This is a genomic window from Desulfogranum marinum (genome assembly GCF_963675105.2).
In the GTDB taxonomy this organism is placed as follows: Bacteria; Desulfobacterota; Desulfobulbia; order Desulfobulbales; family Desulfobulbaceae; genus Desulfogranum; species Desulfogranum marinum.
In genome coordinates this window covers 295,856-353,526 of the sequence record NZ_CAXXRO010000002.1, presented here as the reverse complement: position 1 = coordinate 353,526, position 57,671 = coordinate 295,856, and the positions used below count along the sequence as shown (strand labels likewise).

General features: G+C 46.4%; 48 protein-coding genes, 3 tRNA genes, 1 other RNA gene and 1 pseudogene (2 of these 53 running past the window's edge). 16 read left to right on the top strand and 37 right to left on the bottom strand.

Annotated elements, in window-relative coordinates; translation table 11 throughout:
• Positions 1–3,002: the 3' portion of an FG-GAP-like repeat-containing protein gene (locus ACHZCY_RS02335; protein ID WP_319547698.1), read on the top strand. It extends 391 nt beyond the left edge of the window; only the last 3,002 of its 3,393 coding nucleotides appear in the window; the start codon falls outside the window, past its left edge; it ends in the stop codon at positions 3,000–3,002.
• Positions 3,003–3,129: 127 nt separating this feature from the next.
• On the opposite strand, the gene ACHZCY_RS02330 is transcribed toward ACHZCY_RS02335, so the two are convergent.
• The 14 genes from ACHZCY_RS02330 to tadA all read right to left on the bottom strand — a co-directional run bounded on the left by ACHZCY_RS02330 (position 3,130) and on the right by tadA (position 12,445).
• Positions 3,130–3,206: transfer RNA gene (locus ACHZCY_RS02330), tRNA-Pro, on the bottom strand.
• Positions 3,207–3,268: 62 nt separating this feature from the next.
• Complete coding sequence (locus ACHZCY_RS02325) at positions 3,269–3,658, bottom strand: MerR family transcriptional regulator (protein ID WP_319547697.1); 390 nt, start codon at positions 3,656–3,658, stop codon at positions 3,269–3,271.
• Positions 3,659–3,797: 139 nt separating this feature from the next.
• Positions 3,798–4,088 (bottom strand): integration host factor subunit alpha, encoded by a 291-nt coding sequence (locus ACHZCY_RS02320; RefSeq protein WP_205223242.1) that lies wholly within the window; start codon positions 4,086–4,088, stop codon positions 3,798–3,800.
• 862 nt (positions 4,089–4,950) lie between these two features.
• A complete protein-coding gene (rplT, locus tag ACHZCY_RS02315) occupies positions 4,951–5,307 on the bottom strand; it encodes a 50S ribosomal protein L20 (RefSeq protein WP_205223241.1) in 357 nt (118 codons plus the stop codon).
• A gap of 73 nt (positions 5,308–5,380) precedes the next feature.
• Positions 5,381–5,578, bottom strand: coding sequence for a 50S ribosomal protein L35 (rpmI, locus tag ACHZCY_RS02310; protein WP_205223240.1), 198 nt, complete (start codon positions 5,576–5,578; stop codon positions 5,381–5,383).
• 86 nt (positions 5,579–5,664) lie between these two features.
• Complete coding sequence (gene infC, locus ACHZCY_RS02305; protein ID WP_319548317.1) at positions 5,665–6,171, bottom strand: translation initiation factor IF-3; 507 nt, start codon at positions 6,169–6,171, stop codon at positions 5,665–5,667.
• Between the two features lie 81 nt (positions 6,172–6,252).
• On the bottom strand, positions 6,253–8,178 hold the full coding sequence (gene thrS / locus ACHZCY_RS02300) for a threonine--tRNA ligase (RefSeq protein ID WP_319547696.1): 1,926 nt from the start codon (positions 8,176–8,178) through the stop codon (positions 6,253–6,255).
• Between the two features lie 72 nt (positions 8,179–8,250).
• Positions 8,251–8,325, bottom strand: a tRNA-Val gene (locus tag ACHZCY_RS02295).
• Positions 8,326–8,529: 204 nt separating this feature from the next.
• Positions 8,530–9,132 (bottom strand): recombination mediator RecR, encoded by a 603-nt coding sequence (gene recR, locus ACHZCY_RS02290; RefSeq protein WP_205223238.1) that lies wholly within the window; start codon positions 9,130–9,132, stop codon positions 8,530–8,532.
• A gap of 10 nt (positions 9,133–9,142) precedes the next feature.
• Positions 9,143–9,451, bottom strand: coding sequence for a YbaB/EbfC family nucleoid-associated protein (locus ACHZCY_RS02285; protein ID WP_205223237.1), 309 nt, complete (start codon positions 9,449–9,451; stop codon positions 9,143–9,145).
• A gap of 17 nt (positions 9,452–9,468) precedes the next feature.
• Complete coding sequence (gene dnaX, locus ACHZCY_RS02280) at positions 9,469–11,367, bottom strand: DNA polymerase III subunit gamma/tau (RefSeq protein WP_319547695.1); 1,899 nt, start codon at positions 11,365–11,367, stop codon at positions 9,469–9,471.
• 48 nt (positions 11,368–11,415) lie between these two features.
• Positions 11,416–11,514: signal recognition particle sRNA small type (gene ffs, locus ACHZCY_RS02275), an RNA gene on the bottom strand.
• 250 nt (positions 11,515–11,764) lie between these two features.
• A tRNA-Ser gene (locus ACHZCY_RS02270) sits at positions 11,765–11,850 on the bottom strand.
• A 91-nt stretch (positions 11,851–11,941) separates the two neighbouring features.
• Entirely contained in the window at positions 11,942–12,445 is a 504-nt protein-coding gene (gene tadA, locus ACHZCY_RS02265; RefSeq protein ID WP_232371096.1) for a tRNA adenosine(34) deaminase TadA, read from the bottom strand.
• Between the two features lie 90 nt (positions 12,446–12,535).
• On the opposite strand from tadA, the gene ACHZCY_RS02260 reads away from it, so the two are divergent.
• Complete coding sequence (locus ACHZCY_RS02260; protein WP_319547694.1) at positions 12,536–13,918, top strand: sigma-54 interaction domain-containing protein; 1,383 nt, start codon at positions 12,536–12,538, stop codon at positions 13,916–13,918.
• 3 nt (positions 13,919–13,921) lie between these two features.
• Here the strand turns inward: ACHZCY_RS02260 and nikR are convergent, their stop codons facing one another.
• The 6 genes from nikR to ACHZCY_RS02230 all read right to left on the bottom strand — a co-directional run bounded on the left by nikR (position 13,922) and on the right by ACHZCY_RS02230 (position 19,354).
• Positions 13,922–14,332 carry a nickel-responsive transcriptional regulator NikR gene (nikR, locus tag ACHZCY_RS02255; RefSeq protein WP_205223234.1) on the bottom strand — a complete coding sequence of 137 codons (411 nt, stop codon included), beginning with the start codon at positions 14,330–14,332 and terminating at the stop codon, positions 13,922–13,924.
• A gap of 10 nt (positions 14,333–14,342) precedes the next feature.
• Entirely contained in the window at positions 14,343–15,761 is a 1,419-nt protein-coding gene (locus ACHZCY_RS02250) for a beta-barrel assembly-enhancing protease (RefSeq protein ID WP_319547693.1), read from the bottom strand.
• Positions 15,762–15,974: 213 nt separating this feature from the next.
• Positions 15,975–16,859, bottom strand: coding sequence for an amino acid ABC transporter permease (locus ACHZCY_RS02245; protein ID WP_205223232.1), 885 nt, complete (start codon positions 16,857–16,859; stop codon positions 15,975–15,977).
• A 33-nt stretch (positions 16,860–16,892) separates the two neighbouring features.
• Complete coding sequence (locus ACHZCY_RS02240) at positions 16,893–17,720, bottom strand: transporter substrate-binding domain-containing protein (RefSeq protein WP_205223231.1); 828 nt, start codon at positions 17,718–17,720, stop codon at positions 16,893–16,895.
• Positions 17,721–17,790: 70 nt separating this feature from the next.
• A complete protein-coding gene (locus tag ACHZCY_RS02235; protein ID WP_394713361.1) occupies positions 17,791–18,543 on the bottom strand; it encodes an amino acid ABC transporter ATP-binding protein in 753 nt (250 codons plus the stop codon).
• Positions 18,544–18,562: 19 nt separating this feature from the next.
• Entirely contained in the window at positions 18,563–19,354 is a 792-nt protein-coding gene (locus ACHZCY_RS02230) for an amino acid ABC transporter permease (RefSeq protein WP_205223230.1), read from the bottom strand.
• Positions 19,355–19,889: 535 nt separating this feature from the next.
• On the opposite strand from ACHZCY_RS02230, the gene ACHZCY_RS02225 reads away from it, so the two are divergent.
• The 5 genes from ACHZCY_RS02225 to ACHZCY_RS02205 are packed head-to-tail and all read left to right on the top strand — an operon-like array spanning position 19,890 to position 25,092.
• The gene (locus ACHZCY_RS02225) at positions 19,890–21,509 is read left to right on the top strand and encodes an ABC transporter ATP-binding protein (protein WP_319547691.1); all 1,620 of its coding nucleotides are present in this window, start codon (positions 19,890–19,892) and stop codon (positions 21,507–21,509) included.
• A gap of 19 nt (positions 21,510–21,528) precedes the next feature.
• Positions 21,529–21,879: a DsrE family protein gene (locus ACHZCY_RS02220; RefSeq protein ID WP_205223228.1), complete on the top strand. Its 351-nt coding sequence runs from the start codon at positions 21,529–21,531 to the stop codon at positions 21,877–21,879.
• Positions 21,860–23,719, top strand: a complete 1,860-nt coding sequence (uvrC, locus tag ACHZCY_RS02215) for an excinuclease ABC subunit UvrC (RefSeq protein ID WP_319547690.1) — start codon at positions 21,860–21,862, stop codon at positions 23,717–23,719. The genes ACHZCY_RS02220 and uvrC overlap by 20 nt, the downstream gene beginning before the upstream one ends.
• Complete coding sequence (locus ACHZCY_RS02210; protein WP_205223226.1) at positions 23,709–23,933, top strand: (2Fe-2S)-binding protein; 225 nt, start codon at positions 23,709–23,711, stop codon at positions 23,931–23,933. The genes uvrC and ACHZCY_RS02210 overlap by 11 nt, the downstream gene beginning before the upstream one ends.
• Positions 23,914–25,092, top strand: coding sequence for a hypothetical protein (locus ACHZCY_RS02205; RefSeq protein WP_319547689.1), 1,179 nt, complete (start codon positions 23,914–23,916; stop codon positions 25,090–25,092). The genes ACHZCY_RS02210 and ACHZCY_RS02205 overlap by 20 nt, the downstream gene beginning before the upstream one ends.
• 186 nt (positions 25,093–25,278) lie before the next feature.
• Here the strand turns inward: ACHZCY_RS02205 and ACHZCY_RS02200 are convergent, their stop codons facing one another.
• The 6 genes from ACHZCY_RS02200 to ACHZCY_RS02175 all read right to left on the bottom strand — a co-directional run bounded on the left by ACHZCY_RS02200 (position 25,279) and on the right by ACHZCY_RS02175 (position 32,722).
• A complete protein-coding gene (locus tag ACHZCY_RS02200; RefSeq protein ID WP_205223224.1) occupies positions 25,279–27,615 on the bottom strand; it encodes a tetratricopeptide repeat protein in 2,337 nt (778 codons plus the stop codon).
• Complete coding sequence (locus tag ACHZCY_RS02195; protein ID WP_319547688.1) at positions 27,587–28,045, bottom strand: QcrA and Rieske domain-containing protein; 459 nt, start codon at positions 28,043–28,045, stop codon at positions 27,587–27,589. Before ACHZCY_RS02195 ends, ACHZCY_RS02200 begins: the two co-directional genes overlap by 29 nt.
• Before the next feature lie 84 nt (positions 28,046–28,129).
• Positions 28,130–29,413, bottom strand: coding sequence for a cytochrome b N-terminal domain-containing protein (locus tag ACHZCY_RS02190; protein ID WP_319547687.1), 1,284 nt, complete (start codon positions 29,411–29,413; stop codon positions 28,130–28,132).
• A 2-nt stretch (positions 29,414–29,415) separates the two neighbouring features.
• The gene (locus ACHZCY_RS02185) at positions 29,416–30,399 is read right to left on the bottom strand and encodes an HAD family hydrolase (protein ID WP_319547686.1); all 984 of its coding nucleotides are present in this window, start codon (positions 30,397–30,399) and stop codon (positions 29,416–29,418) included.
• 81 nt (positions 30,400–30,480) lie between these two features.
• Entirely contained in the window at positions 30,481–32,064 is a 1,584-nt protein-coding gene (locus ACHZCY_RS02180; RefSeq protein WP_319547685.1) for an arylsulfatase, read from the bottom strand.
• A gap of 295 nt (positions 32,065–32,359) precedes the next feature.
• Positions 32,360–32,722: a GNAT family N-acetyltransferase gene (locus tag ACHZCY_RS02175; protein ID WP_205223249.1), complete on the bottom strand. Its 363-nt coding sequence runs from the start codon at positions 32,720–32,722 to the stop codon at positions 32,360–32,362.
• 117 nt (positions 32,723–32,839) lie between these two features.
• On the opposite strand from ACHZCY_RS02175, the gene ACHZCY_RS02170 reads away from it, so the two are divergent.
• Entirely contained in the window at positions 32,840–33,109 is a 270-nt protein-coding gene (locus tag ACHZCY_RS02170; RefSeq protein ID WP_319548316.1) for a substrate-binding domain-containing protein, read from the top strand.
• A gap of 460 nt (positions 33,110–33,569) precedes the next feature.
• On the opposite strand, the gene ACHZCY_RS02165 is transcribed toward ACHZCY_RS02170, so the two are convergent.
• From ACHZCY_RS02165 to ACHZCY_RS02145, 5 genes are all read right to left on the bottom strand, one after another.
• Complete coding sequence (locus ACHZCY_RS02165) at positions 33,570–35,294, bottom strand: TRAP transporter permease (RefSeq protein ID WP_319547684.1); 1,725 nt, start codon at positions 35,292–35,294, stop codon at positions 33,570–33,572.
• Between the two features lie 177 nt (positions 35,295–35,471).
• Positions 35,472–36,434, bottom strand: coding sequence for a TAXI family TRAP transporter solute-binding subunit (locus ACHZCY_RS02160; RefSeq protein WP_319547683.1), 963 nt, complete (start codon positions 36,432–36,434; stop codon positions 35,472–35,474).
• An 835-nt stretch (positions 36,435–37,269) separates the two neighbouring features.
• The gene (gene ptsG / locus ACHZCY_RS02155; RefSeq protein WP_319547682.1) at positions 37,270–39,054 is read right to left on the bottom strand and encodes a PTS glucose transporter subunit IIBC; all 1,785 of its coding nucleotides are present in this window, start codon (positions 39,052–39,054) and stop codon (positions 37,270–37,272) included.
• Positions 39,055–39,058: 4 nt separating this feature from the next.
• On the bottom strand, positions 39,059–41,584 hold the full coding sequence (gene ptsP / locus ACHZCY_RS02150) for a phosphoenolpyruvate--protein phosphotransferase (RefSeq protein ID WP_319547681.1): 2,526 nt from the start codon (positions 41,582–41,584) through the stop codon (positions 39,059–39,061).
• Between the two features lie 29 nt (positions 41,585–41,613).
• The gene (locus ACHZCY_RS02145; protein ID WP_319547680.1) at positions 41,614–42,894 is read right to left on the bottom strand and encodes a carbohydrate porin; all 1,281 of its coding nucleotides are present in this window, start codon (positions 42,892–42,894) and stop codon (positions 41,614–41,616) included.
• 146 nt (positions 42,895–43,040) lie between these two features.
• Here ACHZCY_RS02145 and ACHZCY_RS02140 point away from each other — a divergent pair.
• A pseudogene (locus ACHZCY_RS02140) lies at positions 43,041–43,420 on the top strand (ATP-binding cassette domain-containing protein); the annotation flags it as partial.
• 4 nt (positions 43,421–43,424) lie between these two features.
• Here ACHZCY_RS02140 and ACHZCY_RS02135 read toward each other — a convergent pair.
• The 3 genes from ACHZCY_RS02135 to ACHZCY_RS02125 form a co-directional block, all read right to left on the bottom strand.
• Positions 43,425–45,572 (bottom strand): xanthine dehydrogenase family protein molybdopterin-binding subunit, encoded by a 2,148-nt coding sequence (locus tag ACHZCY_RS02135; RefSeq protein ID WP_319547678.1) that lies wholly within the window; start codon positions 45,570–45,572, stop codon positions 43,425–43,427.
• Positions 45,569–46,036: a (2Fe-2S)-binding protein gene (locus ACHZCY_RS02130; RefSeq protein ID WP_319547677.1), complete on the bottom strand. Its 468-nt coding sequence runs from the start codon at positions 46,034–46,036 to the stop codon at positions 45,569–45,571. Before ACHZCY_RS02130 ends, ACHZCY_RS02135 begins: the two co-directional genes overlap by 4 nt.
• A 391-nt stretch (positions 46,037–46,427) precedes the next feature.
• Positions 46,428–47,216 carry a TIGR00266 family protein gene (locus tag ACHZCY_RS02125; RefSeq protein WP_205223210.1) on the bottom strand — a complete coding sequence of 263 codons (789 nt, stop codon included), beginning with the start codon at positions 47,214–47,216 and terminating at the stop codon, positions 46,428–46,430.
• Positions 47,217–47,511: 295 nt separating this feature from the next.
• Between ACHZCY_RS02125 and ACHZCY_RS02120 the strand changes: the two genes are divergently transcribed.
• The 7 genes from ACHZCY_RS02120 to ACHZCY_RS02090 all read left to right on the top strand — a co-directional run bounded on the left by ACHZCY_RS02120 (position 47,512) and on the right by ACHZCY_RS02090 (position 54,839).
• The gene (locus ACHZCY_RS02120) at positions 47,512–48,240 is read left to right on the top strand and encodes a FadR/GntR family transcriptional regulator (protein ID WP_319547676.1); all 729 of its coding nucleotides are present in this window, start codon (positions 47,512–47,514) and stop codon (positions 48,238–48,240) included.
• A 30-nt stretch (positions 48,241–48,270) separates the two neighbouring features.
• Entirely contained in the window at positions 48,271–49,710 is a 1,440-nt protein-coding gene (locus ACHZCY_RS02115; protein WP_319547675.1) for an aryl-sulfate sulfotransferase, read from the top strand.
• Between the two features lie 55 nt (positions 49,711–49,765).
• The gene (locus tag ACHZCY_RS02110; protein ID WP_319547674.1) at positions 49,766–50,722 is read left to right on the top strand and encodes a tripartite tricarboxylate transporter substrate binding protein; all 957 of its coding nucleotides are present in this window, start codon (positions 49,766–49,768) and stop codon (positions 50,720–50,722) included.
• Between the two features lie 23 nt (positions 50,723–50,745).
• Positions 50,746–51,159 (top strand): tripartite tricarboxylate transporter TctB family protein, encoded by a 414-nt coding sequence (locus tag ACHZCY_RS02105; protein ID WP_205223206.1) that lies wholly within the window; start codon positions 50,746–50,748, stop codon positions 51,157–51,159.
• A 96-nt stretch (positions 51,160–51,255) separates the two neighbouring features.
• Positions 51,256–52,755 (top strand): tripartite tricarboxylate transporter permease, encoded by a 1,500-nt coding sequence (locus tag ACHZCY_RS02100; RefSeq protein WP_319547673.1) that lies wholly within the window; start codon positions 51,256–51,258, stop codon positions 52,753–52,755.
• Between the two features lie 691 nt (positions 52,756–53,446).
• A complete protein-coding gene (locus tag ACHZCY_RS02095; RefSeq protein WP_319547672.1) occupies positions 53,447–54,385 on the top strand; it encodes a universal stress protein in 939 nt (312 codons plus the stop codon).
• A 4-nt stretch (positions 54,386–54,389) separates the two neighbouring features.
• The gene (locus tag ACHZCY_RS02090) at positions 54,390–54,839 is read left to right on the top strand and encodes a phosphate-starvation-inducible PsiE family protein (protein ID WP_319547671.1); all 450 of its coding nucleotides are present in this window, start codon (positions 54,390–54,392) and stop codon (positions 54,837–54,839) included.
• Positions 54,840–54,923: 84 nt separating this feature from the next.
• Here the strand turns inward: ACHZCY_RS02090 and ACHZCY_RS02085 are convergent, their stop codons facing one another.
• The 3 genes in view from ACHZCY_RS02085 to pepN are tightly spaced (at most 46 nt apart) and all read right to left on the bottom strand, a layout consistent with a single transcriptional unit that may run on beyond the window.
• Complete coding sequence (locus ACHZCY_RS02085) at positions 54,924–55,583, bottom strand: alpha/beta hydrolase (RefSeq protein WP_319547670.1); 660 nt, start codon at positions 55,581–55,583, stop codon at positions 54,924–54,926.
• Positions 55,584–55,629: 46 nt separating this feature from the next.
• The gene (locus ACHZCY_RS02080; RefSeq protein ID WP_319547669.1) at positions 55,630–56,175 is read right to left on the bottom strand and encodes an acyltransferase; all 546 of its coding nucleotides are present in this window, start codon (positions 56,173–56,175) and stop codon (positions 55,630–55,632) included.
• A gap of 18 nt (positions 56,176–56,193) precedes the next feature.
• A protein-coding gene (pepN, locus tag ACHZCY_RS02075; RefSeq protein WP_319547668.1) for an aminopeptidase N crosses the window boundary here: on the bottom strand, positions 56,194–57,671 show its 3' portion. 1,165 nt of this gene lie beyond the right edge of the window; only the last 1,478 of its 2,643 coding nucleotides appear in the window; its start codon lies off the right edge, out of view; its stop codon occupies positions 56,194–56,196.

Genomic DNA, 57,671 nt, shown 5'->3' with positions numbered 1-57,671 from the left:
ATTATGACAACGATGGAGATCAAGATGTGGTGGTTAGCTGTACCCAGGGGGTCGCCAACCGTTTTTATATAAACGATAATGGTATCCTTTATGAAAGCGCTCGCGAATACGGTATTGCATACACTGAAAGTCGAGGGCGAATACCATTGTGGATGGACTTTGATAATGATGGAATTTTAGATGTGTATCTAAATAGTCTCTCACGTGGAGGGGCAGGGTATGCGGCCCTATTTCAGCAGAATACAGAAACTAGTTTTTTTGAAAATGTAAGTCTCCTGGTAGGCTTTGAGGATCATGATGCTGTTTTTAGCATGTTGTCCGATCTTACTGGCGATGGAATTTTGGATATCATTACCTATGATGGTGGCCCACGATTTCCCAGTTATGTGTATAGCATGACAACACTTCCTTTTACTGAGCATCGAGATGAAATATTCCCACCTGACTCAGGATATGCAGCTGACGCTGCTTTCGCAGATTTCAATGGTGATCTTTTTCCAGATCTATATTGGGTGCGAGGAGGAGGAGGCGAACAGGTCGCACAGGTAACATCCACTAAACTTGCAGCGAACATTGTAAGCAGTAGCTGTGAGTGTGAGAAAGGAGTAACATTTAAATCCGATGGTAAGGTGACAATTCTTTTTTCTGTACAGCTTTCGTCTGCAGATCATCCTTTCTATATCGGTTCTTCCGGATTATCTCGTGAAACTTTTGCATCCTATATATCTCCCGATGACCCTAGAATATGGGGCATCGCGCCTCGAATTCCGGTCTATTTAGAGCTTTCGTCTGACGATTCCAGGGTGTATGGCATTTATCCCCATGAACCTGGCATCGATGCTGGTGTTTATGTCGGCTTTGATTCCGAATTGAATCAATGGCAGATTGTATCTTCTCAATCTCTTGACGAAACATTTTCGTGTAAATTTATCGTCGAAACCGATAGTCCCATTACTGAATTTACCCCCCTGAATCTTACTATGTTTGCACCGCCTATAGACACCCTCTATATTCACAACGGAGCCAATCTAGAAAAGCAATTGGCGCAAGATTCTGGAATTAATCAACATTTAGCAGGAAGGAGTGTTGTTGCTGGTGATTTTGACAATGATATGGATATAGATCTTTATGTAGTGAACTCTTTAAAGGTCATGAATACACCTAACATTCTGTTGGAGAATGATGGAACAGGTGTCTTTACAGAAGTTACTAACGCTGGAGGTGCGGCCGGCACTACTCTAGGAGCCGGGGATCATGTAGTCACTGCAGACTATAATCGTGATGGTTTTCTCGACTTGTTCCTCACCAATGGGATGTATCCATCACCTTTTGATCATTTAGGTCCGATTCAACTTTTTAAAAATAACGGAAACAGTAACCACTGGATCGAAATCGACTTAGTCGGTACCACATCCAATAGAGACGGTATTGGTGCGCGCTTGCTTTTGACCGCAGGGAATGTGACTCAGTTGCGTGAGCAAAGTGGTGGTATGCACAAATTTTCACAAAATCATAAGCGCATCCATTTCGGTCTGGGGCAAAATGCAGCCATAGAGCGCCTAGAAGTACAATGGCCAAGCGGGATTGTTCAGGTAATAGAAAATCTTTCAGCCGATAAAATTATCCGGGTTGTGGAATCTTCGGGTACCCCTCAGCCCTCAATGGCGGTTGTTGATAGTGCCAGAACGGATATTGATACAGCGACGACTGTGGACGTCCTGGCTAATGACTACGATCCAAACGGTGATACGTTGAGTATTTTTGCCGTACAGAACCCAACCGACCAAGGCGGAATAACGAGTATCAACGATAACGCCTCGCCGGATGATCCAAGTGATGACTTTATCACCTACACACCACCAGTAGGTTTTTCAGGTACGGACACCTTTACTTATACAGTTGATGATGACAACGACGGCACTGGTACCGCAACTGTGACCATTACTGTGAAAGAGTCCAATACTTGTATTCCTTATGGAGAGCCGAATTATGATTCAGCAACAGAAGATGGCATTTTTCTATGGCAAGAGGGAAATATCTGGCACTTGAGGGCTGTGGCAGGATTTAGTGGGTGGCAAAGGTATATTGGCAGCATAGCTTCAGATACGGAATTTAGTAATGTAACTCCTGTCAGCTTTGATACAAATGATTATCTGGACATCTCAAATTCTCATGAGATTATATTTGACATGGAAATGTCGGGGCCTAATTTCGACGGGCTTGATTTCGAGTTTCCTACTGGGGCCACCGTCTATTTTGATGTACAAACAAAAAGTGAGAATAATACTGACCTTGTATTTATAGGTGGAAAGCGATGTCCTGTAAATCAGCTTCCTTATCAGATTCTGGGAGAACCAAATTATGATCCAGCAACTGAGGATGGTATTTTTTTATGGAAAGAAGGAAATGTTTGGCATTTGAGGGGGGTAGCAGGACTCAGTGGGTGGCAAAGATATACTGGCAGCATCGAGTCAGATATTAAGTTTAGCAGTGTAACGCCTGTCACATTTGAGTCAAATGACAATGTGGACACCTCTGATCCTCAATCAATTATATTTGATATGCAAATGTCGGGGCCCTGGTACGACGGGCTTGATTTCGAGTTCCCAGCTGGTGCCACTGTTTATTTTGATGTTCAGTCGACGAGTGGGAATGCTACCGATCTCGTCTTTATCGGTGGAAATCAAACTCCTATCGATCAGCTTCCCTACGAGCTCCCCTCAGACTCTAACAATCTGCCGATGGCCAGTTTTACCGCTGATCCAATTTCGGGCCTGCCCCCGCTGGCAGTGAGTTATGATGCTTCCGGATCAGAGGACCAGGATGGTTCTATAGTGTCGTATGAATGGGACTTTGGCGATGGTACAAGTGCAGACAGCGGCGTAAATACTAACCATACATACGACATACACGGCATCTACAACGTTATCCTCAATGTTACCGATGATGCCGGGGCAACCAGCACGGCCAACCAGATCATCACGGTGGAACTCAACGACTGATGAAGGGCACTGTAAACGATGCGCCACCTGATTGTACTTCTTATGGAGAATCAATTTACAAAAAACAAAGATTACTACAAAAAGGAAAACGGGCACTTAGCAAGATATGCTAAGTGCCCGTTTTTACTGGTCGGAACGAGAGGATTTGAACCTCCGGCCCCCTGAACCCCATTCAGGTGCGCTACCAGGCTGCGCTACGTTCCGAAATTCGCTGCTCATAGATAGCATTCCAGCCATCTTGTGTCAACTTCTAGTTGGGCTATCTGTTATTTTCTTGGCTGATTAAGCTGAGCCAAAATAAAGTTTAGCTCAGATTTAATCAACTGCAACCTATTGTCTGCAATTGCTGGAGAATGCGTCACCTTTATTTTCTTTTCTTTACTTGATTTGATAGACTTTTTTGCCAGTAATTTACGAGCACCGGAGATGGTATACCCTTCCTGATGAAGCAATTGTCGGATATTCAGCAGGGTTTGAACATCCTGTCGTCTGTAAAGCCGTTGTTTGGATTTACCGCGATAGGGTTTGACCATCTTAAATTCTTTTTCCCAGTATCGTAAAACGTGCGCGTCTACACCTAACAGAGAGCTAACCTCCCCTATTCGGAAATATTTTTTATCCGGCAATCGTTCGATATCGGGTGAACTGGTAGTCACAGGTCTATAAAGTAAAGAAACTTGATGGAGGGCATGCTCAAGAAACCAGTGTTTCTAGATCATATCCGCAACCATTTTCATTAGATGTTATCCTTCCTCAATCGTTTTTTTAAAGCGTGATAACTATACAATAGCACAATTATTTATTCAACCGCTCCCGCAAGCGTTTACTCGGACGAAAAGAAACCATCTGCCGTTTGGTGATAATCATGGATTCGCCTGTACGTGGGTTACGACCACGACGAGGAGCCTTATTCCGAACAGATAAAGTACCAAACTGGACAAGCTTAATAGATTCACCACCAACCATGGTGTCTTTCATAGTGGAAAAAACAGTATCGACAATCTCGGCAGCATTTCGCTGCGAAACCCCCAGTTTTTCGTTTACCGAAATTGCTAACTCTTTACGGGTGACATTCTTTTTCTTCATGCTTCAGATCCTTCTCTATAGCGTGCATTAAATTGACGCATGCGTGCTCTTACAATCTATTGATGTGCATGGTCAACTGGTAGTAGTTGAAATCGTTAGATGGAATTCAAACAGTATACCTGTTCAAACCACACTTGTATATCCATCTTTACCGAGCTTGTCACGATATACATCAAACAGCTCTGCAGATTCAATATTTTTTTGTTTATACGGTAAAATTTGCGAAAGTAGCTGTTGCATTGAAAAAGGTGAGAGCTACATACCACAAGACTGTGTCTAATTTTTCGAGGCTTTTTTTAGCATTACTTAAGGAAATCTTGAGTTCCGGCTTTTTGGGCCTCGGCAAATGGATTGAATTTCTTAACACAAAGGTAGGGGATAGAATGCTGACATCAAAAACGGACATCCTGCATCAACACAGCACATTTAATTTCAGTATAGTATCACTGACTTTTTTGGATTCGATATCAGAGTATTTTACTGCTGTGAGTTTTACGCTCTTGGAAAAGCGAATATTTGAGACAGCACCTGCATTAGGACATGCAGGTTAAAAAAATATCATCTCAACCATTATGACGCGTAGAACCTTGACTAACACTTTTACTACACGGAAACCACTGGTTTTGGCCCTAAGACCCAAAATGATTTAGCTTTTTGGTTGTTCCGATGGATTAGAAATTAAATAAACGAGTGCTATCTATTGAGAAGAAAGAAACGTAATTAAAATTAATCCCAGTCACAAGTAACTTTTCTGCAAAGATACCCTTTTAAAAAGTACGAGATCCTGGGATTATATAATCTGCTGCAATTCATTGTGAGCTGCAGCTTGTAGATGCCGTAGCTCGTTTTTCATAAATTGAACTCAGGCAGCACCCTGCCCTGCAGCCTTAACTACTACGGAAAATGCATTGGGATCGACTATTGCCAAATTGGAAAGTACTTTCCTGTCCAGCTCAATATCGTTTTTATGCATTCCGCCGACAAATTTAGAATAATTAGTGCCATTGGCTTTGGCCGCTGCACTGATGCGAGTGATCCAAAGTTTACGGAATTCTCTTTTCTTGGTACGGCGGTCACGATAGGCATAGCAAAGTGCGCGATCAACAGCTTCAGTAGCTGTTCGAAAGAGACGACTCTTTCCACCACGAAAACCTTTTGCCATCTTTAAAACTTTATTTCTTCTGCGGCGTGCTTTAAATCCGCGAGTTACACGAGCCATACTTTACTCCAATACGTTCTCTTATAAAAAAATCTATTAATCTAAACTTTCAGAAAGCTGTGGCTGTAATTGCCTACATGTAAGGCAACATACGCTTAATTGCTTTCGTATCGCATTCTGCGATCAACCCGCTTTGACGCAAACCTCTTTTACGCTTGGTTGATTTTTTGGTCAGAATGTGCGAGGTAAAAGCTTTGCTACGGCGAATTTTACCGGATCCTGTGGCACGAAAACGCTTAGCCGCACCTCTGTTTGTCTTCATCTTTGGCATTACTCAATCTCCTTATATTGCTCTTCCCTGCTCTCCCCTGGCCGGATCGAGTTCAGGAATATTTCTTATCCGTTCAATACTACAAGTTAAGCTTTTGGACCAACAAACATCACGAGTTGTCGCCCTTCCATTTTTGGTTCCTGAAGAATTACGCAGTCTTCTCGCAGAGAATCAGCTATCTTGTTAAGAGCGGCAAGTCCTATTGACTGGGCGTACACGATTTCTCTACCACGAAACCGCATAGTCACCTTTACTTTGTTTTTTGCGTCAAGGAATTGCTTGATTTTCTTAATTTTGAAATTAAGGTCATGCGTTTCCGTCTTTGGCCTGAACTTAATCTCTTTTGTTTCGATAACTGTTTGCTTTTTCTTAGCTTCTTGCTGCTTCTTCTTCAACTCGTAACGATATTTGTCATAATTCATGACCCGACAGACAGGGGGATCTGCTTTATCGGATACTTCAACCAAGTCTAGTCCCTGGTCATATGCAATATCAAGAGCTTCTTTTGCACTTACAACACCGCGCTGCGTACCATCAGCATCAACCAGGCGAACCTGAGAATAATTAATATCTTCGTTGGTTTTGACCTTGATTTCCTGCTGCTGTGGAAGTTTTCTGCCTCGTTTTTTAATGTCCGTTCCTCCAGTTGTTTTACTCTGCTATGCTCAAGGTATTCAGGATGTTACCTCTTCGCATTCTTTTTCAATAAATTCGACAAACTGTTCCGGTCGCATAGGTGGCAAATTTTTGCCATTTCGCATCCTTACCGTTACAGTGCCTTCTTCCTTTTCGCGCTCACCAACTATAAGCATATAGGAGATTTTTTTCAGCTGTGCTTCGCGAATTTTATAATTAAGTTTTTCATTACGCAGGTCTTTGCTAATACGGATCCCCGCTTTTCGCAACTGATTAAAGACGCGTTCGCAGTATTCGCCCTGATCATCAGTAATATTCATGATCCTGGCTTGCTCCGGAGCCATCCATAACGGAAAGGCGCCAGCATAATGCTCGATAAGAATACCTATAAACCGTTCTAAAGATCCCATCAGCGCACGATGGATCATAATCGGCTGATGTTCTGCACCGTCTTCGCCGGTGTAGGTCATCTGGAAACGTTCGGGCAGGTTAAAATCAACCTGGATGGTTGAGCACTGCCAGGAACGTCCAAGTTGATCCTTGATCTTGATGTCTATTTTGGGACCGTAAAAAACACCTTCACCTGGATCAATGGAATAGTTAAGCCCCTTCTTTTCCAGTGCCTGCTTCAGCGCATCTGTTGACAATTCCCAGTGTTCGTCAGAACCAACATACTTTTCTGGACGGGTAGACAGATACACGTCATATTCATCGAAACCAAATGTCTTGAGAATATGCAGATTTAAATCGATAATATTAAAAATTTCGTCTTCGAGCTGGTCAGGTCGACAAAATATATGCGCATCGTCCTGAGTGAATCCGCGAACACGCATTAAACCGTGGAGAGCACCGGTACGCTCATATCTATATACTGTACCGAGCTCACACCAACGAATAGGAAATTCACGATAGCTATGTTTAGTTGCGTTGTACACACCTATATGAAACGGACAGTTCATCGGTTTCAGCTGGTACATCACCTCATCAATTTCCATGGCAGAATACATATTCTCACCATAAAAATCGAGATGTCCGGAAGTTTTCCACAAGTCCTGCCGGGCAATGTGTGGTGTATAAAGCAGTTCGTAACCGCTTTTGTAATGTTCTTCCTTCCAGTAGTCTTCTATTAATTTACGCAGCAATGCACCTTTAGGCTGCCATAAAATGAGACCAGGCCCAATTTGATCCTGAATGGTGAACAAGCCCAGTTCTTTGCCAAGTTTGCGGTGGTCACGTTTTTTCGCTTCTTCCAGCTGGTTAAGGTAGCGCTTCAGATCTTTTTTATCGGTAAAAGCTGTCCCGTAAATACGGGTGAGCATCTGTTTTTTTTCATCACCACGCCAGTACGATCCGGCAACCCGAAGCAATTTAAACACTTTCAGCCAGGAGGAATCAGGGATATGTGGTCCACGACAAAGATCTATAAATCCATCCTGTTTGTATATGGAAACAGTATCCGCTTCCATATCATTAAGCAGTTCCACCTTATAGCTTTCACCCAACTCATCAAAAAGCTTTATAGCTTCGGCCTTTGTCACTTCCTGCCTTTCAAAGGGTAGCCGCCCTGCGACAATCTCAGCCATTTTGTTTTCTATGGCTTCGAAATCTTCTGGAGAGAAAGCTTTTTCCTTATCAAAATCGTAATAAAAGCCGTCGCTTATCGCAGGCCCGATGGCAACTTTCACATCATTACCATAGATATTTTTCACGGCCAGCGCCATGATATGGGCAGTGGAGTGGCGAAGTATATCCAGCCCTTGCTCTGATGCGAGTAAAATAGGCTCGAGCACAGAATCGGTGGTAAGCGTAGTGCCTAAGTCGGACGGGAGACCATTGCAAACAGATGCAACAATTTGTTTTCGTTGCTTATTTGAAACCAAGTCCTTGAGAGCTTCAGCAATGGTGATGCCTGAAGCAAACTGCTTTTGTTCTCCGTCCTGAACCGAGACTGCTATCTGTGTCATTATTGCCTGTAAATAGGAAAGGCTAATGATCAAGGGACAAAACTATCCCCTGCATCCTAGCCTTTATTATTCTGGTAGGCGCGGGCGGTGTCGAACCGCCGACTTCTACCACGTCAAGGTAGCGCTCTCCCGCTGAGCTACGCGCCTACATCATATTATGTTTACCTGCGGCTTTGGTGGAAAGCCTTATGTGAAAAACTGTAATTAAATACCTGCAATCACCCAGAGTGTCAAGAGAAAATGGCAAATTGATCCAAAGATGTTGTTTTTTTCTCTTAAAAAAAGTTATCTTTCTAGTTTGCTCTCAATTATGAGTCACCCTGCCCGACATTCTTCTCAACCGGGACATCTTTAATCCAAAGATTGCCGTGATTCTATTGCTCTGCCAAGTGTGTGAATATCTGCGTATTTAATATCCATCCCCATTGGTATGCCACACGCAAGGCGACTGGTAGCAACAGGGCTCTTTTGCAGCAGGTTCGCAAGATAAGCGGCTGTTGCCTCTCCAGGTACAGTGGAACTCGTAGCAAGAACCACCTCTTTAATGCCACCCGTTTGGATTCTTTTAACTAATTCTTTTATTTTGAGCTCATCGGGTCCAATACCATCCATCGGCGATAATGCTCCATGTAGGATATGGTACACGCCTTTAAAAACAGCTGTTTTTTCAATAGCCAGCAAATCTCCAGGCTCTTCCACCACACAGACCACATCACTTTTGCGTCGTACATCACTGCACACATCGCACGTGTCTGTCTCTGAGAAAGTATAACAAACGCTGCACAGCTGGATGGAGTTATGTAATTCGGCCAGGGCCTCGGCAAGTCGCTTCGCATCTGTTGCTGGTTTACGAAGAATGTGTAAAGCGAGTCGGGTTGCCGTTTTCTCGCCTATCCCTGGGAAATAACCAAGTTCTTTGATCAAACGTTCCAGCGCCGGAGGCACGATATGCATCTTAATTGACCTAAAATAATCCAGGAATATTGACGCCGCCGGTTAACTTCCCCATTTCCGTTTTACCTACCTCTTTAGCCTTCTGCAGGCCATCATTGACTGCGGCAGTAACAAGGTCTTCCAGCATTTGTACATCGTCTGCATTGACGATTCCCGGTTCTATATGGAGATCCAGCAATTCGCTATTGCCATTGACGGTAGCTGTTACCATTCCTGCGCCGGCGCTACCTGTTACAGTCTTTTTTCCTAATTCCTGTTGAATATCGCTCAGCTTAGCTTGAAACTGCTGAGCCTGCTTCATCAGATCGCCCATGTTCATAATATATTATACCCTCGTTACTCTTCTGTATGCGTGTCCGCCGGGCTGATTGCCTCCGGCGTTTTTTCCTGTTCATTCTTTTTTCTAAATCGTGGTCCAATTCGAATGTCACCGACCTGGCCATTAAAAATTTCGACAGCTGTAAGTACCAACGGATCATTTGCAAGAGCCCTGCGCTCCAAATGCGGTTTTTGTCCGTTCTCTGCAGCTATTTCGCAATCCTGGCCTTCCGGCACATCAAAACGAATAGTGAGGTTTTTTTGGAAAAAATCAAGAAAAAATTCTGTGAGCGGCTGAATATATTTTTTCTGCCTCAGCAAACTACACTCTATACTGTCGTCAAATTGAATAACCAGCTCTGCCCCGACCTGTTTTACCGAAGAAGCACGCTGCAAAGAGGCAGACATCCACGGTTGCCGCTCACGGACATAGGCAATAAATCCATCCCAGTCACGACGGATATCTTTTTTTTTCTCTATCTGCTCCACTGTAGAAGATGCTGCACCCTGTGTTTCGGCCTGCTGCGAATCTATGGGGGCATTGTTCTGCACAGCAACCGCTGATTTAGCTTTAGGCGGCGTCACTTCAACAGGGGCCCCTTGCGCTGCAGTACTTACCGGCGATGCCTCTTGTAACTCAACAGTGGCTACAGGCGAAGAGACTGGCTTTTCCCCGGCAGGCGCAGGGGCACTTGGAACAGGCTGAGCCTGCTTGACCGGTGACACGGGAACGGTATGCGTTGTTACTTGAGAAAACTGCTCAATAACAGCTTCCGGAACCTCTGCCAACAGGTTGTCGAACCGAGTGATAAGCTCTCCAACCGGAACAACATTGCCTATTTGAAATATTTTAATAAAGGTAAGTTCAAGCGAAAGGCGCGAATAGGCAGAGAAATGTGCTTTTTCAAGCCCTTCGAGCAGGAGATTAAATATTGCGGTCAGGGTTTCCAGGCTCTGTCCGCTAACACTCTGCTGGAGTCGCAACAAATCATCTTCAGGAAGATCGAAGAACCCTTCACCGGGGTTGATTTTACAAATGACAAGATTACGGAACCAAGAGAGCAGCTCATTGCTCAACCGTTTAAAATCCATTCCCTGATTATAGATATCTTCCAGAAGCACGTACACTGCACTCAGATCTCTTTGCAAAAGTGCATCAGCAAGGTCTGCAACGGTCTGATTATTAACGAGACCAAGCACGTCTACAACATCTTCTACCTTTACTTCCCGGCCGCAATAAGAAAATATCTGATCCAACAGGCTGAGTCCGTCGCGAACACTTCCCTCAGCCTCCCTTACCACCATCTCCAGGGCCGCAGGTTCTATTTGTACCTGTTCCTGCTGGGCAAGATTTGCAAAATGACCGGCAAGATCCTTGCGGCTAATTCGTTTAAGTTCGTACCGTTGACAACGGGAAAGAATGGTAACCGGGACTTTATGTAATTCTGTGGTAGCGAACATGAAGAACACATGTTCGGGGGGCTCTTCCAGAGTTTTCAGCAACGCATTGAAGGCCTCAGTAGTCAGCATATGGACTTCATCAATGATAATAATTTTATACCTGCTGCTGGTAGGCATAAAACGTATCTTATCTTTGAGTTCGCGAATTTCCTGGATGCCTCTGTTCGATGCCCCATCAACTTCTTGCAGGTCAACGCTGTTTCCTTCGGTTATCTGCAGGCAGGAAGCACAGGTATTGCAGGGTTCGGCTCCATTTCTGTTTTCACAGTTCAGGGCCTTGGCCATGATGCGTGCAAGCGTTGTCTTGCCGGTTCCGCGCACGCCACTGAATATTAAGGCATGAGCGACCCTTTCCTGCAGCAATGCATTTTGCAAAGTGCGAACTATTGGCTTTTGGCCTACAACCTCACTAAAGAACCGGGGACGAAATTTTCTGGCTAAGACAAGATAGGACAAATCGACTTTCCTGGATTATATGATCAACATCCGTACTCTAAAAAAAATGATAGCCAGGCACCCCTGTAACACACAAAGAGATTCACTGCCGCTGCTTCCTCCCGGACCTGACGGGGTTCGTGATTCTTTGTTGCACAGGACCCGGCTATCAAAGCTGCGATCATATGGCTGGCGAAGAGTAAGCGAGTAAGCGATTGAGACGCCTGCACGATAAACTCCGTACGCTGTAGATTGTGCGTCCTGCTTTCCCTTCGAGTCTGGGCTATATACTATCCACACAAAATAACGTCAAGCAAATTTATTTTTTTGCGTTTCATATTATTGCGAGTAATACCTGCCCCTCCTCAACACAACAAAAAGCCCTTCAGAGTTAAAGCTGAAGGGCTTTTTTGCAAAATGGCGGAGAGGGTGAGATTCGAACTCACGGTACTTGCGTACACACGCGTTCCAGGCGTGCACCTTAAGCCACTCGGTCACCTCTCCATATTTTTTCAGAGCCATTGATATTGCTCTAGGCAAATTGAGTTGATGGGTGCATGTATGTATACTGTGTGTAAAAAATTTACAATAAAAATTAACGTCGCCTTTTAAAAAATTTTTTTAAAAGAACGCTGCACTCCTCTTTCAGCACTCCGGATGTCACTAAAAAAACGTGATTTAACTTACCATCTGTGCCGATTTGGTATTTAGAGTGCACAGCTCCTGTTTTTGGATCATCAGCGCCGAAAACGACTCTTTTCACCCGGGCATGGACCATTGCGGCAGCACACATGGCACAAGGTTCGAGGGTGACATACATTGTTGTGTCCGGAAATCTATAATTACCAGTCTTGCGTGCCGCCTCCCGCAGGGTTCGTATTTCTGCATGGCCGGTCGGATCATTGGCAGCAATGCAGTTATTACCGCAAGCAGCAATAATATTACCATTACTGTCTGCCAACACAGCCCCCACCGGCACTTCTTCCATGGCTGCAGACTCCTTTGCACAGGCAAGAGCCGCCTCCATTAATGCCGCATCCAAAGCAACATTCACATTTTTCATAATAAAAGATAGTGAGAAAAAGTCGACGTCCTGCAAATCATCTCTTTACTTTCCAGGGTAAAAGCCCTTATAATTACCAAAAAGGTATTTGAAATACAAATTCGAAACAGACCTTGAGCAGCAGCCATGGTAAAACACAAAGTTTCCGTTCTAGCATACGAAGAAGATTCCGGAAGTAAAGACATTCTTACTGAAGCGTTAGCCCCCACTTCAAATCTTACCTTCCGGTATGATCACAAATCTTTTCAACAAGCGATAAATAAAAACAAGTATGACGTCATTTTTATCAATACAAAACCGTCTAATGGTACCACTTTTGAGTTGCTCAAAAATACTAAGGCGCAAACACCTCACACGCCGATTATCATCACTTCACCTTTAGACGAAACAAACTTTATTTTTAAAGCCATTGATGAAGGCGCCTACGATTTTATAGCCCCTCCCTTCTCGAAAACCAGAGTGCAGTTGGTAGTCAAAAAGGCTCTTAATGACCATTCAAAAGATAGCGAAATTGCTTATTTACGCAGAAGACAAGACATAATCTATGATTTCGATGCAATTATAGCAAAATCGCCAAGTTTCAAAAACGTCATCACCAGTCTTAAAAAATTCGCCTCTTCAGACTCAACCATCCTCATAACCGGCGCGACAGGGACAGGTAAAAGCTTTTTATCAGGGACCGTCCATTACAATTCTCCACGACGCCATCACCCTTTTATAAAAATAAATTGTGCCAACATTCCTGAAACCCTGCTGGAAAGCGAGCTATTCGGCCATGAAAAGGGAGCGTTCACCGGTGCGGACAAACAGCGAATCGGACGTTTCGAACAGGCTGACGAGGGTACCATATTTCTCGATGAAATCGGGGAAATTCCTCTTGAGATCCAATCTAAACTGCTGCGGGTTATCGAGGAAAAGACATTTGAACGTGTTGGAGGCAACAAAACCATTGAAGTGGACGTACGAGTCATTGCGGCAACCAACAGAGATCTCCAGCAACAGGTAAATGACAATAAATTCCGGGAAGATCTTTTTTACCGAATCAATGTACTCCCTGTTCCGCTGCCTACACTTTCCGAGCGTCCACTCTGCATCATACCACTAGCTGAAAAGCTGCTGGAAAAAGCTGCGACTTCATTGAAAAGAACTATAAAAGGATTTTCAGCAGAAACAGTCGATTTGCTCCAACACTACCACTGGCCCGGCAATATTCGTCAACTGGCCAACACCATTGAAAGGGCGATCATCTTGGAAGAAAGTGATACCATTCACATGGAGGCGATTCACCTGCCTGACATAAACACCACCCAATACAAGCCCCGTGCCAGATCGAATGAGCCATTAATCGTCCAGGAGAAGGAGCTCATTATCAATGCCTTGGAGGAAAACCTCTGGGTCCAAAAAAACGCAGCCAAAGTGCTCGGCATAAGCCCAAGAGCGCTCAACTACAAGGTTAAAAAATTTGGCATAACCCATCCCAACTGGCGGAGGAATAAAGAAACCCAGTGATTGTCAGGTGAGATGGCCACCGGTACTGGACATAGTCAAATTACCGTCTTTGACTCCCCTCAGTGCCATAAGCTGGGCAGCAAGCTCCTGAACAGTAGAAGCCTTTCCTTTAACAATGGTCACTTCCAGACAATTATGATGATCCATGTGAACATGGGTCGTTGAAGTGATCAGGTTATGATAATTATGTTGCAGTTCGGTAATTTTCTCCTGCAACTGTGATTTATGGTGGTTGAAAACAAGTGTAACCACCCCCACCACCTCGCTGTCTTTTTCCCACTCCTCGCTCACCTGGGTCTTACGGATTAGATCCCGAATAGCCTCAGAACGATTGGAATAGCCCCTGTTCTCAATATATGTATCAAACCGGGCCAGCAATTCTTCTTCAAGTGATATGGAGAAGCGTTTCAGCATAATTTAAAGTCTACTTTTCTTTTTCTAATTTTTTGAGTTTATCGAGAATTTCAAGGGCTTCATTTTGCAATTTTTCCGGGAGTTCCTTCTCTTTAGAAACACTTTCCAAGTACTGCCTTGCAGTTTTGACCCTGCCCTTGAACAGATAGTATTTACCAAGATAAAACCTACTGACACCCTGCTCTCCCTTATCAGCGCTTAACCGGCCCAATTCATAATAAATCTCTGCATTTTGCGGGAGATCTTTGGCTACCCTGGCAAACAGTTGTTCAGCTTTTTTAAGATTACCCAGCTTATACTCAACCAAAGCCAACTGATTCACCCCATACATATCTCCTGGATGCCGATACACTATTTTGTCCAGTATCGCCTTTGCCCGGTCAAACTGCTGACTTTCAGCATAGATAACGGCCTCATCTATATCAAGAACATATTTATCCTTATACCTATTTTTCACCTCGTTCAGCAGTTCGAGCGCCCGGTCAATATTATGCTCATCGGCTTCCACCAAGGCCAACCCGAAGCGAGCCATTATTGCCTGCTCCTTATCACTGTCTGAAGCTGCGGCGTTGGAACAAAAAACCCGTAATTTTTCCGGATCCATGGTCTCCTGCAATATCCGATATTTGAAGCGGAGAAAAGAAAAATTATCTGTGGGAACATAGTACGCCGGCTGTTGCTGACTCTCATCGAGTTCAACCAGAGACTGAACATAATCGAGTCGGGCCTCAGGATCGGGATGGGTCAAGAGGTACTGGGGATATTGTCCCGAGCTATAGCGTGCAATTCGCCTCATGGTACGCAGCATACCAACCATGGCCTTGGGGTTTCGATGCATTTCGTGCATCCATTCAAAGGAAAGGCGGTCAGCCTGTTCCTCATCATTTCTACTGTATTGAAGCTGGATAGCCTGCCCTGCAGCAAGCGACCCTGCCAGTATCCCCTGTGACAGGGCCGGCACTCCCAGGGCCAACCCTGCAATCCCCAAGGCCAGGGTTGCTGCGCTGACCTTGGTACTCTGATCTATCCGTTGAGAAATATGCCTGCTAACCACATGGCCGATCTCATGGGCAAGGACACTCATTAATTCGTCCTCGCTCTTCATGGTTTTTATCAGTCCGGTATAGAAAAAAACCAGCCCCGCAGGTGCGGCAAAGGCGTTAAATTGGGAGCTTTGCACCACGAAAAAATGATAGTCAAAAAATTGCGGGCCAACAATGTTGAGCACATTCTGCCCAAGCCGATTGATATACTGATGAATATCAGGATCATCCAAGACCGTAAACTCACCACGCACAGAGTAAAGCAGTTTTTCCCCTATGCGACGCTCTTCACCAATGGTCATGGAAGACACATGGGTTGGCAGCGTAAGCAGGGTAATACAAAGAAAACAAGACAGGATTTTCTGAACAAAAAAATGTTTTGTCATATGTTCAAGTAGCTAAAATAAAAAAATAACCTTCACTGCACCACATTCTAGCCGGCGACCGTCCAGTACGCAGGCTGGATAAGCGCAGCGCATCTGCGCTGAATCCAAAGCCTGATTTACTGTCTGACAGTGCGGCAGTGCTGAGCTACTTATCATTACCAGTAAACACACATAGGATAACGGAGCCTTACAAAGAGTGCAACAATAGCGTTCTCACCCTTGATTTCGACTCATTCGTCTCTCCAACCAGCTCACGGCTGTTGAACAGGGAAAGGTAAGCAAAAGATACATACAGGCAATGGTAATCCACACTTCAATGGTTAAATAGGTTGAGGCCATTAGCTGCGTCCCTTGATAGGTCAGTTCTTGGATAGAGATAACAGAGACAATAGCAGAATCTTTTATCAACGAAATTATCTGCCCGGCCAGAGGGGGGAGCACCCTCCGAAAAGCCTGGGGAAGAATAATATAATATAAGGTCTGCCATCGTTTCAGGCCCAGTGCATGCGCTGCCTCCCACTGATGCCTTGATATGGATTCTATCCCTGATCTGAGAATTTCTGCCACATAGGCGCTTTCAAAAACAGCCAGCGTTATAAGGGCCGACAAAAAAGGGATCAACGATGACACCGGCGAAAAACAAAATGCGACCAGCTTTTGCAAACCAGGTGAACTTTTGGCGAGCAAAGCATCAAGTCCCAAAAGGGGCAAAAATTGATCGGCAAGAAAAAAATAAAAAATAAATATAATAACCAATGGCGGTAAATTGCGCATCAGTTCGATATAACAGCGAGATATTAACTGTAAAAAAAGACTTGAACTGGTACGGGCAAGTGCCATAAGCAAGCCAAGAGCAAATGCAAGCACACTGCTCCAAAGACTGAGTCGCAGCGTTGTCAGCAGACCTTCGACAAGATAATTGGTTACCCACCGGCCCTGTTCCTGATCATACCGGAAGAGATACTGGGGGATTATCGACCAGTTCCAATCATAATCAAGGCGTAAAGTTATCCTAAAAATAATAAACCCTGCTGCACCAAGCAGCAGGGTAATGAGCAGAAAGTCGAGCAGACTCAGTTTATGACGGGATGATAGCATTTTTAAAAAATATATAAAGAATCGATCATGCTGCTATTGCAGCTGATCTTTCCACTGCGTGCTCTCAAACCAGTAGGAGTATTTCTCATCAATCCAGCCTTTCGCCCTGACAATCTCGATCCAGTTATTAAAAAAATTCAAGGTGTCCACATCGCCTTTGCGAATACCAAAGCACATTGGCTCCTTCATCAGTTGCTCGCCGAATGCTTTCAGAGTATCTGGAGATTCAGAAGCGATGTGTGCAGGTAGTGGTTGTCCTCCTACCATTGCGTGAACACGTCCATTTTTTACTTCTTGTACAGCGGCTGGTTCATCATCAAACAGCCGCAATCTAGCCTTAGGGAAATTGGCTTTTGCAGCCACAGCACCGGTGGAACCAAGACGGGCAGCAATAGTGACTTCAGGACTATTGAAATCTTCAATGGTAAAGCCCTCTGTCATTTTACGATTGGCCAGCAATCCCTGACTGGTATAATAATAAGGCCTGGTGAAATTAATTTTCATGTTCCGTTTGGGGGTCACGGTCATACCGCCAATAATTACATCAAATTTTCCAGCAGCCAGCGCAGGAATAATCCCTGACCATTTTGTGGGCACAAATTCCACCTTAATCCCCATGTCTTCGGCGAGTTGCTTAGCCACATCTATTTCAAAACCGACGAGTTCGCCTTTCTTATTTTTCATAGCCCAGGGAACAAAAATATCCATACCGACCTTGATCGTGCCACGCTTGACAATCTGCTCTATGGTACTTTCAGCAGCGAGTTTATTGTGCAGTTCTCCTGCCATACACGGCTGGACAAGTGCAGCAATAACGAAAAAGGACAAAACCATTACGACGAGTCGAGCCTTGCTTTGCATAATTATGCCTCCTTAGATTGCAGTAAAAAATGTGGTATTACCAACAAGTTACTCTTGGTCCAAAAACAGCTTACAGAATTTGCCGCAAAAAATCATTGGTTCTTTCCTGTTGCGGTGCAGAAAAAAATGCCTCTGTATCACCTGCTTCAACAATACGCCCATCTTCCATGAAGACTACACGGTCGCTCACTTCCCTGGCAAAACCCATTTCATGAGTCACCACCACCATAGTCATTCCCTCAGCAGCAAGATCACGCATTACATCCAGGACCTCTCCGATCATTTCCGGGTCCAACGCACTTGTCGCCTCATCAAAAAGCATCACTTTTGGCATCAAGGCCAGTGCCCTGGCAATGGCAACCCGTTGCTGCTGACCACCAGAAAGGGCTTCCGGATAACTGTCCGCCTTGTTCGCCACTCCTACTTTTTCGAGCAAAGAGCGGGTAACGGCCGTGGCTTCTTTCCTGCTCGCCCTGCGCACCAGCTGCTGTGCCAGGTTTATGTTTTCCAGGACAGTCATGTGCGGGAACAGGTTAAAGGCTTGAAACACCATTCCCACTTCCCTCCTGATCTCCAGACGATGTTTTTCATTATCATCCAAGGGAATATTATCAACAATGATTTGACCGGAATCGACTTCTTCAAGCCCGTTCAAACACCGCAAAAAGGTCGACTTCCCGGAACCTGACGGCCCTATGACAACTACCACTTCGCCCTTCTTTACCTTGACAGTGAAGTCATCAAGGGCCTTGATAGAACCTGGATAAATTTTGTTAAGATGTTCGGCAATTATAATATATTGTTCACTTTCCGGATGTACCATGGGTGTCATGTTCCCTCTCCTATGCACGCTGCGGAAAATATTTTTCTAAAAATGATACAAAACCAGAGAGTGTCAAGGTTATAAACAGATAAATAGCCGCCACTGTAAACCAGATTTCAAAGGTCATAAACGTTTCGGCAATAATGGTTCGCCCTTCCATGGTCAGATCGTATACGGCTATGGTACTCACCAATGCTGAATCCTTAATCAACGAAATAGCCTGACTGGTCAAGGGGGGCAGGATTCTCCTTATTGCCTGGGGAAGGATGACCCTGCGATAGGTATCATAATGGCTCAACCCCAGACTATGGGCTGCTTCCCACTGCCCCTTTGAAATAGAAGTGATACCTGCCCGTATAATCTCCGAGGCGTACGCGCCTTCAAAAAGACTCAACGCAAGGACCGCGGTTGCAAACCTGCCAATATCAAGGATCGGTGCCATCACAAAGTAAAGAAAAAATATCTGCACCAGCAGGGGTGTGTTACGGATAACTTCCAAATATATCCAGGCTATCAGCCGCCCTACAGGGGAGGCAGACATCCTTAGCAGTGCAGTGACAAGGCCGAAAAATCCTGCTAAAAAAAGGCTGACCACCGTAATTTGTAAGGTTACTCCCAGGCCCAGAAGAAGAGGACCGGCTATAAATTCCCCATCATAAATTTGAAAGAGATAACGGGGCACCTGTTTCCAATGCCAGCTATAAGCAATATTATCACTGCCTCGCATGACGAGCCATACACTCAAACAGGCAATAGCAAGAAAGCCGATTACGTCACGATAAATTTGTTTTCTTGATCGTGAAGGCTTCATAGAGATGTGTTAGAGATACGCAAATTATTTTTAACAAAATTATGTATTTAGTACATATTCGTATTTTCGGAAATATACAAAAAATGCCGAGGGATAAGAGAAAAGTTACGACCACGGTAAAAATTTTTTAAAGACTACCCGATAATGACACATTGGTGTGCACACTAATAATTTTCTTGTTCTTTTCAAGACGTTGAACAAAAAAAGAGTTAAATTAAAGCTGTATCTTCCTGTTGCCCTCTGCTTAGCTCTAATGTAGAGTACCTAACTTTCTTTTGGCCCGAATTTCTCATAAACATTATTTAATTTTTTCAAATTACCAACAATTTCTGTATGTTATGCAAACCCACATAGCGTTGTTTTTTTAATGTTCACCAAAGGTCAGTCCATCCAGCGCCATGTTCTTCAGTGTTTTGGCAATGAATATAGTCAACTATCAGAGTCTTCGCTTACCTATCCACAGCCAAAAACTTTGATCCTGACGCCGCCTGAACTAATGAGAAATCCGGGTTAGCAATATCGAATTCTTTATTATATGACAGCACTGCTATCCATCCAGAACCTCTCCCTTCAGTTTGATGCCTCATCGGGTATGCATGGGAAACAATTTTCACTGAGCAATGTCTCGTTTGACATTGCTCAAGGGGAAATCCATGCCCTTGTTGGCGAATCGGGTTCAGGTAAGTCTGTTACCGCTCTTTCCGTACTCCGTCTCCTTGAGGATGTTAGCAATGTTTCCGGCAGCGGCCGTATTACCTTTAATGGAAAACGAATAGATGCTCTGAGTAAAAAAGAAGTCAGGACCCTGCGCGGAAACCAAATAGCCATGATCTTCCAGGAGCCAATGACCTCTCTCAACCCGGTCTACACAATCGGTAATCAGCTGCTCGAACCGTTGATGCTCCACCAAAAGCAATCCAAAGCCCAGGCTTATGCAAATGCAATCAGTTTGCTGGACCGCACCGGCATTAAAAACCCTGAAAGCCGTTTTTCCTCTTATCCGCACCAACTCTCCGGCGGTCAACGACAAAGGGTGATGATTGCCATGGCACTGGCATGCAGACCGAAACTGCTTATTGCAGACGAACCGACCACCGCCCTTGATATCACCATTCAGGAACAGATTCTCGATTTAATCCAAGATATCCAGCAGGAATATGGCATGTCTGTATTGCTTATCACCCATGACCTGACCATGGTTAAGCAACGAGCAGAGACTGTTTCCATTATGCATCAAGGCAAAATTATTGAGCAGGGAACAACGCTCTCTATATTCAAGGATCCCAAGCAACCCTACACCGTCCACCTGCTTAATTCCATCCCCAGCGCCACCGCAAAAGAACGACCGGCAACTCCCCCGCTGTTGGAACTCAAAGACATTGCCTGCACCTTTACCATGAAATCAGGATGGGCTGGGTTTATGAAACCGAAAGTGACAGTGGTCAAAGCAGTAGACCATGTGGACATCTCCCTGGAAAAGAAAAAAACACTGGGCATTGTCGGCGAATCCGGTTCAGGAAAATCAACCCTTGCCATGTGCCTGCTCGGGCTCTATAAATTTTCCGGTCAGGTTCTCTATCACACGGACAACGGGATCCTTGATCTGGCTACATTTTCCAACCGCCGCTTCCGCCCTTATCGTAAGGATTTGCAAATTGTCTTTCAAGATCCTTTTTCCTCTCTCTCGCCTCGTATGTCAATTGAACAGATCATCGGCGAAGGACTAGGAGTGCACAAAATCGGCGAGAACAGGGCAGAACGCCGCCGGATGATCTACGATGCCCTCACCGATGTGGAACTTGATCCGGATGCGGCAGATCGTTTCCCGCATGAGTTCTCAGGTGGCCAACGACAGAGAATAGCCATAGCCAGGGCATTGATTTTACGCCCCAAGCTGCTTATTTTGGACGAACCGACCAGCGCCCTGGATATGACCATCCAGCATCAAATTTTAGATTTATTACAAAAATTACAGACACGGTACGGCATGACCTATGTCTTTATAACGCATGACCTACGGACTATCCGCGCCATAGCAGATAACATTGCAGTCATGCAAAACGGAAAAATCGTTGAAGCCGGTTGTGCGGCGACAGTTTTTGCCAAGCCACAACATGCGTATACACAAGCCCTTTTTAAAGCAGCATTTCACTGACAATCACAAAGGAGGCAACATGATTTATAAGGCTGTTTTCCATATTGACATGGATGATGAAAAAGCACTCGAGATTGGACTGATTAATGTTACAAACCTGCTCAAAACAATACAGAGGCAGCCTCACGATCTGGTGATGCTATTTAACGGGCCTGCGGTAAATGCACTTATAGAAAAAAACTGTGTCAACCATGCAACCAAAATCATCGAACTGCAAAAAAAGGCTGTTGCCTTTAAAGTCTGCAATCTTGCCCTGACCAATTTTGAAATCCAGACGGAAGAACTGGTCCCTGATTGCGAGATAGTTCCTGCCGGCATTGTTACCCTTATTGAGTTACAGAACGAAGGATATGCCTATATCAAACCCTGATGATTCCACAAAATCACTGGAAAAAGAGGCACCACTTTCCAGTGATTTTCTTGCAACCGTCAGCACTGGACCCGGCGTGTACCAGATGCTTGGTAAAAGTGAGGTCTTGTACGTAGGCAAAGCTATAAACCTACGTAAAAGGCTCTCACAATATGCTCATTTTTCAGGCCCACCCCATTCCAAAACCGGTGTTATGCTCTCCCATGTACGAAGAGCAGAGACCATACTTACCACTACCGAAAAAGAAGCACTTATCCTGGAAGCTTCTCTGATAAAGAAGCACCGGCCGCGCTATAATGTCATCCTCCGCGACGACAAAAACTATCCGCTAATCATGGTCTCAACGAGTGAGCGTTGGCCACGGATCAACATCACCCGTAAAAGACTACGTGACGGAAATCGCTATTTCGGGCCATATGCCGCAACTTCGGCCATGCGATCCACCTTAAAGTTGCTCTACACCCTTTTTCCTTTACGACGCTGTAAAAAGTTCAGAGAAAGGGAACGGGCCTGTCTCAATTTTCAAATGGGCCGTTGCCTGGCTCCCTGTGCAGGCAAAGTGTCCCATGATCAATATATGCAGTCTGTGGCCGCGGTATTGCAGATTCTCGAAGGCAAGGCTGATGATGTTGCAGCAGATTTGCAAAAACAAATGAAGGAGGCATCCAAGGAACTGCAGTTTGAAAAGGCGGCTTTTTTCCGGGATCAGCTCCTTGGCCTGCAACGAACTATTGAACACCAGGCAGTGGTTGCCGACCATCACATCGACCAGGATATATACGGTTTTTACAGACAAAATGCTGCTGTTGGACTCGCTCTGCTTTTTGTGCGCGCCGGCATCATTACCGGAGTACAGACTTTTTTCATCCCTGATCCTATTGGTGACGATAGAGGCATTTTGACTGAGGCAATGCTCCAGTTTTACTCCCGGCAAAGAATACCTCCGCGCGAAATACTGCTTCCTTTTGAGATAGAAGACAAAGACCTGGTCCAGGATCATCTTGTTGATTTGCGCGGTTCTGCGGTTACTCTACATGTTCCCCAGCGGGGCAAACGAATGCAACTCATGCAGATGGCGGCCAGCAATGCGGAAAAATTGTTTTCCGAACAGGCACAAAAAGAAAAGTCCTGGAATACGCTTGCAGCAAACCTGCAAAAGAAACTGCATCTTAAAAATGTACCGCAAACCATAGAGTGCCTTGATATATCCAATCTCCAGGGAAAACAGGCAGTCGGATCCCTGGTCTGTTTTGCCGACGGCGAAAAAGATACCAAAAATTTTCGGCACTACCGTATACGCAACCTGGACACGCCAGATGATTACGCAATGATGGAAGAAGTCCTGCAGCGAAGATTCGAACTGAGTGACAAAAGAAGAAAACTCCCGGACATGCTGCTTTTAGACGGCGGCAAAGGCCAACTCGCAAAAGCCTGCGATGTACTGGGACAGGAAGGCCTCCTTGGTTCCGTGGATCTGGTGGCCATTGCCAAAGAAAAAGGAGAAGAGGGAGAAAAATTATTTCGCCCTGGCCGTAAAAACCCGATTTTACTGCCCCCTAACAATCCTGCCCTGCTCTATCTTATGCGCATCCGTGACGAATCGCATCGCTTTGGCATTACTTTTCACAGAAAACTTCGCAATAAAGAAACGCTCCGTTCGCGTCTCGACGACCTGCAAGGTGTCGGGGAAAAGCGGAGAAAAAATCTAATCAAACATTTTGGCAGCGTCAAACGTGTTATGGCTGCTGATCAAAATGAGCTTGAAACAGTATCAGGCATTGGTCCGGATCTAGCCCATGCCATTTTCACCCAACTCCACGCGACTGAAAATGAAACCTGATGAAAAAATGATGGCCCGACTTAAGCCCGGCTGTATCTGCAAAGGCGTCAAACTGATTGCACTGATTGAAGCTATAGAAAACGGCGCTACGAGTTTTGCAGAGGTCGCCGCCATCACCAACATAGGTGACGGTAGTTGCGGTGGAAAACGGTGCGGAAGAAAAGTAGCGGAACTTTTGGGTGAGGACATGCCAGATGACTTCCTCGCGCCTTGACATACTCTTATACTGCCATGACGGCAGAGGGATTGGTCATGCCAGCAGAAGCATAGCCATTGGCATGGCTCTACGAAGGCTACACCCCAACCTGAAAGTACTTTTTGTGTCCGGCACTCCTCATACCCAGGAACTCCGCGGCAACGCACCTCTAGACTGGATCAAGCTACCAGGGTACGAAACCGTGGTAAAGGACGGTAAATCCAAAGGCATAAACGGTAAATCAAATTTTTCCGACCAGCAGCTCGGTGAACTGCGGGCAACCATGCTCAAGCAGGTGCTGTCGTTGTATCAACCCCGTTTGGTAGTTGCGGATCATTCCCCACTGGGCAAGCACAAGGAGCTGCTGCCTGCACTGAAGGCTTCTTCCCTTAATGATATCAGATGGGTGCTTGGAGTACGAGGTGTGGTCGGCAATGTACGCCAGGTGCAGGCTCCGCTTGCTACAGAAGTGTATAATCGCTACTACCATTCACTTGTGTGGTATGGAGACAGCCAAGTCCTTGGCCCTCAGCATTGCCAAAAACTAGCAGCAATATTCGATACCAGACCTTTTGAGACAGGCTATGTATCGCGCATGGCAGAGCTGGAGGCTTGCGCACCGGCTCCAGGTATCAAGGCAAACGTCTATGCAGGAACACTTGCCATCCCCTGGTTCGGTGAAAGCTCAAAACAATTGCTCAAAGTGGTGGGAGAGGTGCTGTCTCAAATAGACAGTAGCTACGGCCAGTGGCTGCTTTACTTGCCAAAAGAATATATAAATGACAAAACAAACAGTTACATATCAAACATAAACAAACTTATAAACTGCAACATTCACCCCTTTGGCCCATCTTACCATGAGGCTTTGGCCTGTTCACGTGTAGCACTCATATACGGTGGTTACAACTCCATCACCGATGTGCTGCATGCAAAGGTACCTACGGTCGTTCTGGAAAGAGGCATGCAGGATGATGAACAGCAGCAGCACCTCTACAAGCTTTCCCGCTTCACTCACGACTTCCTGACTTCTGTGTCAGAAAACGATTTACAGACTGACAAGCTCTATTCCCTCCTTATTCAACAACTGCAACGGAGCCAGGACCAACACTCGCCCTCTTTTCAGATTAATCTCAACGGAGCGAACAATGCTGCCAACCACCTTGCCGGATTACTTTAGGTGGACTAATTCACACTTGACCAGCCTGTTGTTAAAAGGTTGTGTGATTAAATCCGACACTGCTCTTGGCAATTTTAACTTGAGATAGGGTTTTCCATTTTAAGAGTAGTACAGAGAAGGTCAACTGCGATCCTGGACCAAGAATTTATCATTTCATGTCAACCAAGGTCGCAAGACTTACAATATTTATTGTCTGGAGAGGGCCTCTAGTAGCTGTTTCGCTAGCTCATGATCAGGCTGGGTTAACAAAGTTTTTTCGGCAAGAATCCTGGCCTTATCTGTGAGACGAAAATTATAGTACAGGTTAGCAAGCGTGGAAAAATACTCACGGTTCCCCGGCTTATTTTCAAGGGCTTTGAGCAAGGCCATTTCCCCATTCTCCCATTGCTCCAGTTTCAAGTATGCAAGTGCTTGATTATACCTGGCCCGGCTATGATTTGGCATGTTATCGGCAGCTTGACCAAGCCAATATGCTGCTTGCTCATACTCCTCCATCTCTGCAAAGAGTAAACCTAAAGAGTAGGCTATCTCGTGTAGATCAGGCTGCGCTTCAAGAACCTGCTTAAAAAGATCGGCAGCCTTGAGGTTTTCCCCTTGTTGATTAAGCTGCATGGCCAAGTTGACCTTTGCTTGGTAGAACTGGTCATCTATTGCCAGGGCCTCCCTGTATAGTTGGATTGCTTCCTCCCCCTTACCAATGGCCGCAGCGAGATTGCCAAGATTATACCGTTGTGGTGCAAAATCACTATTATACTCCATTGCCGTGCGATACTCTGCCAGGATCTGCTGAAACCTTTCTTGATGTTGAGGATTGATTGCGTCCAGCGGGAAACCAGATAGGCCTGCTGCGGCTTCAATTCGGACAGCCTTTACAGGGTCGTACAATTTTGCCTGTAACAAGTGCAGTCTGGTCTCAGGATCAATGTGGATCGCGTTACGAAGAGCTGTGTGCCTGAGCAACGCATCACCGTCTTCCAGTGCGCTGGTATAAACAGGAATCGTTCTTTCCTGGGGATAACGACTTAAAAGAGCCAAAGCCGTAGCCCTGACAATTGCTGGTAATAATGAATCTTCCGCCACACCAATAAGTTCATCTATTGCCTCCGGGTTCTGTTTTCGACCGGCAGCTAATATTTCACCATAATGTTGCTTCCTGGATTTACCATACCACTTTGTATACTGGTCGTTCACCCAGGCGAGCCCTTTATCCTGATGGCAGTCAGAGGTTGAACAGCTGTTAGGCACATCGATTTTTTCACTCAGATCGGGCCTGGGGACTCTCAAGCTATGGTCCGGTCTGTAATCAACCCCCATATAAACACGTCCCGGCATGTGGCACTTCACGCAGAGATAGCCCTTGCTTGGTTTTCCTTCATGGATTTGTTTATGAAAATGATGGGACGGGGTATCGTAGCTGCCGGCACGGTGGCATTGCAGGCAGAGATCATTTCCCTCTTTATGGAGCTTTAAGCTGTGCATGTCGTGGCAATCACTGCAGCGAACACCATGCTGGTACATTTTTGATTGAACAAATGAACCGTAGACATATACTTCTTCGCTTATCTGGCCATCTGGATAATACAGCCCTTCCATCAGCAAAGAGGGTACAATTTTATCCAGTATTTCTCCCTCGTCATGGAGGTTGTCTCCAAGTTGATACCTGCGGGAGTGGCAGGGCGCGCAGATGGCGATTTGTTTTTGATTATCTATGGTGGCCGTGTTGACAGGCAGATCATAATTTTCAACCTGAGGACGAGCCAATACAGGCCTGTTGGCCCAGCTTACATGATTGCTCCCAGGTCCATGGCACGCTTCACACCCGACATGAATTTCAAACCAGCGGGTATCATAAGTGTCTGTGGTTTTATCATACCTTTTTTCAAGTTTGGTCGAATGACACTCCGCGCACATTCCATTCCAGGTTTGTCCGCCTTTGGTCCAGTGCAGCCAGTCATCAGGACCATCAACCTCGTATGGTGGAAGCCTGTACCATGTGCTTTGCTTTGCATTCCAACCAACATTCAAACATTGAAGCCGACCACCAGGAAAAGGGATAAGATATTGCTGATTCGGATACACACCGAAGGTATGAGTTATCTTAAAAACGCCTACCGCTCCACCCGGCCCTTCTGTTTCCACATAAAAGTCACCATTTTTGCGAAAAAAACGGCTTGCAGCCCCTGAGTAAGGATCAACAAACTGAACATTGTTAAAATCACCAAGAACCGTCTCTTCGCTTGCAATATCCATGGCCAGGTCGTGGTGTGAGCCCTTCCACTTTGCGTAGGCCTCTTGATGACACGGCCTGCATTGCCCACTCCCAACAAATGAAGGGGCACCCTTGATGACAGGTTTAACTGAATACTCACTTCGCTGCAGGTAGATAAAAGGGGAAATAAGGCAGAGCAGAGCAGCCACCATGCCAACGATTTGCCATATCCTTGTTTGAGATTCCCGCTGCCCTGGTGCTTGAGAGGGGTTGTCTGCAACCATTTTAAGAACGCCCAATCTGGAAAGATGCAAAGGCATCTCGTTTTACGGGCACAGCAATATCAACCCATATTTCACCGTTCTCAATCTTGAGTGGATAGTAGTCAAGCGGACGAGTTGCCGGAGCTGCCATAACCAGGCCTGTGGAATCAAAGGTCGAGCCGTGGCAAGGGCAGGTAAATTGCTGTTTTTCCTTATTCCAGGGAACGGTACAGCCAAGATGAGTACATGTTTTTGAAAGAGCTAGAAAGCTCCCATCTTCTTGGCAAACTAAATAAAAACCGCCCTGTGGTATACCTTTCACTTCTCCAGGCTTAAACTGGTTAACGTTTCCTGCCGCAATGAGGTGACTGCTGCCTTGCGCCTTATCCCTGTTAACTCTCCTTGATTTTAGCAAGGAACCTGCAACCCATAGCAACTCAAAACTCGCTAAAGCAACAAGAACATGCCAAAAGCGAACCATTAAGTTTCTGCGACCAGTACCAGTACTCTTGCTTCTACCTGTAGTTTTTTTTGATAGTTTCATAATGTTTTGCCAGAGTATTGATTACCAGACAAGCGCCATTTCAGCTCCTCGCAGCCAAATGCCGATCACGGTGAGGGAGGCTGCTCCACAGAGAAAACAACTCACAACTCCAATCTGTGCTTCTCCAGCAGAACATTTCCTTATCCGAACTAAAATGAAATAGAGGAGTACCAGGATAAGGCAGCAGCCAATGGTGGGAACAAGTCCACGCCACAGCCAGGAGAGTTGCGAACTACCTTTCCGAATCAGAAATGTATCATCAATAAGCACAGTGAAAAATGTCAGACCAGTACCAGCAATGCCACTTATTGCAGCGTTTAAGGCTCCTTTTCTTCCTCCAAACCATACTCCTTTGGCAGGAGTTTCCTTTACCCCAAAAGGGAGACGAATAAAGAAAAACAAAACAAGTAGTGGAACCACGCAAATAGCAAAGGATGGATACAAATGAAGCAAAAGTTCCTGAAGCCCCATGAAATACCAGGCAGCCTTGGCAGGATTGGGGCTTTGCCCCGGGTTTGCCTCCGCTCCAAGCGGGGCATCTATAACGGCTGAAAACAATAGAATTATTGAAAGGATGAGGCACACTACAGCTACTTCCCTGGCAACCAAATGAGGATGGGTGGTAATGCGTGCGGGCGCTACTCCGCTGGTATTTTCCTGCTTAATAAGGCCACCTGCTTTTCTGACCATCCAGAAATGGTATAGCAGCAACACAACCATTAGCACTGGAATAATTCCTGTGTGAATGGCATAAAAAGTTGCCAGCGTCTCAGAGCCAACCTCTTGCCCTCCACGAAGTAAAGTCATCAGTTCACTGCCAATCACAGGTATATACGAAAGCATGCTGGTGAAAATAGTTACCGCCCAATAGGCTAACTGGTCCCACGGCATCAGGTAGCCGGTGAAGTTAGCAAACACGACCAGGAGAAACAGCGCGAGCCCCACTATCCAGTTATACCGACGCGGCCCGGTAAAAGCCGTGGTCAGAAACACTCGTAGAAAGTGGAAAAAGGTTATGACAACGAGCAAGTTCCCAGCCCAATAATGGCAATTACGGATAAATCCGCCAAGCCCACCTGGCTGATACATTTGCTGTATGGACAAGTAGGCTTGATCAATCTGGGGAGAGTAACTCAGCAACTGCAGTAACCCTGTGACCAAAAGCAGTACTACCAGAGTAGCTGCCATACCACCGAGGCCGAAGCTCAGCGTAAAGCGTAGAGTCTCAGCGTGAACCTTCGGAGGATGGAGATGAAAAACGAAAGAAGAGAACGTTAAAGATCTATTTTCAGTAGACTTAGCCATTCTTACTGTTTATCAAATGAGAAAACGTGCTTCCACTCTTTTTTCATATCCACCAGAACCCAACCTTTTTCATCCGCTTCTTTCCATGCCTTATCGAGCTTGCCAACATGACTCTCGCGGTCATAAGCGTATTCACGCTCTGCGTCGGTATGGTGTACCAAACCACAAAAACTTTTGTGTTTGCCTGCAGCGGTCCATTGGAGCATCTGGAGATCACCATCTGAGTTGCCAAAGGCGAGTATGGGTCTACGGCCAATAAAGGTCTGAATTGCGATGGGTTTACCTTCCTTATCATCAAAATGGAAAATTTCCGGGAGCCTCTTTAGTTGTGGCACTCCATTCACTATTTCAAATTGCGTTTTCACGGATGAACCAATCACCTGTTCCGGTGGGATTCCATACACCTTTTCAGCAAAAGTACGCATAAACTCCACACCACCGCCTGAAACAATATAGATTTTAAATCCGTTATCTCGTAAATACTCCAGGAGTTCTAACATGGGTTGGTAGACCAGGTCGGGGTACTTTTGACCAAAGCGTGAATCTTTTGTTTTTTTAACCCATGTCTCGACCGCGCTGCTGAATTCTTCAGTATTCATCCCGCTGTGGGTTGCCATGACCAGTTGCATAATTTCCTTCGCGCCTGAATCTACAAGGGCCTGATGGTCATCTTCTAAAACAGCCTTGAAGGGATGCGTATTTTTCCAGTGAGGATGTTCACCAGCCATTTCCTTTACACGATCCATCGCAAAAATAAGCTGAGTGTACGCCGGCTGCTCAACCCAGAGAGTTCCATCATTATCAAAAACAGCGATTCGCTCTGGAATCGGAACAAAATCTTTACTTTCTTTAATGGTTACAGCTTCAACAAATGAAATAATTTGTTGTTTGGAATGAGTATCATTCCAGGAGCGAAGCGCTTCATTCCCATACGCCAGATTGGCAGTGATAAGTGCATAAAGTACTATAGTAATCAATGGTTTCATAAGTCCTCCAGGCAGAAAAAAAACGGCAACTAACAACTGTCAGTTACCGTTTTCCACTATTTTTGATCGCAATAAAATCTCTTATTGCGCCCCACCATTTGCAGTGAGCTTTTCCATTACTTTATCCAGACTGAAGCTTGCCGCCTCTTGACGAGGTGGAAATTCTTGAAATGTACTCAAGAATTGGCCAACATAGGTCTGGGCAGGGACAAGCAGGTAAGCCCGGTCTAATAGCCAGTCATAATAGGTGTTGGAGGTTAAACTAGCCCGTTCGTAAGGATCGCGGCGGAGGTTGAAAATCAACGGCACACGCAAAGGAACAAATGGCTCCATCCAAACACGGAAAGTGCCAACTGCCTTTTGTTCCATGAAGAGCAGCTTCCAATCATCATAGCGAAGAGCAGTCAGGTCACCGTCATCAGAAAAATAAAAAACCTCTTTGCGGGGACTTTCATCAGTTTTACCAGTCAGCATTGGTAGCAGGTTGTATCCATCTAGGTGCACTTTATAATCTTTGTTGCCGAGCTTTGTACCTTGTATTAAATCTTCTTTTACCGTCTTATCACCGGCAATGGCAGCAAAAGTTGGCAACCAGTCCATATGATGGACGATCTCGTTATTCACACTGAGTGGTTCAATTTTACCAGGCCAGCGAACCATTGCTGGAACACGCCAAGCACCTTCCCAGTTTGTGTTTTTCTCTCCTCGAAATGGGGTCATGCCGGCATCCGGCCAGGTATTCATGTGTACGCCATTGTCAGTTGAGTAGAAAACAATGGTATTTTCTGCAATACCAAGCTGATCAAGTTTTTCAAGGAATTTGCCGACATGCATGTCATGTTCGACCATGCCGTCGGAATATTCATCCTGACCGGAAATACCGCGCAATTCCTCTTTAACATGAGTACGGAAATGCATCCGTGTTCCGTTCCACCAGACAAAAAACGGCTTGCCGGCCTTAACTTGCTCTTCCATAAATTCAAGAGCGCGTTCAGAGGTCTCATCATCCACCGTTTCCATTCTCTTTTTCGTAAGCGGGCCAGTGTCTTCTATTTTCTGAGTACCATCCGGCTGAGCCCAGGAGTGGATCACACCGCGTGGCCCGAAAGTCTCAAGAAAGGTTTTGCCACTTGCTAGCTTTAGATCACGTGGATAATCTTCATTTTCCGGTTCTTCTTCGGCGTTCAGGTGATACAGATTGCCAAAAAATTCATCAAAACCATGCATGGTAGGCAAATGCTCATCCCTGTCACCCAAATGGTTTTTTCCGAACTGACCAGTAGCATATCCTTGAGCCTTCAACACCGTGGCAATGGTGGGGTCTTCTGCCTGCATTCCTTCTTCAGCACCCGGCAGTCCGACCTTAGAGAGCCCGGTCCTGAAAACTGATTGCCCCATAATGAAGGAGGAGCGACCTGCAGTACAACTTTGCTCACCATAATAGTCAGTAAAGATCATACCTTCATCTGCAATTCGATCAATGTTTGGGGTGCGGTATCCCATAACACCTTTTGTATACGCACTAACATTAGATATTCCGATGTCATCTCCCCAGATGACCAGAATATTAGGTTTTGGGGACGCCTCTGCCTGTGCAACACCAACAGCTAGGACGACGGCTGCGGTTACTGCAAAAAAAGAATACACTCTCTTTTTAGATTCCATCTAACCCTCCGTGTAGCTTTAATAGTGGTGTAAACTCTTAAAAAATGACTGGCGGTTGGCTCTGTCATTTTTTTAGTAATTACCCAAAAACAACAAACCGTTAGTAAGTAAGGTAAAGCGTATTGTGTACTAACGCCAGAGAAAAAGCAAAGAGGGAACAGGCACCATTAAAAGAGAGTTTTCATTTTGCTCAACACCTAACTCTCTATTTCTCAAGGCACTAATTCGTTTACAAAATGCACACTCCTTTAGGCACACTATAATGTGAGGCATAAGGGAATAGTAGCTATTTCAACTAATTATAGGTTGATGATAAAGAGTACCCCCATGCACGGCGTGAAAATGCCGAATGAACAGAGATCTTTCCTTCTGGTGGCATCGCATTGAGTGAAACGGCATAAGTGTCTTTATGTGGCTCTTCGTGAATTTCTAAATTTGGTTTATTATTGAAACCGAATCGCTCGAAACAATCCATGTCACTCAAGACAACAACCCCGGCATAGTTTAACATACGTACCCGGTCTAACCCCTCGTTTATGAGTTTATTTCCAATGCCATTATTTTGATGTTTTGGGTCAACGCTAATCGGTGCTAATCCAACCCATTTAGAATCTTGATTGTTGATTTTTATCGGTGAAAAAGCAATATGGCCAACTATCTGGTTTCAAGGTTTGCCACCAGTGACAGTATAAGTCCTCCACTCAAGCGTAGTTCTTCAACTACTAGATGGTTTTTAGGAGGATTCTGGGATTTCAGAGACAGACAATGACGGTATATTCATAATGATACTTTTGCATCAGCAATGCTCTTAACTTTCAATCGATTGGGAGTGCAAGTGCCTGAAGATAAAGCAGTAACCGGTTTTAACAACCTCGTCACCGGTCGGTTAACGTCTCCCAGGCTGACGACCACTCACTCGCCAAGAAGAAAAATCGGGAAAATTGCAGCAGAATCTGCATTGAAAAGAATTAACGGGGAAAAGTTAGAGTCAAATATAATTAATCTTGGTTTTAGGCTTATTGAAGGAGAAAGCACCCAACAATAACTTAGCATTCGAGGAAACAGGTTTTGGCAAACGTACAATTTTACAAATTCCTACCACATCAATCATCCATGGTCTTATAATAACCGACGGCAAGGTCATCCCAGGGAATAATTTCGCCCCCCTTCACCCACCTGTTGTCAGGATTCAGCTTGCCGCCAAATGGCACGGTGAAATCCGTCGAGCGTGAGCTGCTTGCTGCTCCTGTATCGAATCATGTGTACGCCTTTTTCGGGGTTACCCTATAAAGTCATGCGCACGACACTATAATTTTAAATATTATTTAATTAACTACAGATACTTATCGCTTTCTAAGTTTAATCTATTTAAGGAGTCGAAGGTTAATGCCTCTGCCAGCATACTTCCTCCTTTTCAACCACCACATTCGATAAAATTACCGGTCTCTGAGCTACGTGGCAAATATCTACCCAAAAATGGGGCGTAGATGTTTTTAACTGCTGGTTTATGCCGCCTTTTTGTTCGGTATAAACCAGCGGATCCAGATGCCACTGAGGAACCAGGAATAGAAGTAGGTTCCGATGATAATCAAGATGAAGGCCTTGACGATATCCATTGTCGTGCCGTTGAGGGAAAACCCTGGGACATAGCCAAACAGAAAGGGACCAAGGTAGAGGAATTTGGCAAACTTGAAGGCAGAAAAAGCTGTCTTCCACATATTTGCCTTGGCAATGGTTGCGCCGGCAAAGGCGGCGATACAGACTGGCGGTGTAATATTGGAATCCTGAGACAACCAGTAAACGATCATGTGCGCGGCTAGTTCGTTTACACCCAGGTGAGTAAGGGCCGGAACCGCGACCACAGCCGTAATCAGGTAGGCGGCGGTGACCGGCACACCCATTCCAAGAACCAGCGAAGCCAAGGCAATCAGCAGGATGGTCAGGACCAGCGAACCGCCAGCCATTTCGATAACGATATCAGCGAAGGTCAGCACCAGACCGCTATAGGTCAGAACGCCGATAATAATTCCTATAACACCCACAGTTGCACCGATCTTGAGACTACTTTCGGCACCCTCACGTGCTGCTTCTAGAAATTGCTTCGGGCCGATGCGTGTTTCAGTGCGGAACCAGGAGACGACGATGCAGGTGATCAGACCGATAATAGCAGAGTAGCCTGGCGAATAGCCGTAGAGCATGAAGATGGTGATAACGACCAGTGGCAACGTGTAATACCACTCTGCCTTGAGGATTCCCATGGCGCTATGTTCGGACTTTTCACCGACGATGTTGTCCTTTTTGGCCTCGTAATGGACCATGACGAAGACGCTGAAAAAGTACATGATGGCAGGAAATAGAGCGACCAGCATGATCCGCGAATAGGGCTCCCCGGTCAATTCGGCCATGATGAAACCGCCCGCACCCATGATCGGTGGCATGAACATCCCGCCGATCGATGCTGCCGGTTCGATACCTCCGGCGATATGCGGTTTGAAACCTGCTTTTTTCATCATCGGGATGGTGAAGGCTCCGGTTGAGACAGTATTGGCGATGGCGCTACCGGAGATCGAACCGAACAGGCCGGAAGCTATGACTGCTACCTTGCCTGGGCCGCCGATTTTGTGACCGACTGCTGCTAGAGGAAAATCAATAAAAAATCTCTGTGCGCCACACTTCTCCAGAAATGCGCCGAAAAGTACAAACAGCAGAATGTAAGTTGCGAGAACGTTGGCCATGATGCCGAAGATGCCGTCGCTGCGGTAGAAAATTTCGATGCAAAGTTCCGGGAATGTTGCCCCGGCATGGGCAAACAGGTCCGGCACATGGGCGCCGTAGACGCCGTAGGCAAGCATCAAAGAGCCGATAACGACAAAGACGTTACCGACCACCCGCCGGGCCAGTTCAACGCTGATAACCACGCCGATGACCGCCATGATGGTGTCGAGTTGGGTTTCGGCGCCTGTCCGGTAATTGATAACCTCAAAATTGACGATCCAGTAGCTTATCGAGATGATCGAGGCAACCATCAAAATGTAATCGAGCACCCGCAGTAAGATGTTTTTCGAGCGGTAGCTCAAAAAAACCAAGATATAAGTAATGATGACATAGATGCCGCGGTGATACTGGGTAGCTGCCGGTGTGATGATGGCGGCGTATGAATAGAACAGCAGCAGCCCCATGGCGCAGATATCAAATATAATTTGTTCAAATCGTTTTAGCTTTTGATACACAGAACACCTCTGGATCATTAAAGGTTGACGATACTATGGGGAACACGAAGCCGGGGATAGAATCGGGTCGAATTATTCGCTGCTGCCTGTTCCCAATATTCTCAATTTACACTGTATGCAAACTTCGGGGCAGAGGGGGATCCCCTGCCCCGAGTACATTGTTCTCAGACAGCGATATTAGAGCACGCCTTTTTCTTTCCAGAACTTGGTAGCGCCTGGATGCATCGGAGTAACGATGCCGTCAGCGCCTTTTTTAACGGCCATGGCCTTGAAGGTTTTCTTCTGAGCGACCATGTGTGCCAGGCCTTCGTCGGTGAAGATTGCTTTGAGCATGTTGTAAACGACGTCTTCTGGAACGTCTTTGTTGGCAACCCAAAGAGCCGAGTCCTGGAAGGATGGTACGTCGGCTTCAATACCTTTGTAGGTGCCGGCCGGCACTTTAATTTTGCCGAAGTAGGGATACTTGTCATAGAAACCGGAAGCAGTGGCATCGGCACCAAGATCAATCAACTCGATGTCGTTGGTCTGGGCAGCCATAATGATAGCGCCGGATGGGAAAGCGGTGAACAGCCAGAAAGCATCAAGTTGGTTATTGCCGAAAGCGGCAGCAGCATCGTTGTAGCCCATGGCGTTGCGCTCAACCTTGTCCCAAACGCCCATGTGGGTGAAGAAGAGCTCGCAGTTGGCGAAGGCTCCAGAACCAGCGTTACCGACGCCGACCTTTTTGCCGACCAGATCCTTGGTTGACTTGATACCGGATCCTTTTTTGACCACCAGTTGTGCCGGAGCACCATAAAGGAAAGCAACAGCCTGAACATTTTGGTACTTTTTCGTGTCGTTCTTCAGCAGGCCGTTAGCGCCAAGGTAAACATGGCCGGAGTAGACAGTGCCGAAGGCAACTTTGCCTTTGTCGACGTTACGCAAATTGGCGATCGAGCCACCTGACGACTGGGTTTTGATGGTGACTCCATCTTTGGCCAGATCTTTAATCGGCCCGTAAACCTGAACAGCGTTGGCGACGGTCTGAAAGGTACCACCGGCTGGGCCGCCACCAAAGACGTAAAGCTTGGCCATTGTTGGCATCGAGAAGACGAGGGTTGTTACGATAAGCAGGGTTGAAATTTTAACGATCTGTTTCATTTGTGACATCCTCCTAGCTTTGGGTTGTTGAGAGTGAGGCTTAACTGTGACATTTGTCACTGATAATAAACGATAGGGCATTATTTTGTAAACAAATCCTAACTCTTACAAATTCTTCTTCCAATCAATCATCAACTCTTTACAATCTATCTTCTTTTAGTTGTTATTTCAAATAAATATTTGATTACCACCAATCCTCAACAAGGGATAATTTGTACTTGGGAATTAGCGAAGTGTGAGCAGGAAAGAGGCTTGGAGGATTTGAACAAACTGCTAAGTGGAAAATATATTACGAGTAGCAGCAAGAAATGTCTCAAGAGGGGACAGAAAATAGTCGAAAATATTTCAGGTCAATAGTCTTTGTGGCATCTATTGGTCCGGCAAAGATGTGTTTCTTGCTCTTTCTTTAGCCCAATTGAAAGTTTAGACCTCTTGATTTGACGCTATAGCTCTTTTTCACCCCATTGGTCAGCAAACATGACCATTTATATCTCCCGGCGCAACTGCAATTAATCATCTGATCAGTGTCGTGAGCGAAGATGACAGCTGGACCTATTACATGGTGGTGTACATATCTACACTCACCCAGCTTCACCGAACAGACCGTAACTATGCCCGGTGGTGATCTTGTGGGCAAGTACTCACCAGTACGAATAAGCATTGTTCAGGACAAAGTAGAACTGTAAACAGCCCAAGCCTTTGGCTGGTCAATTTGAACTACCAGAAAAAGAATTCCTGCTATTAAAATTAACAAACGTCCCGTCACAGGCAGGTTTGGGGTAACCTCCATGCCCACCTCCCGCCTGTGCAAGACTCTACTGATGACAAGTTCCTATTACCCAGCTACCTGAGCGCCCATCTCCGCTGCATACTGGTCTGCATTCAACCCAGTCAGCAGATGAACGAGAGTATCATCAATGGGAACAATCGCCTCGACCCCTTTTTGCAACAGGGCTTGTTGATTGACTTTGGTGAAATCCTTGATACGTATTCTCAGCCTTGTCTGCGCACAGGCTTCAACCATCCCTACATTTTCCACGCCGCCGAGTGCACTCAGCCACTCGGCAACTTTCTGCGGCGCATTTTGATCTCGCAGTTTAGGTCGGACCGCATCCTCCTTGTAGGAGATTTCAGAGGGCATTTCTTGGTCTGTCAGCTCGGCATCCTCACCTGCTGTCTCAAGATACAGTAGCATATCGGTCATCAGGTTTTCCGACCTGGTCCCAAAAATGGCCTGGAGGCCTGTTCCTACAGTGACAACCCCTGCTGCTCCAAGTGCTTTTAACTTATCCGGGTTGGACTTGGTGATATCGTTTACTTCCACCCGCAGTCTGGTGATACAGGCATCAAGACTAACAATATTCGATTTACCGCCAAAGGCGAGGACCAGCTGCTTTGCCATAGTATCTGCGGCTACATTTCGCGCCTCATCCGCATCAGCCTCGGCGTCTTCCCTTCCCGGTGTTTTCAGATCCAACATGGTGATGGCCAGCCTAAATACCACATAATAGATACCGCCGAAAATCGGTCCCAGGATAAGGATCATCCAGGGCTTTATATTGATGGCATAAAACAAAAGATAGTCAATCAGACCATGAGAAAATGAATATCCCATGCGCACATCCAGCAGGTAGGTCACGACAAAAGCAACTGAGACCAGTACCGCATGAAACAGATAAAGCAGAGGTGCAAGAAACATGAAAGCAAACTCAAGGGGCTCGGTGATACCCGTGAGAAAGGAGGTAAGAGCGGCTGACAGCATAATACTCCCTGTCTTTACCTTGTTTTCAGATTTTGCCGTGTGATATATGGCAAGTGCTGCAGCAGGCAGACCAAACATCTTGAACACAAAACCACCAGCCAAGATTCCTGCCTGACGATCCCCTGCAAAAAATCGATTCAGAACTCCCCGTACGACCTCTCCGTCCGGAGTGGTGAAACTCCCCAGTTCAAAGAAAAAAGGGACATTCCAGATATGATGTAAACCAAAGGGAATCAGCAGCCGCTCCACGAACCCGTAGATCCCAACTGCCAGGGTGGTATTACCGGTCGAGGCAAACTCGGAAAACGCATCAATGCCATGTTGAACAGGGGGCCAGATAAAGCTGAGCACAACGCCAAGCAATATGGCTGCAAAGGAGGTGGCAATCGGCACAAATCGTTTGCCGGCAAAAAAGCCAAGATATGAAGGGAGGGATATACGATAGTATTTATTGAACAGAAAAGCAGCCAGGCCACCAACCAATATCCCACCAAATACACCGGTATCAATGGAGTCCATACCGAGTACGGATCGCGTCTCCAACCCAAGTAGACCTGCGGCTACCCCCATTGTCGCAACCATCACCGCATACCCTACCGCAGCCGATAATGCGGACACACCATCATTCTTTGTCAATCCCAGGGCAACGCCAATAGCAAACAAAAGGGCCAGGTTGCCGAAAATTGCACCCCCGGCGGCTGCCATCATGGAGTTGACAATTTCAGGAAAGATTGAAAATTCAGCGCTCCCCACGCCAAGAAGGATACCGGCTGCCGGTAAAATGGCAACCGGCAGCATAAGTGATTTTCCTATTTTCTGCAGAAAAGCGAACCCCTGATTCCACATACTCTTTATCATGCCATCACCTCGCATTTCCTACCAGTTCGCGCACCTCTGAACTGGAAACACAGTGGATACCATCCTCAGCCAACTTACGACAATCGCTCTCCGACCAGTTTCGAACTTCCGCCTTGATTGAAGGCAGGGCGGGTACGGATACTGAAAGTTCATCAACCCCCAGTCCGATAAGTATTGGTACGGCATCGGGATCAGAGGCCAGGCCACCGCAGACTCCAATCCACTTCCCCTGACTATGAGCCCCTTCTGCCGCCTGCCGGATCATTCTAAGGACAGATGGGTCCATACCATCCACCTTGGATGCAAGTTTAGGATGTCCCCGATCCATGGCCAGACAGTACTGGGTCAGGTCATTGGTACCGACCGAAAAGAAATCAACCTCTTTTGCAAACTGTTCAGCCATCACAGCGGTGGACGGAACTTCGACCATGATGCCGACCTCGATTGGCGCGACTCCGAGTTTTTCCCGCTCTACCTCCAACATCTGCCTGGCTTCGCGAAACTCTGGTATGGTTGCAATCATCGGAAACATGATCCGTATCTTGCCATACGCTCCGGCTCGCAGGATTGCCCGGGCCTGGACCCGGAAAATTTCAGGCCGCTCCAGTCCGATACGGATACCTCGTTGCCCGAGAAAGGGGTTTTCCTCAACCGGCATGGGCAGGTATGGAAGTGGCTTGTCGCCGCCCACATCCAGGGTCCGAACAATAAGGGGGCGACCTTCAAGAGCAAGCAGGACATCCCTATACACCTCATACTGCTCGTCCTCGGTCGGTGCAGTGGTTCTCTTAAGAAATAAAAACTCCGAGCGGAGAAGTCCGACCCCTTCCCCGCCAAGGGTTATCGATTCCCTCGCCTCTTCAACCCCACCGATATTGGCGACAACCTCCATCCTCTTCCCATCGGTGGTGACTGCCGCTTCACCTGCCGCCGCAAGATCCTTTTCCTTCTGCTCCTGCATAGCCGCCTGTTCTTCAAGGGTTTGCCGGATCAACTCATCTGAAGGGTTGATCCTCAGCGTTCCTTTACCGCCATTGAGAATGAGCGGGGTCCCGTCTTGTATCTCAAGTGCCTCGGCCTCGATCCCGGCCACGGCAGCTATATCAAGGGACCGGGCCAGGATGGCGACATGCGAAGTTGCACCTCCAGTGGTCGTGCAGAACCCCTTGACCTTTGTTGTGTCTATGGTAGCGGTAAACGATGGGGTCAGTTCTTCGGCTACCAGTATGGCTACATCAGGCAGCTGCAACTCTTCAGGCTCTTTACCGGTTAGTATCCGCAACACCCTTTTTCCCACATCACGAAGATCATTCGCCCTGCCGGCAAGGATCTCGTTTTGCAATACGGCCAGCTGGTCAGCAAGAGTGGTATACGCATTCTGCCAGGCATACTCCGCGCTTTTTCCCTTTGCTGTCAGGCTCCTCGCGATATCCAGCAGGTCCGGATCATCAAGTATCTCCCGATGGGCAGCAAAGATTGCTGCCTTGGCCCCATCTGATTGCTTATGCAGGTTTATTTGTAGCGCCTCAAGATAGTTTTTCGCCTCTTCTATTGCGTTGTCAAGACGGACATTTTCGTGATGGGCATCATCGGCCTCTTCCTCAAAATCAAAGACCTCTTCACGCACCCTGACAGCTTTACCCACAGCAATCCCAGGTGCTGCTGCAACACCGAGCAAGAGATTCGGATCACCGCTTTTGGGCCCTGTTACTATGGTCTGGTCTTCAGATAGTTCCATGGATGCAGGTACGGAGACGGGAGTTGTCCCCTCATCGCCAAGGCCACCTGCGATCTGTGGCAATATCTCTGCCACGGCAGACTCCGAGTCTGGGCCAATAGCTCTTAGCTGGATTTTGTCGAGATGGGCGACGTTCAGTTTCATGATGCCAACTACGGACTTGGCATTGACACGCTCCTCTCCTTTTATCAACTCGATTCTGGCATCAAACTTTTTGGCCAGAGCGGCAAGCACCGCTGCTGGCCGGGCATGGAGACCGGTTGGGTTTGGTACAACCAATGCCTCTGACAGCACCTCCAGGCCGGACTCTTGTTCTCCATCGCCTGTATCTCTCTTCAGGGTCACCGTCATCAGATCGGTAACAGCATGCTCAGCCAGACCATTTGTCTTAACGACATCGGCAACAAGCTCACCATTTGTGAGAATAACCTGGGTAAGAAGGCTTTTGGCGCTGGTCGCCACAAGATCCATGTCTATCGAGATCAACTCATCCCCCTGCTTTACCTCCTGCCCCTCTTTGACATGAGCAGTAAAGCCCTTACCCTTCAAGGCAACGGTATCGATACCGATATGCATCATTACCTCCAGGCCGGTCTGGTGGGTTATGGTGACCGCATGACAGGCACTGTGCACTTGAGTGACCGTGCCGCCAAAGGGAGCGACCAGGACGTTGTTGACAGGGTCAATCGATATTCCGTCTCCAACCATTTTCTGCGAAAATACCGGGTCAGGAACCTGCTCGATCGGGTATATCACTCCGGATATTGGTGATTTTACAATGACTTTATCCATGTTTCTCTTCCTTTACTGGTTGAGGATAACTAGAGGTTGACATTGAGTTTAAGGCCCAGCACAGTCACATTGGAAAAATCTTTGGAACCATTGGGATTCAAAATATATTGGATAGAAGGCATCAGTTCCAGGCCATACCCGAGAACCATATTATAGGTAAGTTCAACAAGGGTCTCGTTGCCTCTTTCCTTTTCACCAACGAAATCATGTGTATAGGTATTGAAATCCGAGTGTTCAGCGTAGGTTAGCATTAACCCTAGCTTGTCCCTGTCCCTGGTCGGAATCAACCCCCTATAGATACAGCCGGCAGTAATACTCATCGGAAGCGCTGATATTTCATCATCCGTGTTGAAAACTATTGACCCGAAAGCCGCAAGGCCCTGGTCATCAGCACTTTCCTCGCGGTAGAGCATCCAGTCGCTAAGTACCCAGAAAGATGTCTGTCCTTCAGAAATTTCATCGGAATCAAAGGCCTGAAAATCACCGGTATGATGATTCACCCCTATCTTGACGACATCGTCGACCCCTGCTTGAGCATCTCGATGAAAATAAAACTGGAGTTCAGCAGCTATGGCCATTCCATTTTCGCCCAGGGTCCAGTCCCAGCCATTCTTGTCCTGCTCAGTCCAGCCTCCGTCAAACACACCGGCCTTTATCTGCACCTTTTCTCCAATCTTATAACCGGCATGAACACCTGCGGTGGCATCTGGGTAGGCGTTGAGAGAATACGGGGTGAAGACCCCTTTGGGGCTACCGCATATCGCGTTGTTCATGAAATTGCAGTACAGATCCGAACGGAGGAAAAGATCATTCATCACCAGTCGCCCGTAATCCAGAGACAGGTCCTCGGTAAACAGGGTTGTGAATTGAAAATTGACAAGCTTAGTGGTCTGACCGCCAAAAGCCTCCTGGCTTTTGTTGTAATATTCGCCGTAGATGTACCGCCCATCTTCAGTTGCAGCCGGAACTACATAATCTTCAGACAGGTTATCCCCACTCCTGCTTGAGTATTTTGCCAGGAATCGGGTCTTGGGCAGACTGATTAATTTGGTGAGATCCAGCTTGAGCTCGGCATTAATGTTGTGCAGGTAGGTGCTCTCCTGCTCAAAGCCTCCGGAAACAGAAGCGGCAGGCTCAGCCGTGTAACTGAGACCGATATGGACCCCTGCCTCATTGAGTTTAGTCCGTTTCCCGCCCCAGTCACCAGTCAGGTATTGTTGGGTTGAGTAAAGTTCACCACCATGAACAGTGGGTGCGAATAAGAAAAGTAAAGCAAAACAGATTTGGCAGCTCGAACAAAGATTCCGCATTCTGACCTCCCTTTGGATGAAAAGCCCCAAAAATGTGAGTCGCCGAATATCGTTCCTTTCTAGAATCTATCTTTAAATATCATTATTGCCTGCAGGGTACATATTCAACGCAAAAACATTTTGAGGTAATAAATAAAAGGCTGACTGTGGCTACGCTAGATTTTCAAAAGGTAACAAAGAGGTATCCCGACGACACCCTGGCGCTCAAAGATTTCGACCTGAAAATAAGCGATGGAGAACTTATCGTCCTGATTGCACCATCAGGGTACGGCAAGTCAACAGCACTCCGCTTACTGGTCGGACTTGAAAGTGTGACCGATGGAAAAATCCTGATCAACGGCAACGTGTCGCCATGGGACGGGCCCTTGTAAGGAATCCAACGGTTTTTCTTTTGAACGAACCCTTGTCAAACCTTGACGCGAAACAGCGTGCGCAGATCATGGCTGAAATCTCCCTGTTACAAAGAAAACTGGGCAAAACAACCTTGTATGTCACCCATGATCAAGTCGAAGCCATGACTCTTGGTTCGATCAGCCACTAACCAACAATTCAGTCTTAAACGGCAATTCTCTTAGTCGCACACCGGTTGCTTTAAACACAGCATTGGAAACTGCTGGGGCTACCGAGGGTAGCACTGGTTCACCAATGCCTCCTGCCTTCAGGTTGTTGCTTGCTATATGTACCTCAATTTCAGGTACCTCGGACATGGTCAGCACAGGGTATTCATCATAATTTGCTGTCTTGACCCCGCCATTATCAAAATGAACCTCTTCATGAAACGCCAGGCTTAACCCCATAACTACTCCGGCTTCAGCCTGAGCTTTAATTGCATCAGGATAAACGGCTGTTCCACAGTCCACAGCACATATCACTTTATGGACCGCTATTTTCCCTCGATTGTCCACAGAAACTTCAGCTATATGAGCAACAATAGACTCAAAACAGAATGTCAGGGCCACCCCTCTTGCCCTTCCTTGGGTAACCGGACTATTCCATGCACCTTTTTCAGCGAGAAGTGACAACAATTTATAAGGGCGAGAACCTTTCTCCATGTGCTCCAGGCGAAATTGGAGCGGATCTTTTCCAGATTTATGGGCCAGCTCATCTATAAAAGATTCTACTGTGAATACATTGACAGAATACCCTACAGACCTCCACCAACCGACAGGTATAGGCACCCCTTGCAACATGACATAGTTTACAAGCTGATTAGGGATAGAATATGGCATATCCCTGATGCCACTAATGGCATCAGGATCTATTCCATCCTCTACGTATTGGGGCATCACCCTAGACATAACTGAAGGGGCGGCAACTTTATGTATCCATGCGACTACCCTGCCCTCTTTATCGAGCCCAGCTTTTATTCGACATTGACTGCCTGGGCGAAAATAGTCATTGGCAAAGTCGTCTTCACGACTCCAGATTACTTTCACAGGCCTGCCTAAAGCCTGAGAAAGTATTACCGAATCAACAACCGGATCAGGTTCCCCACGCAAACCAAAACCACCACCAGCAAAAGTGGTCATCACCTCTACTTTTTCAGGTGGCAGCCCGGTAATCTTGGAGGCTGTCATCTGGGCAACTGTTTGCCCTTGCGTTGGCACCCATAGCCGACAACGCTCTTTTTCCACATGAGCTGTGCAGTTTATTGGTTCAACCTGAGCGTGTGAGATATACGGTAGCTTATAGGATTCTTCTACAGTTTTGTGAGCTTGAGCAAAAGCTTCTTCAGCATCTCCGCTTTCTTTGCCAACCGCACCAGGTTGCTCAAGATGTTTTACAAACAAGGCATCCAGGTATTCATCATTCAAATCTGGATGGGAGCCTTCCGACCACTTAATATTGAGAGCATCTCGCCCCTGCATAGCCGCATAGGTCGTTTCTGCGCATACCGCAATCTTATCATCAATGGGGATGACCTTAACCACCCCCTTGACAGCCATGGCAGCCTGTTCATTGTAGGATTGGGGGCTTGCACCGTAAGCAATAGGACGAGCTACCACTGCTATGCACATTTCAGGCAAGGTAAAATCGATACCGTAAACGGTTTTCCCCTTTACCTTATCCGGTATATCTAGTCGCTGCTTGGATATACCTATTATTTTGTACTTTCCAGCATCTTTCAGCTGAGAATTTTCAGGAATTTTCCTTTTTCCTGCCGTTTCTACGAGTTCTCCATAGGAGAAGCTGCGTCCGTCAGGGTGAAAGACTTTGGATTCTTTTGCCGTGCATTTCTCCGCAGAAACGCCCCACTTCTCTGCTGCAGCCTCAACAAGCATCTGACGGGCTGTTGCACCTACTTGGCGTAGCATATCCCAGCGGTGACGAATGCTCGTACTACCTCCGGTTAACTGGACATGCCACAGAGGGTCTTTAAACGGTTCTGCAGCAAGCGCCATTTTCACTCCAATATTTTCCCATGCAGCATCCAGTTCATCGGCGATAATCATAGGGATACCGGTATGCGTCCCCTGACCAAGATTGGTCTGCCCCATCCAGATTATTATCGAGTCATCTTTTGCGATTTCGAGAAAAGCATGAGGTTTAAATGTCAGTTCTGAACCTGCTCTAACAAAAGACACATTGCAGAGCTCGAAAGAATTTGAGAGTAACGTTACACCAATAACAAGGCTGCTTTGCTGCAAAAAGGTCCTTCTTGTTATATCGATAGTCATGATTTCACACCCGCAGTTGAGGTCATTCCTGCAGCAAGCTTTATTGCCTGCTTCATCCGCGGATGGGAGCCGCATCGGCAAATTACATCATCTAGAGCTTCATTGATCTGCTCACCAGACGGATCAGGCACCCTGGAGAGAAAGTCAACAGTCTGCAGCATGACACCTGGTTGACAATACCCACATTGGGGCACTTGCTTTTCAATCCATGCAATCTTGACAGGATGATCATCAGCGATGCCTTCAATTGTAAGAATTTTGCTCCCAACGACTTCCTCTACAGTGATTGAACAGGACCGGACAGCCTCACCATCTATAAGCACCGTACAGATACCGCACTCAGCAATCCCACATGCATACTTGACGCTTGTAATCCCCAAGCTATCACGCAGTACCCACAGCAACGGGGTATCGGGGTCCACATCAACCTTACTGACCTCTCCATTTACATGTAACGAAATCATATGTCCTCCATAGCTGCATTTTAGTTTCAATCTATATCGCTATACCTTGGAAACACTGTTAATATAATTTCAACAAGATGGTAATTCAGACCAACCGACGTGGTAGAGTTGCCCCCTCATACTCCTTGCTAAATTTTTGATACCGTTTACCGGCACCTTTGGTGAATATTGTAAAAATTTACAACTTCATTTATTAATGCTCAACACGTTGAAATTGTTTACAATTGTACAGACACCCATGATGTTCATAAAAAATTCGGGCTAAAGCTGATAGTATAAGATGTTTGACCTGTCAGTTGTCAGATGATAACTTAACCTGATACTTGAGGTTTCCAAATCAAGTACTCTTGCTACAGGATAAAAACAGGCAAAGGCGGACAAGAGCAGTACTTTATTTCTCAAAGAACGTGCCGAGGTTGCCCAGCATTGAACCTTCTCCCTTGCTTTCACCACCAGCCGATGGTGCGTTGGCGATGATACGATCCGCCATTCTGGAAAACGGCAGGCCTTGTAACCACACGGCTCCATGGCCCTGTAAGGTGGCAAGGAATAACCCTTCACCGCCGAAGAACATTGATTTCAGGTTGCCGGCTCGCTCAATACTGTAATCAATACCGGTTGAAAAACCGACCAGGCAACCGGTATCCACTAGTAATTTATCGCCTCGGAGTTCTTTTTTCACGACGGTGCCACCGGCATGGATAAATGCCATACCGTCGCCTACCAACTTCTGAAGGATGAAGCCTTCACCACCAAAGAACCCCGCCCCCAGTTTCTGGTTGAACGCAATACTGATCTCAGTGCCAAGGGCAGCGCACAAAAACGCATCTTTCTGGCATAAGAGTTCCCCGCCCTCAATGGTGCCTAGATCAATGGGAATAATTTTCCCCGGGTAAGGCGCTGCAAAAGCAACCCGCTTCTTCCCACCACCATTATTTGTAAAGTGGGTCATGAAAATGGATTCGCCGGTGAGAACTCGTTTGCCGACGCCTTTAAGCAGCCCCATAATCCCGCTTTCCGACTCCGACCCATCGCCCATTTTTGCTGCAAAACCGATACCGTCTTCCATGTAGTTCATGGCGCCTGCTTCCGCGATGACTGTTTCCCCCGGATCAAGCTCCACCTCAATTATCTGGATATCATTACCAATGATTTCATAATCTATTTCATGACTGCGCATGGTTGTTCCTCTTGCTTTAATAGGCAGTAATTATTTGTACTTTCTATGATATAAAAGAGGGTAACACTTGTCAATTGATCCACTGTGATATAGTGGACTATCGGCAACCGAAACCGTTTTGCCAATTAAGCCCGCTAGCCTCTTCCTGTTAATTCATACATATCCATGTAATCCCGCCACCCCCTGCATGTCCCCTACTCTCAGCTTTCTTGACAAAACACACAATGTCTGTAAGTATACCCGCGTAAAAGAACTAACTTTTAAAGAACTAACTTTAATTTTTGTGGAGTTTGTTGTGTCCTCTTCATCCAGGGCCAAGTTGTCGCCTAAGAAAAAAATTGCAGACCGGATCAAAAATGACTTAAAGCAGGCCGTATTAGACGGGGTGTATAAATCGGGTGACAAGCTCTCTCCTGAAGTTGAAATTGCCAGGCAGTACAGGGTAAGCAAGGTATCAGTCCGGGAGGCTTTACATGAGCTGGAGAGTGAAGGGCTGATTGTCAAAAAAAGAGGGATTTTTGGCGGCAGCTTCATTGCTGAACCTGGCGTGGAGAAGATGGTGAACGTTGTCACCAACGCTTTTTTGTTTGGTGGAGTGACTGTAACTGATCTCGCCGAATTCAGACAGATTCTTGAACCAGGACTTGCCAGGCTTGCTGCAGCACGGAGGACTGAAAATGATCTCGTCGCCATGGAAGAATATATTGCGGCAATTCATCACTCCATAGAAAAGGGTGAACCGAACCAGACAAAGGCTATAGGCTTTCATAAGTTAATAGCCGATGCCTGCCACAACCGCTTTATCAGTAGCTTAATGGCCGCTCTTGTCCACGTCTTTCAACAGGTTCTTGACAAAGAACCAGACATGGAAACAGCCAGAAAGGATATCCGATTTAACGAATTATTCTACGAGCACATCAAGGCCCGCGATGGAGAAAAAGCAGAGTTGGTTATGAAAAAACACTTTGATGCGCTCGAGCAAATAATCAGGCAGAGAAGAAAAAATGGTGAAACGATCTCTTGATCGGCAGGCTGGCATAGGAAACAGGCAGAAATGACATATCCAAGCATATATCCAACAGGAACAACTGTTTACAATTCTTCAAAGTGCTATAACGGGTACACAGTATTTCAGGCCAAAGAGCTGGGTGCTCTGGTCGTTGATATGAATGGGGGTGAGGTAAAATTATGGCGTGGTCTCCATGGATTTCCGAACAAGCTCCTCCCCGGAGGACAGGTTCTGGGGCATACCGGAGAACGTTCGACCCTTTATGGCATGCAGGACTATCGTGATCTCATCCAGGTTGATTGGGATGGCAATGTGGTCTGGAAATTTAACAAGTATGAGTTCATTGAGGACCCCGGCGAGGAGCCGCAATGGATGGCCAGGGTTCACCATGACTACCAACGCGACGGTAACCCTGTCGGCTACTATGTGCCGGGAATGGAACCGCAGACTGAGCAGGGCAACACCATGTTGCTCGGTCATAAAAATACCAGGTGCCAGGCTATCAGCGATAAAAATCTCCTTGATGACACTGTCTATGAGGTTTCCTGGAATGGTGAAATCCTGTGGGAATGGGTCTGTAGTGATCACTTCGATGAGTTTGATTTTCGCGAAGATGCACGCACTGCCCTTTCACGAGACCCGAATATGCGACCGTGTGGGGGAGGCATGGGCGATTGGATGCACCTCAACTCCATGTCGCTACTGGGGCCTAATAAATGGTTTGATGCCGGCGACACCCGTTTTCATCCAGACAACATCATAGTGGATGGCCGGGAAACCAATATTATTTTCATTGTCAGCAAGGAGACAGGGGACGTTGTCTGGAAGGTCGGCCCCTACTATGACGACACTCCCGAAAAAGAACTTGAGTGGATAATCGGCCAGCATCACGCTCATATGATTCCCAGAGGACTTCCAGGGGAAGGCAATATTCTGGTATATGACAATGGTGGCTGGGCCGGATATGGCGGCTGTCATCCAGCTAGCCCCACCGGCACCAAGAATGTTCTTCGAGATTACTCCAGGGTTCTTGAATTTGATCCAATTTCATTGAAAATTGTTTGGCAATACACACCACATGAGGCTGGGCTGGTACATCCTACCGACTCCAACCGCTTGTATAGTCCTTTTATAAGCGCTGCGCAAAGATTACCCAATGGCAACACCCTTATCACTGAAGGAAGTGGTGGTCGAATTGTCGAGATAACGGCAACCCATGAGCTTGTATGGGAATATATCTCACCCTACTGGGGAAAGCACTTCAACATGAATATGGTGTATAGAGCCTATCGCTACCCCTACGGATATATCCCCCAGGTTGAGGTGCCCCTCCAAGTCGACATCAAGCCCATTGATGTGGTTGACTTCAGGGTAGAAGGGGCAAGCCCGAGAGGAGCTAGATCAGAGAGCGTGGTAGAAGGCGTTGTTCCCTACCAGACGTCTTCGGCTCTCTGCGTTCTCTCTGACACCGATGATGGCAACTAGTATTGTGCCTTACTTATGGCAAATTGCAGATAATGAACAATTCAGGAGAAAATAGATGAAACAGTTACTTTCTATTGTTGTGCTGGCGTGCATTATGGTTTTACCCTCTCTGGGCCACAGTCAAGAGTGGTCCCCAAAGGGTTCTATTACGCTTCAGATCGGCTTTGGTGCAGGTGGCTCGACAGATATCATGGGCCGGCTGGTTGCCGCTAAAATTGAAGAGAATACCGGATGGAATGTGGTGGTAGAAAACAAACCTGGCGGTGGAGGAATTGCCATGTTCTCTTCACTTATGCGAGAAAAGGCGGATGGCCAGACCTTAGGTCTTGGCGTGAGTATGCCTATTTTTCTTAACCTGGCTTCCCGAGGCGATAAAATCCCTTTCAATATCGATACCTTTGATTATCTCGCCACCATCATGCGCGGAGAGATTGGTATGGTCGCAAAAGCTGATGCACCGTACAACACCCTTGAAGAACTCATTGCTTACGGTAAAAAACAAAAAGGTGGGATTGCCGTTGCATTTGATGCCAAACCCCAGCAATTGGTACTGGAACCTGTCGCCAAAAACGCAGGAGTCAAATTCAAATTCGTTAAGCATAAGAGTGGTGCGGAACAGGTGCAAAGTCTTCTCGGCGGTCATGTCGATATTGCCTGCACAGCCGGGGAACATGTTAAATATATCGAGAGCGGTGATTTAAAAATGATCGCTTCAATGAGTAAGGACAGACAAGCCTGCTCTCCTGATTCGAAAACATTGATTGAAAACGGTTTTGACTTGTACCTGGAGCCCTATTTCTACATCGCAGCTCCAAAGGGCTTACCTGAAAATGTTAAAGCTACCCTGGCAAAAGCGTTCGATGAAGCGATCAATTCAGAAACAGTCAAGAACAGCCTTTTGAATTCGATGCAGGCCAATGCGTATAATCTTGGTCCTGAAGGAACATACACAATGATGAGCCAGGGAGCTGTTGATATCAAAGCGCTTGTTAAGGCGGCAAAGACGCCGTAGCAACACAAGAGGGTGTAGTATTTATGCACAATCGCATATCAGGTATTTTTGTTGCGCTTTTTGGAATTGCTTTGCTCTTTTTTGTAATTCCCTACCAGACAGAAGCTGTTGATTATGGGTGGTTAAAGCCTGCCACCCTCCCCTCAATTGCTGCTGTTATCATTACCCTCTCGGGTATCCTCCATGCTGTTTGCCCGCGGGGTAGGATAGAGTTTAGGCTCAGTTCAGCTCTCAGGGCCCTCCTCTTTTTTTGTATCGGCATTCTCGGCCTATGTATGATGACAATTAATTACATGATGGCCGCCCCTATACTAATGCTGGTGCTAATGTGGGTTATCGGAGAACGACGATGGAAATGGCTCTTTACTGGAATCGCCCTGTTGCCCGCATGTATCTGGTTCTGCATAGACTTTCTGCTCAAAAGACCTCTTCCCTGACCTCCACGCTACTTACCAGTTAAAAACATCAGAGAAGCAATATTTTGTAGTCCAAACTTGACCAGCTAGGTTAACCCAAGACAAAGAACACGCTCGATGATTGATACACATACTATTCTGACAGGCTTTGCAGACGCACTCACCCTGCATAACCTGTTTTTTGTCTGGTTCGGGATTATTGTCGGCCAACTCGTTGGTGCCATACCAGGAATTGGCCCAGTGATGGCGATGGCCATTGCTATTCCGTTCACATTTACGTTGAACCCATTACCAGCTATCGGCTTTCTGATGGGGGTCAGTAAAGGTGGGCTTGTTGGCGGTGCTATTCCAGCAATCCTCATGAACACTCCAGGCACACCGGATGCAGCCGCCACAACGTTAGACGGCTATCCCATGACCAAAAAAGGAAAACCTGAAAAAGCGACCAAAATAGCTCTTTACTCTTCGGTAACCGGTGATGCCTTTAGTGATATTATTCTCATAACCGTGGCACCCTTCATTGCTGTGGTTGCCTTGAAAATGGGACCGATCGAAATTTTTGCCCTAATGGTTTTCGCTTTTTCTATTATCGCCGGGCTGGTGGGTGATTCCATGGCCAAAGGAATAGTATCTGCCGGGCTTGGTCTGCTCTGCGCAACGGTGGGGCTTGACCCGGAAAACAGTACTCCACGGTTTATCTTTGGTTATTTTGAATTATATGATGGCATTCCTTTGGTCTCAATGGCTTTGGGCATGTTGGCCGTTGCCGAAATTCTGAGAAGAATGGCACGTATCCGGGGCACGATCAAATCTGCCATTGTTATTCCTAAAGCTCAAAAAAAAGCGGATCGAGGAGTCAGTTTTGTAGAGTTCTGGGCATGTAAATATACAATACTCAGAGGGTCGGTTATAGGAACCATACTTGGAGCTATTCCCGGCCTTGATTCATCTGCAGCTTCTTTTTTGAGCTATGCAACAGCAAAGCAGGCTTCAGCAGATCCCAAGAGCTTTGGCAAAGGAAACATACATGGTGTAGCAGCAACAGAATCTGCAAACTCAGCTGTCGCCGGTGCGAATTTGATCCCACTGCTCACCTTAGGAATACCTGGTAATCTTGCTGCAGCCCTTATTATCAGTGCATTGATGATCCACGGTATTCAACCGGGACCACTTCTTTTTCAGGAACAGGGGCAGCTGATTTATGGGTTGTTCGGCACGCTTCTCATGGCAAATTTCCTCAACCTGGTTTCAGGGTTACTGGGGCTTCGTCTCTGGGCCCGCGTTATCCAAGCACCTGAGTCTATAATATTTCCAGCGGCCCTTTTACTCTGCATGACCGGGGTCTACCTCGCAACGGGTGGCCTGTTTGGTGTTGCGGTGATGTTTGTTTTTGCCCTCCTGGGGTACCTGATGAGTTCCTTCGGGTACTCAGTGATAGTGTTTGTGATAGCTTTTTTTCTTGGTGAGCGGTTTGAGCTATCTCTATCACAGTCCCTTAATATCATAGATGGCGATCTGACTATTCTCCTATCCCACCCGGTAGCCTTACTTTTGTTTATTTTAGCAATAGTTTCTGCTATATGGTTTGGGTTAAAATCCAAGGGTAAGCCTGAATAACTTATCTCCCACCGAGGGAAAGCAGCTGAGTCGTTTCAACTGTCTCTGCAGATTTATGAGCTGAAAATTGAAGCCTATCAAGACATTTTCACCACTCTTCCTTTGCCCGACGGACGAAACAACCTGAAAGGCGGCGTCTGGCAAAATTTGAAACGAATCTGGCCAATATCGAAACGAAAACCAACATTCCAAATCGAACAAGATCTATACAGCACACTCCCTGCTCCCTTCGAAAATCCCGCTGAGCATCAATATTTGATTGGGTGACTTGCCAAGGGGTATTCGCATCCACTTTCTACAAACCATGAAATAACACGGGGAATGCGGCCTGCCCCAGTCATTTATCTTTGTACAAGAGCATCTTTTCAAAATATCCTTAATATCGATCGGCACCGGAGCAGGCCTGATTTTGATTGAAAAAACGCATTTTACAAGACACTCTTAAAAAATCATTTATTGATTGGAGCAATTATAACCACCTGCAAACAAGCCACAGAGGAGAATACGGCTACCCAGCCGTCTTAATGCTATCACTATGATACGACAGGAATCTACTGCACTCAGAGCCGTACCCTCCTACTGTATCTTTTTATTTTGCCGCTGCTTTTAGTGCAAATTAACCGAAGAAAGATTATAAATATTATTAATTTGACACGTTGCACAAACATCCGAACCATGACGAGGCGAGAGCATGAAACGTTTTAAAAATATTCTTTATGTCGTAGACACTGAACCATCACCCGAGGAAGCGAATGTTTCGGATAAAGTGGCAAACTTAGCCAAACTCAATAATGCCCGGGTCACCTTAGCTGGAATCTCTGATGAGCATCCATTGCTTGAACAATTCAATAAACTTTTGTCCGCAAAATTTGAAAAACTTGAGAACCAGTTAACCGCTCAAAAGATGAGTGCAATTCAAGAGCTCCTCTCAACCGATAGATGGAAAGGTCTTGAAGTGGAGAGTTGTTTTTTACACGGTAAAGATTTTGTTTCAATTATCCAAAAAGTTTTACAAGATAAGCATGACCTGGTCATAAAAAAACGCACCACAGCTGAAGATGAAGATGCCTTGGCTATGCGCCTTTTTCGGAAATGCCCTTGCCCGGTATGGATAATTGATGGCAGTCAATCGACTGATTTTAAGAAGGTGCTCGGGGCGATCGATGTAAACTCCAATGAAAATGAAACAAAACAGCTTAATAAAAAAATCATTGAACTGACAAGCTCTCTTGCGCAACGTGAAAGTGGAGAAGCTCACTACCTTCATGCCTGGGAACTCCCACACGAGGTGATGCTCAGGAGCCCCCGTTTTAATGTAGCGGAGCAAGAGCTTGTGCAAATGAAACAAGACCTTGCTGCTACTCTTGAAGAAACGTTTCAAAAAACTTTAGCCGAAGCCGGCGTAGCCGGCCCCCCCGGTCATGTGCACCTGGAAGAAGGGGAAGTCAGCAAGGTGATCCAGTACGTAATGGATTCACTGGAGATAGATGTACTTATTATGGGGAGTATCGCCCGCTCAGGTATACCCGGCCTCTTAATAGGAAACAGTGCGGAAAAGATATTGACGGAAACAAAATGTAGTGTTTTAGCAGTCAAACCTGACGGCTTCATCTCACCTGTCACGGAGTGAAAACATGAAAGATCTCCACAGAAAAGATGACCGTGTCCTTTGGGCATTAAAAAAGATCATTCATTTATGCCTGAAAGCACTCAGCCTTTTAATGACAATTATCATCTTTTTAGGCGTGATTGATGTGGCATGGATGATTTATCAAAAAATCATTGCTCCCCCTGCCTTTGTGTTAAGTATAAGTGACATTTTAGCAACTTTCGGAGCATTCATGGTCGTCTTAATCGCCATAGAAATTTTCCAAAATATCATTCTCTACCTAAGGGATAACGTTATACATGTAAAAATTGTCCTTGCTACCGCACTCATGGCTATTGCCAGAAAAGTCATTATTTTAGATTTTGACGAGTTGTCACCTATGTATGTATTGGGCACGGCAGCGGTATTGCTTGCAACTGGAATAACGTACTACGTTGTCCATAAAATACCTGATTCCAGTCACCAGGAATCGTGAAAAAAACGTAACTGTACAGCGAAGACAACCAGGACCGGGCCTCTGCCGGGGTGAAGTTGACCAGCCACATAAGCAGTGCTTTTATTACCCCAGCCGCTCCTGCAGCCAGGCTGAAATATGACCGATCTGCTGCGGACAAACATTATGCTCCATCGGGTAGGTTCTATACTGGACCTTGTAGCCTAGAGCAGTGAGTTCTTCCGCCGCCTTTATGCCCAAAGGCTCAGGGACCACTGGATCCAGGGTACCATGCTGAATCTCGATGGGAATATTTGCGTTTGCCGGATTTCGCTCAATAGTCTCACTGGTGGCAAAATAGGTGGACATTGCCAACAGACCGCCCAGTGGTTCCGGGTAGGTCAAGGCCAACTGATAGGCAACCGCTCCCCCCTGGGAAAACCCAGCCAACAAAATCCGCTCACTGGCAATTCCGCGCTCAATTTCGGCGTCAACAAAACCTCTTACCTTTTCGGCAGAGGCCATCAACTGCGTCGTATCGACTTTCCTGTTGATATCCATCTCAAAAATGTCAAACCAGGCAGGCATCACATATCCGCCATTGACGGTTACTGGAATTTTTGGCGCATGGGGAAAAATAAATTTAATTTTCAATTCCGGAGGAAGACGCAATTCCGGGACAATTGGCGCGAAATCATTACCATCAGCACCAAGACCGTGCAGCCATATAATTGCTGCATCAGGGTTAGGATCGGTAGTTTGCTCTATGGCTGGTAAGAGGGACATGGTGTAATTCTCCTTGAATATATATCTAAAGGTGTCACGTGGATGATTATGCATCGTCTTCCAAGCGATATTTTCGTTGATTAAGCAAGCGCTGCAGTTCCATATCGGCTGCATCTCGCCGCTCTCCCACTTTTCGAGCTGGATTACCTGCCCAGATCTCCCAAGGCTGAGGATTTTTTGTTAAAACAGATCCAGCCCCTACTACAACCCCATCTGGTATATGGGTCACTTGGTAGAGAATTATAGACCCATCATGAATCCAGACGTCACTGCCTATTTTCTTGTCCTGCCAGATGACGCCATGCTCCTCTTCTAATTCCAACAAAGGTCTTTTACCCAGATGGATGTGGTCATGCGTGTACACCCTTACTCTGGCCCCGATATTGGACCATGCCCCCACCTGGATGGAGCCGGTACAATCCAACAGAGCAAAACGGCTGATCATCACATTGGTCTCTCTTTCCGGAGATTGAAAGACCTCGGGCGTGAAAATCAATCTGCCGGCATGAATATGCTTGTGAGGAAGCCTGACAGCCACCTGCAGAGCTTTGTCCAATTGCTGTTTGGTAAGGGTGGTAGAACGATACTCCATTATGAACGAGTGTCCCAATTATTGCTGCAGAGAACGATTGACAATCTCTGCCACATCTCCTGACAAGGTCGGTGTATCCTGCAGGCGCTTGAGTTGTTGTTTGATCAACTCCTGCCTGGCCACATCATATCGACGCCACTGGGTCAAAGGAGTCGCCAACCGGGCGGCAATCTGCGGGTTTAATGGGTCGAGAGTAAGGATTATATCACCAAGAAAAGCATAACCTTTGCCTTCTGCAGCGTGAAATTGGGCGTGGTTGGCACTACAAAAGGCTCCTATCAATGAGCGTACCTTGTTAGGATTCTTGAGGCTGAATACTTCATGCTCCATCAGGTTACGAACACGCTCCAGTGTTCCCGGTAAAATGCAGGTCGCCTGCAGGATGAGCCACTTATCCATGACCAGGGGATCCTGATGCCATTTGTTATAAAAATCGGCCAACAGCGTATCTCCCTGCTCCCGGTCAGCATTAACCACGCTTTGCAGGGCTGCCATGGTATCGGTCATATTATCACTTGTGTTATACTGCTCCAGCCCAGTATTGATGGCGCCATCCGTCTTGTTTGCCAGGAGATAACCGAGACAACAATTTTTCAAGGCTCTTTCGCCAACCTGCCGGGTCTCATATTGATACGGGTTATCTGTTTGCAAGGATTTATATCGTTTTTCAAACAGCGGCGCGAGTTCCCTGGCAATCTGCTCCCGAAATTGGTTACGCACACTAAAGACAATCACCGGATCAACGACCTCCAGTTGCTGGCTGATCCAATTTTCTGACGGCAAAATCAAGGCCATAGCAAGCAAGGCTGGATCACTTACGGTATCTTCCAAGAGTGCCTTTATCCCTTCGATAAGTATCGGAGCGACGCTTACCTTTTTTTCCGGACTATACTCGTCAATCTGCTCCAAAATACAAGCAAGACTGAGTTCCTGGGCAGCATCCCAACGATTAAAAGGATCAGGATCATGGGCCATGAGAAAGGCCAGCTCTTTGGGCGAGCGTTGAAAATCAACCAGTACCGGAGCTGAAAAATTCCGTAAAAAAGAGAGCACAGGTTCCTGCTCCAGGCCAGTAAAAACTAAATCCTGTTTTTCCTTGGACAGCGGCAGCACAACGGTTCCTGCTTCATCGGCCAATTCACCGGACGCTGCCTGCGGAGTGAGTACCTTCCCCTGCTTATCAAGCAGTCCGATACATAGCGGCATGAAAAAAGGTTTTTTCTCTGTAGCTTCCGGAGTAGGAGGACAGGACTGTTCCACATGGACTGTAAATTGTTTTTTCGCGTCATCAAAGGAAGTGGTAACCTCCAGCTTGGGAGTACCAGCCTGGCTATACCAGTTTTTAAACTGACCGAGATCAAAGCTATTGGCATCTTCCATGGCCTGCACAAAATCATCACAGGTTACGGCTTGTCCATCGTGGCGTTCAAAATAGAGATCCATACCCTTTCTAAACCCCTGGGTACCGAGTAAAGTATGCATCATGCGGATAACTT

What these genes read in the sequence shown, in the direction of transcription:
- ACHZCY_RS02285 (WP_205223237.1), bottom strand. Translation starts at nt 9,451, where the DNA reads ATGAACATGGGCGATCTGATGAAGCAGGCTCAGCAGTTTCAAGCTAAG.
- ACHZCY_RS02210 (WP_205223226.1), top strand. Translation starts at nt 23,709, where the DNA reads ATGAAACCTGATGAAAAAATGATGGCCCGACTTAAGCCCGGCTGTATC.
- ACHZCY_RS02110 (WP_319547674.1), top strand. Translation starts at nt 49,766, where the DNA reads ATGAAACAGTTACTTTCTATTGTTGTGCTGGCGTGCATTATGGTTTTA.
- ACHZCY_RS02250 (WP_319547693.1), bottom strand. Translation starts at nt 15,761, where the DNA reads ATGACAAAACATTTTTTTGTTCAGAAAATCCTGTCTTGTTTTCTTTGT.
- ACHZCY_RS02105 (WP_205223206.1), top strand. Translation starts at nt 50,746, where the DNA reads ATGCACAATCGCATATCAGGTATTTTTGTTGCGCTTTTTGGAATTGCT.
- rplT (WP_205223241.1), bottom strand. Translation starts at nt 5,307, where the DNA reads ATGGCTCGTGTAACTCGCGGATTTAAAGCACGCCGCAGAAGAAATAAA.
- ACHZCY_RS02320 (WP_205223242.1), bottom strand. Translation starts at nt 4,088, where the DNA reads ATGAAGAAAAAGAATGTCACCCGTAAAGAGTTAGCAATTTCGGTAAAC.
- ptsP (WP_319547681.1), bottom strand. Translation starts at nt 41,584, where the DNA reads ATGGATAAAGTCATTGTAAAATCACCAATATCCGGAGTGATATACCCG.
- ACHZCY_RS02115 (WP_319547675.1), top strand. Translation starts at nt 48,271, where the DNA reads ATGACATATCCAAGCATATATCCAACAGGAACAACTGTTTACAATTCT.
- ACHZCY_RS02245 (WP_205223232.1), bottom strand. Translation starts at nt 16,859, where the DNA reads ATGCTATCATCCCGTCATAAACTGAGTCTGCTCGACTTTCTGCTCATT.
- uvrC (WP_319547690.1), top strand. Translation starts at nt 21,860, where the DNA reads ATGCCTATATCAAACCCTGATGATTCCACAAAATCACTGGAAAAAGAG.
- ACHZCY_RS02195 (WP_319547688.1), bottom strand. Translation starts at nt 28,045, where the DNA reads ATGGTTCGCTTTTGGCATGTTCTTGTTGCTTTAGCGAGTTTTGAGTTG.
- ACHZCY_RS02145 (WP_319547680.1), bottom strand. Translation starts at nt 42,894, where the DNA reads ATGCGGAATCTTTGTTCGAGCTGCCAAATCTGTTTTGCTTTACTTTTC.
- ACHZCY_RS02180 (WP_319547685.1), bottom strand. Translation starts at nt 32,064, where the DNA reads ATGGAATCTAAAAAGAGAGTGTATTCTTTTTTTGCAGTAACCGCAGCC.
- ACHZCY_RS02125 (WP_205223210.1), bottom strand. Translation starts at nt 47,216, where the DNA reads ATGCGCAGTCATGAAATAGATTATGAAATCATTGGTAATGATATCCAG.
- ACHZCY_RS02235 (WP_394713361.1), bottom strand. Translation starts at nt 18,543, where the DNA reads ATGGTACATCCGGAAAGTGAACAATATATTATAATTGCCGAACATCTT.
- ACHZCY_RS02100 (WP_319547673.1), top strand. Translation starts at nt 51,256, where the DNA reads ATGATTGATACACATACTATTCTGACAGGCTTTGCAGACGCACTCACC.
- nikR (WP_205223234.1), bottom strand. Translation starts at nt 14,332, where the DNA reads ATGCTGAAACGCTTCTCCATATCACTTGAAGAAGAATTGCTGGCCCGG.
- recR (WP_205223238.1), bottom strand. Translation starts at nt 9,132, where the DNA reads ATGCATATCGTGCCTCCGGCGCTGGAACGTTTGATCAAAGAACTTGGT.
- ACHZCY_RS02185 (WP_319547686.1), bottom strand. Translation starts at nt 30,399, where the DNA reads ATGAAACCATTGATTACTATAGTACTTTATGCACTTATCACTGCCAAT.
- ACHZCY_RS02090 (WP_319547671.1), top strand. Translation starts at nt 54,390, where the DNA reads ATGAAAGATCTCCACAGAAAAGATGACCGTGTCCTTTGGGCATTAAAA.
- ACHZCY_RS02085 (WP_319547670.1), bottom strand. Translation starts at nt 55,583, where the DNA reads ATGTCCCTCTTACCAGCCATAGAGCAAACTACCGATCCTAACCCTGAT.
- ACHZCY_RS02095 (WP_319547672.1), top strand. Translation starts at nt 53,447, where the DNA reads ATGAAACGTTTTAAAAATATTCTTTATGTCGTAGACACTGAACCATCA.
- thrS (WP_319547696.1), bottom strand. Translation starts at nt 8,178, where the DNA reads ATGACACAGATAGCAGTCTCGGTTCAGGACGGAGAACAAAAGCAGTTT.
- ACHZCY_RS02240 (WP_205223231.1), bottom strand. Translation starts at nt 17,720, where the DNA reads ATGCAAAGCAAGGCTCGACTCGTCGTAATGGTTTTGTCCTTTTTCGTT.
- ACHZCY_RS02135 (WP_319547678.1), bottom strand. Translation starts at nt 45,572, where the DNA reads ATGACTATCGATATAACAAGAAGGACCTTTTTGCAGCAAAGCAGCCTT.
- ACHZCY_RS02080 (WP_319547669.1), bottom strand. Translation starts at nt 56,175, where the DNA reads ATGGAGTATCGTTCTACCACCCTTACCAAACAGCAATTGGACAAAGCT.
- ptsG (WP_319547682.1), bottom strand. Translation starts at nt 39,054, where the DNA reads ATGATAAAGAGTATGTGGAATCAGGGGTTCGCTTTTCTGCAGAAAATA.
- ACHZCY_RS02220 (WP_205223228.1), top strand. Translation starts at nt 21,529, where the DNA reads ATGATTTATAAGGCTGTTTTCCATATTGACATGGATGATGAAAAAGCA.
- ACHZCY_RS02130 (WP_319547677.1), bottom strand. Translation starts at nt 46,036, where the DNA reads ATGATTTCGTTACATGTAAATGGAGAGGTCAGTAAGGTTGATGTGGAC.
- ACHZCY_RS02260 (WP_319547694.1), top strand. Translation starts at nt 12,536, where the DNA reads ATGGTAAAACACAAAGTTTCCGTTCTAGCATACGAAGAAGATTCCGGA.
- ACHZCY_RS02190 (WP_319547687.1), bottom strand. Translation starts at nt 29,413, where the DNA reads ATGGCTAAGTCTACTGAAAATAGATCTTTAACGTTCTCTTCTTTCGTT.
- rpmI (WP_205223240.1), bottom strand. Translation starts at nt 5,578, where the DNA reads ATGCCAAAGATGAAGACAAACAGAGGTGCGGCTAAGCGTTTTCGTGCC.
- ACHZCY_RS02225 (WP_319547691.1), top strand. Translation starts at nt 19,890, where the DNA reads ATGACAGCACTGCTATCCATCCAGAACCTCTCCCTTCAGTTTGATGCC.
- ACHZCY_RS02160 (WP_319547683.1), bottom strand. Translation starts at nt 36,434, where the DNA reads ATGAAACAGATCGTTAAAATTTCAACCCTGCTTATCGTAACAACCCTC.
- ACHZCY_RS02230 (WP_205223230.1), bottom strand. Translation starts at nt 19,354, where the DNA reads ATGAAGCCTTCACGATCAAGAAAACAAATTTATCGTGACGTAATCGGC.
- ACHZCY_RS02205 (WP_319547689.1), top strand. Translation starts at nt 23,914, where the DNA reads ATGACTTCCTCGCGCCTTGACATACTCTTATACTGCCATGACGGCAGA.